Origin of the sequence: Thioalkalivibrio sp. ALR17-21, from assembly GCF_000420185.1 — a bacterium.
Taxonomy (GTDB): Bacteria; Pseudomonadota; Gammaproteobacteria; order Ectothiorhodospirales; family Ectothiorhodospiraceae; genus Thioalkalivibrio; species Thioalkalivibrio halophilus.
Window position 1 is genome coordinate 1 of record NZ_ATUL01000019.1, and the last position, 53,194, is coordinate 53,194.

The 53,194-nt window shown below is 68.9% G+C and carries 48 protein-coding genes and 1 pseudogene; 21 read left to right on the top strand and 28 right to left on the bottom strand.

Going from position 1 to position 53,194, the window contains the following annotated elements; all coding sequences use genetic code 11:
• Positions 1-82 precede the first annotated feature (82 nt).
• From G020_RS0110320 to G020_RS0110365, 10 genes are all read right to left on the bottom strand, one after another.
• On the bottom strand, positions 83-772 hold the full coding sequence (locus G020_RS0110320) for an electron transport complex subunit E (RefSeq protein WP_018946220.1): 690 nt from the start codon (positions 770-772) through the stop codon (positions 83-85).
• Positions 769-1,455: an electron transport complex subunit RsxG gene (gene rsxG / locus G020_RS0110325; protein WP_024329558.1), complete on the bottom strand. Its 687-nt coding sequence runs from the start codon at positions 1,453-1,455 to the stop codon at positions 769-771. The genes G020_RS0110320 and rsxG overlap by 4 nt, the downstream gene beginning before the upstream one ends.
• Positions 1,452-2,513, bottom strand: a complete 1,062-nt coding sequence (rsxD, locus tag G020_RS0110330) for an electron transport complex subunit RsxD (RefSeq protein WP_018946218.1) — start codon at positions 2,511-2,513, stop codon at positions 1,452-1,454. Before rsxD ends, rsxG begins: the two co-directional genes overlap by 4 nt.
• Positions 2,513-4,243 carry an electron transport complex subunit RsxC gene (gene rsxC, locus G020_RS0110335; RefSeq protein WP_024329559.1) on the bottom strand — a complete coding sequence of 577 codons (1,731 nt, stop codon included), beginning with the start codon at positions 4,241-4,243 and terminating at the stop codon, positions 2,513-2,515. The genes rsxD and rsxC overlap by 1 nt, the downstream gene beginning before the upstream one ends.
• Before the next feature lie 10 nt (positions 4,244-4,253).
• Positions 4,254-4,826 carry an electron transport complex subunit RsxB gene (gene rsxB, locus G020_RS0110340; protein ID WP_019021075.1) on the bottom strand — a complete coding sequence of 191 codons (573 nt, stop codon included), beginning with the start codon at positions 4,824-4,826 and terminating at the stop codon, positions 4,254-4,256.
• 1 nt (position 4,827) lies between these two features.
• Positions 4,828-5,406, bottom strand: coding sequence for an electron transport complex subunit RsxA (gene rsxA / locus G020_RS0110345; RefSeq protein ID WP_018871175.1), 579 nt, complete (start codon positions 5,404-5,406; stop codon positions 4,828-4,830).
• A gap of 104 nt (positions 5,407-5,510) precedes the next feature.
• Complete coding sequence (locus tag G020_RS0110350) at positions 5,511-6,221, bottom strand: hypothetical protein (protein WP_019590603.1); 711 nt, start codon at positions 6,219-6,221, stop codon at positions 5,511-5,513.
• On the bottom strand, positions 6,218-6,841 hold the full coding sequence (mtnB, locus tag G020_RS0110355) for a methylthioribulose 1-phosphate dehydratase (RefSeq protein ID WP_019590141.1): 624 nt from the start codon (positions 6,839-6,841) through the stop codon (positions 6,218-6,220). The genes G020_RS0110350 and mtnB overlap by 4 nt, the downstream gene beginning before the upstream one ends.
• A 79-nt stretch (positions 6,842-6,920) precedes the next feature.
• The gene (metG, locus tag G020_RS0110360; protein WP_019590602.1) at positions 6,921-8,972 is read right to left on the bottom strand and encodes a methionine--tRNA ligase; all 2,052 of its coding nucleotides are present in this window, start codon (positions 8,970-8,972) and stop codon (positions 6,921-6,923) included.
• Positions 8,973-9,376: 404 nt separating this feature from the next.
• On the bottom strand, positions 9,377-10,717 hold the full coding sequence (locus G020_RS0110365) for a hypothetical protein (protein WP_019590601.1): 1,341 nt from the start codon (positions 10,715-10,717) through the stop codon (positions 9,377-9,379).
• Between the two features lie 530 nt (positions 10,718-11,247).
• Between G020_RS0110365 and apbC the strand changes: the two genes are divergently transcribed.
• Together apbC and dcd are read left to right on the top strand one after the other, a co-directional pair.
• Positions 11,248-12,339, top strand: coding sequence for an iron-sulfur cluster carrier protein ApbC (gene apbC, locus G020_RS0110370; RefSeq protein ID WP_018871180.1), 1,092 nt, complete (start codon positions 11,248-11,250; stop codon positions 12,337-12,339).
• A gap of 19 nt (positions 12,340-12,358) precedes the next feature.
• Positions 12,359-12,925 carry a dCTP deaminase gene (gene dcd / locus G020_RS0110375; RefSeq protein WP_018871181.1) on the top strand — a complete coding sequence of 189 codons (567 nt, stop codon included), beginning with the start codon at positions 12,359-12,361 and terminating at the stop codon, positions 12,923-12,925.
• Positions 12,926-12,945: 20 nt separating this feature from the next.
• On the opposite strand, the gene G020_RS0110380 is transcribed toward dcd, so the two are convergent.
• The 4 genes from G020_RS0110380 to G020_RS0110395 all read right to left on the bottom strand — a co-directional run bounded on the left by G020_RS0110380 (position 12,946) and on the right by G020_RS0110395 (position 17,014).
• Positions 12,946-13,917 (bottom strand): patatin-like phospholipase family protein, encoded by a 972-nt coding sequence (locus tag G020_RS0110380; RefSeq protein WP_231363074.1) that lies wholly within the window; start codon positions 13,915-13,917, stop codon positions 12,946-12,948.
• A complete protein-coding gene (locus tag G020_RS0110385) occupies positions 13,910-15,679 on the bottom strand; it encodes a hypothetical protein (RefSeq protein ID WP_019590599.1) in 1,770 nt (589 codons plus the stop codon). The genes G020_RS0110380 and G020_RS0110385 overlap by 8 nt, the downstream gene beginning before the upstream one ends.
• On the bottom strand, positions 15,672-16,499 hold the full coding sequence (locus G020_RS0110390; RefSeq protein WP_019021067.1) for a hypothetical protein: 828 nt from the start codon (positions 16,497-16,499) through the stop codon (positions 15,672-15,674). Before G020_RS0110390 ends, G020_RS0110385 begins: the two co-directional genes overlap by 8 nt.
• An 89-nt stretch (positions 16,500-16,588) precedes the next feature.
• Complete coding sequence (locus tag G020_RS0110395) at positions 16,589-17,014, bottom strand: hypothetical protein (protein ID WP_019590598.1); 426 nt, start codon at positions 17,012-17,014, stop codon at positions 16,589-16,591.
• Between the two features lie 137 nt (positions 17,015-17,151).
• On the opposite strand from G020_RS0110395, the gene G020_RS0110400 reads away from it, so the two are divergent.
• The gene (locus tag G020_RS0110400; protein ID WP_019590597.1) at positions 17,152-17,628 is read left to right on the top strand and encodes a YbhB/YbcL family Raf kinase inhibitor-like protein; all 477 of its coding nucleotides are present in this window, start codon (positions 17,152-17,154) and stop codon (positions 17,626-17,628) included.
• Position 17,629: 1 nt separating this feature from the next.
• On the opposite strand, the gene G020_RS0110405 is transcribed toward G020_RS0110400, so the two are convergent.
• From G020_RS0110405 to G020_RS0110420, 4 genes are read right to left on the bottom strand one after another with little or no spacing between them, the layout of a single operon-like run.
• Positions 17,630-18,739 (bottom strand): RNA ligase, encoded by a 1,110-nt coding sequence (locus tag G020_RS0110405; RefSeq protein WP_018871185.1) that lies wholly within the window; start codon positions 18,737-18,739, stop codon positions 17,630-17,632.
• 50 nt (positions 18,740-18,789) lie between these two features.
• Complete coding sequence (locus G020_RS0110410; protein ID WP_019590596.1) at positions 18,790-20,451, bottom strand: Na/Pi cotransporter family protein; 1,662 nt, start codon at positions 20,449-20,451, stop codon at positions 18,790-18,792.
• 57 nt (positions 20,452-20,508) lie between these two features.
• Positions 20,509-21,906: an MBL fold metallo-hydrolase RNA specificity domain-containing protein gene (locus G020_RS0110415; RefSeq protein ID WP_019590595.1), complete on the bottom strand. Its 1,398-nt coding sequence runs from the start codon at positions 21,904-21,906 to the stop codon at positions 20,509-20,511.
• Positions 21,907-21,947: 41 nt separating this feature from the next.
• Positions 21,948-22,670, bottom strand: a complete 723-nt coding sequence (locus G020_RS0110420; RefSeq protein ID WP_019590594.1) for a hypothetical protein — start codon at positions 22,668-22,670, stop codon at positions 21,948-21,950.
• Between the two features lie 70 nt (positions 22,671-22,740).
• On the opposite strand from G020_RS0110420, the gene G020_RS0110425 reads away from it, so the two are divergent.
• The 5 genes from G020_RS0110425 to G020_RS0110445 all read left to right on the top strand — a co-directional run bounded on the left by G020_RS0110425 (position 22,741) and on the right by G020_RS0110445 (position 29,428).
• A complete protein-coding gene (locus G020_RS0110425) occupies positions 22,741-24,006 on the top strand; it encodes a methyltransferase domain-containing protein (protein ID WP_019590593.1) in 1,266 nt (421 codons plus the stop codon).
• 55 nt (positions 24,007-24,061) lie between these two features.
• Complete coding sequence (locus tag G020_RS0110430; RefSeq protein WP_019590592.1) at positions 24,062-26,458, top strand: DNA translocase FtsK; 2,397 nt, start codon at positions 24,062-24,064, stop codon at positions 26,456-26,458.
• A gap of 128 nt (positions 26,459-26,586) precedes the next feature.
• Positions 26,587-27,210, top strand: a complete 624-nt coding sequence (gene lolA / locus G020_RS0110435; protein WP_019590591.1) for an outer membrane lipoprotein chaperone LolA — start codon at positions 26,587-26,589, stop codon at positions 27,208-27,210.
• Positions 27,211-27,239: 29 nt separating this feature from the next.
• Complete coding sequence (locus G020_RS0110440; RefSeq protein ID WP_019021058.1) at positions 27,240-28,646, top strand: replication-associated recombination protein A; 1,407 nt, start codon at positions 27,240-27,242, stop codon at positions 28,644-28,646.
• A gap of 5 nt (positions 28,647-28,651) precedes the next feature.
• The gene (locus G020_RS0110445) at positions 28,652-29,428 is read left to right on the top strand and encodes a TVP38/TMEM64 family protein (RefSeq protein WP_019021057.1); all 777 of its coding nucleotides are present in this window, start codon (positions 28,652-28,654) and stop codon (positions 29,426-29,428) included.
• On the opposite strand, the gene G020_RS0110450 is transcribed toward G020_RS0110445, so the two are convergent.
• On the bottom strand, positions 29,363-29,920 hold the full coding sequence (locus tag G020_RS0110450; protein ID WP_018876967.1) for a TMEM165/GDT1 family protein: 558 nt from the start codon (positions 29,918-29,920) through the stop codon (positions 29,363-29,365). The two genes, G020_RS0110445 and G020_RS0110450, sit on opposite strands and share 66 nt — an antisense overlap.
• A 303-nt stretch (positions 29,921-30,223) precedes the next feature.
• Here G020_RS0110450 and G020_RS0110455 point away from each other — a divergent pair, with 303 nt between their 5' ends.
• From G020_RS0110455 to G020_RS0110505, 11 genes are all read left to right on the top strand, one after another.
• Complete coding sequence (locus G020_RS0110455) at positions 30,224-30,466, top strand: hypothetical protein (RefSeq protein WP_019590155.1); 243 nt, start codon at positions 30,224-30,226, stop codon at positions 30,464-30,466.
• Between the two features lie 90 nt (positions 30,467-30,556).
• On the top strand, positions 30,557-30,913 hold the full coding sequence (locus G020_RS0110460) for a DsrE family protein (protein WP_017941855.1): 357 nt from the start codon (positions 30,557-30,559) through the stop codon (positions 30,911-30,913).
• 127 nt (positions 30,914-31,040) lie between these two features.
• Positions 31,041-32,354, top strand: a complete 1,314-nt coding sequence (locus G020_RS0110465; RefSeq protein ID WP_018876965.1) for a nitrate regulatory protein — start codon at positions 31,041-31,043, stop codon at positions 32,352-32,354.
• Between the two features lie 468 nt (positions 32,355-32,822).
• A complete protein-coding gene (locus G020_RS0110470; RefSeq protein ID WP_019021055.1) occupies positions 32,823-34,241 on the top strand; it encodes a CmpA/NrtA family ABC transporter substrate-binding protein in 1,419 nt (472 codons plus the stop codon).
• A gap of 12 nt (positions 34,242-34,253) precedes the next feature.
• Positions 34,254-35,201 carry a nitrate ABC transporter permease gene (ntrB, locus tag G020_RS0110475; RefSeq protein WP_019570561.1) on the top strand — a complete coding sequence of 316 codons (948 nt, stop codon included), beginning with the start codon at positions 34,254-34,256 and terminating at the stop codon, positions 35,199-35,201.
• Between the two features lie 10 nt (positions 35,202-35,211).
• On the top strand, positions 35,212-36,009 hold the full coding sequence (locus G020_RS0110480; RefSeq protein ID WP_019021053.1) for an ABC transporter ATP-binding protein: 798 nt from the start codon (positions 35,212-35,214) through the stop codon (positions 36,007-36,009).
• Positions 36,009-38,489, top strand: a complete 2,481-nt coding sequence (gene nirB / locus G020_RS0110485; protein WP_019021052.1) for a nitrite reductase large subunit NirB — start codon at positions 36,009-36,011, stop codon at positions 38,487-38,489. Before G020_RS0110480 ends, nirB begins: the two co-directional genes overlap by 1 nt.
• Positions 38,486-38,857, top strand: a complete 372-nt coding sequence (gene nirD, locus G020_RS0110490) for a nitrite reductase small subunit NirD (RefSeq protein ID WP_019021051.1) — start codon at positions 38,486-38,488, stop codon at positions 38,855-38,857. Before nirB ends, nirD begins: the two co-directional genes overlap by 4 nt.
• 1 nt (position 38,858) lies before the next feature.
• Complete coding sequence (locus G020_RS0110495) at positions 38,859-41,549, top strand: nitrate reductase (RefSeq protein WP_019021050.1); 2,691 nt, start codon at positions 38,859-38,861, stop codon at positions 41,547-41,549.
• 2 nt (positions 41,550-41,551) lie between these two features.
• Entirely contained in the window at positions 41,552-43,018 is a 1,467-nt protein-coding gene (cysG, locus tag G020_RS0110500) for a siroheme synthase CysG (protein WP_019021049.1), read from the top strand.
• Positions 43,015-43,881, top strand: a complete 867-nt coding sequence (locus G020_RS0110505; RefSeq protein ID WP_019021048.1) for a uroporphyrinogen-III synthase — start codon at positions 43,015-43,017, stop codon at positions 43,879-43,881. The genes cysG and G020_RS0110505 overlap by 4 nt, the downstream gene beginning before the upstream one ends.
• Here the strand turns inward: G020_RS0110505 and G020_RS15535 are convergent.
• Both G020_RS15535 and G020_RS0110510 read right to left on the bottom strand, forming a co-directional pair.
• Positions 43,825-44,541: pseudogene (locus tag G020_RS15535) on the bottom strand (alpha/beta hydrolase); the annotation flags it as partial. The gene G020_RS0110505 and the pseudogene G020_RS15535 overlap by 57 nt on opposite strands.
• Complete coding sequence (locus G020_RS0110510) at positions 44,513-45,319, bottom strand: RibD family protein (protein WP_018871195.1); 807 nt, start codon at positions 45,317-45,319, stop codon at positions 44,513-44,515. The gene G020_RS0110510 and the pseudogene G020_RS15535, both read right to left, overlap by 29 nt.
• A gap of 104 nt (positions 45,320-45,423) precedes the next feature.
• Here G020_RS0110510 and ribA point away from each other — a divergent pair, with 104 nt between their 5' ends.
• Entirely contained in the window at positions 45,424-46,569 is a 1,146-nt protein-coding gene (gene ribA / locus G020_RS0110515; protein ID WP_019021047.1) for a GTP cyclohydrolase II RibA, read from the top strand.
• 8 nt (positions 46,570-46,577) lie between these two features.
• On the opposite strand, the gene G020_RS0110520 is transcribed toward ribA, so the two are convergent.
• The 7 genes from G020_RS0110520 to G020_RS0110550 all read right to left on the bottom strand — a co-directional run bounded on the left by G020_RS0110520 (position 46,578) and on the right by G020_RS0110550 (position 52,611).
• The gene (locus G020_RS0110520; protein ID WP_019590590.1) at positions 46,578-47,837 is read right to left on the bottom strand and encodes an adenosylhomocysteinase; all 1,260 of its coding nucleotides are present in this window, start codon (positions 47,835-47,837) and stop codon (positions 46,578-46,580) included.
• 64 nt (positions 47,838-47,901) lie between these two features.
• On the bottom strand, positions 47,902-48,516 hold the full coding sequence (locus G020_RS0110525; protein ID WP_231363075.1) for a hypothetical protein: 615 nt from the start codon (positions 48,514-48,516) through the stop codon (positions 47,902-47,904).
• Between the two features lie 125 nt (positions 48,517-48,641).
• Complete coding sequence (locus G020_RS0110530) at positions 48,642-49,106, bottom strand: glycine zipper 2TM domain-containing protein (protein WP_018871199.1); 465 nt, start codon at positions 49,104-49,106, stop codon at positions 48,642-48,644.
• Positions 49,103-50,953, bottom strand: coding sequence for a DHH family phosphoesterase (locus G020_RS0110535; protein WP_024329560.1), 1,851 nt, complete (start codon positions 50,951-50,953; stop codon positions 49,103-49,105). Before G020_RS0110535 ends, G020_RS0110530 begins: the two co-directional genes overlap by 4 nt.
• Before the next feature lie 121 nt (positions 50,954-51,074).
• Positions 51,075-51,749, bottom strand: coding sequence for a thioredoxin family protein (locus G020_RS0110540; RefSeq protein WP_024329561.1), 675 nt, complete (start codon positions 51,747-51,749; stop codon positions 51,075-51,077).
• 14 nt (positions 51,750-51,763) lie between these two features.
• Positions 51,764-52,210, bottom strand: a complete 447-nt coding sequence (locus G020_RS0110545; RefSeq protein ID WP_019590586.1) for a glycine cleavage system protein H — start codon at positions 52,208-52,210, stop codon at positions 51,764-51,766.
• A gap of 2 nt (positions 52,211-52,212) precedes the next feature.
• Positions 52,213-52,611, bottom strand: coding sequence for a hypothetical protein (locus tag G020_RS0110550; RefSeq protein ID WP_018871203.1), 399 nt, complete (start codon positions 52,609-52,611; stop codon positions 52,213-52,215).
• 183 nt (positions 52,612-52,794) lie between these two features.
• On the opposite strand from G020_RS0110550, the gene G020_RS0110555 reads away from it, so the two are divergent.
• Positions 52,795-53,046 (top strand): globin domain-containing protein, encoded by a 252-nt coding sequence (locus tag G020_RS0110555; protein WP_018871204.1) that lies wholly within the window; start codon positions 52,795-52,797, stop codon positions 53,044-53,046.
• Positions 53,047-53,194: the final 148 nt, after the last annotated feature.

The following is a 53,194-nucleotide window of genomic DNA, read 5'->3' on the forward strand; positions in this document are numbered from 1 at the left end:
CCGGGGGGCAGGGTTCCGTCCGTAGGAGGCCAGCCTCTGGCCGATCCGGCGCAGGAGCCGACCCGGCGCAGCCGACCCGGCCCTAGCCGGCGGAAGGCCCGGGCTCCGCCGCGGCGTCTTCGGCGGGTTCGGGGCCGCTCTCCATGGCCGCATCGATCCAGTTCTTGACCGCGATCAGCAGGCCCATGGCGAGGAACGCACCAGGCGGCAGCAGCGCCAGCAGGAAGCCGTGTTCCTCGGGGAAGAACTCGATCCTCAGGGCATGCCCCCATTCGCCCAGCAGCAGGTGGAAGTCGGCGAACAGCGTGCCCTGACCCAGCAGCTCGCGCAGGCCGCCCAGGGCGATCAGGACCCCGGTGAAGCCCAGCCCCATCATCAGCCCGTCGAGCGCGGCGCGCGGGACCGAGTTGCGCGAGGCGAAGGCCTCGGCGCGGCCGATGATCGCGCAATTGGTCACGATCAGCGGGATGAAGATCCCGAGGATCAGGAACAGGCCGTGGAACCAGGCGTTCATGGCCAGTTCGATCGCGGTCACGATGGAGGCGATGATCAGCACGTAGACCGGGATGCGGATCTCCGAGCGCACGTGCTCGCGGATCAGCGACACGATCACGTTGGAGAGCAGCAGGGTCAGGGTGGTGGCGATGCCCAGCCCCACGGCGTTGACCACCGTGCCGGAGATCGCCAGCAGCGGGCACAGCCCCAGCAGCTGCACCAGGCCCGGATTGTTGTGCCACAGACCGTCACGGATGATGTCGGCGGGCGTGCTCATGGCGTTGTCTCCTGATCATCGTCGGGCGTGAGCGGTTCGGTCACGGCCGCTCCCTCGCCGGGTTCGGTCGCCAGCAGTTCCTCGCGATGGGCTTCAAAGTACTCCAGGGACCGGCGCACCGCATGCACCACCGCGCGCGGGGTGATGGTGGCGCCGGTGAACTGGTCGAAGGCGCCGCCGTCGCGGCGCACGGTCCATTCGTCGCGTGGTGGATCGCCCAGGCGGCGGCCCTCGAAATCGTGGATCCAGTCGGAGCGTCCGGCCTCGATGGCGTCCCCCAGTCCGGGCGTCTCGCGGTGTTCCGAGACCCGCACGCCCAGCAGTTCGCCCTCGCGGTCGATTCCGACCAGCAGATGGATGTCGCCGCTGTAGCCGTCGGGGGCAATCGCGGACAGCACGATGCCGATTACCGCGTCGTCGGCATCGCGTGCGAACCAGGCCGGCAGCTTCGCGCCGCTGAGCTTTTCGTGGGACAGGACGGTGGTGTCTTTCACCGGCTCGTTGACGTAGTCCAGCTCGCCCAGCAGATCCGCGATGCGCTGGCGGTTGACCTCCATCCGGTTGGCCTCGATGCGCGCCTCGGTCCCGCTCTGCACCAGCGCGACCAGACCGGTACCGGCCCCGGCGAAGGCGGCCAGCAGCGCGGTGGTGATCGCGATGTCGCGCGGCTTGAGCCCGGTCACGGCCCGGCCCCCGGCGGTGGCCCGCCTCCGCGCGAATGGCCGTAGACGCGTGGCCGGGTGAAGTGATCCAGGGTGGGTGCGACCATGTTCATCAGCAGCACCGCAAAGGCCACCGCGTCGGGGTAGCCACCCCAGGTGCGGATCACGTAGATCAGCAGGCCGATGCCGGCGCCGTAGAGGATGCGTCCCAGTTTCGTGGTGGCCGCCGAGACTGGATCGGTGGCGATGAAGAACGCACCCAGGATCACCGCGCCGCTGAACACGTGGAACGCCGGCGAGGCGTGGGCATCGGGATCCAGGATCCAGAAGAACCCGGCGGGGATGGCCACGCCAAGGATCACCGCCAGCGGAATCTCCCAGCGGATCACGCGGCGGAACAGCAGGTACAGCCCGCCCAGCAGGAAGAAATTGCCGATCCATTCCCAGCCGGTCTCGGTGAAGCTGCCGAACACCGGGCTGGCGGTGACCTCGGAGACCGTGCGCCCGGACACCAGTCCCTCGCGCAGGGCGTCCAGCGGTGTGGCGCGCGTGATGGCATCCCATTCCATGCCGGCCGGCAGGCTGCCGGTGAGCACCGTCTGCAGGCTCTGCCAGAGCCCCAGCGGCATCTGCGGCAGGGTCTCCGGGGCCGGCCACAGCGCCATCTCGCGCGGGAACGAGACCAGCACCACCACATAGCCGACCATCGCCGGGTTGAACGGGTTGTAGCCCAGTCCGCCATACAGGTGCTTGGCGACCACGATGGCGAACGCGATGCCGATCAGGGTGACCCAGAACGGCGCCAGCGGCGGGATGGCCAGGGCGAACAGCCAGCCGGTCACGATGGCCGAGTTGTCGGCCAGGGTTGGCCCCACCGGGCGCCGGCGCAGGGCGACCATCGCCGCCTCCAGCGCCACCGCGAAGCCCACCGCCAGGGCCACGTTGATCAGCACGCCCCAGCCGAAGAACCAGGTCATCGCCAGGGTGCCGGGGACCAGGGCCAGCAGGACCTGCTGCATCACCCCGCCCACCGAGTGGCGCGGGATGATGTGTGGCGAGGATTCGGTGCGAAAGCGCATCAGCGTCCGTGCTCCTGACTGTCTTCCGTGGCGTTCGTGGTATCCGCCTGACCCGTGTCTTCGGAGCGGCCGGGCTCGCCGGTCTCCGCGGGTTCGGTTCCCGTGCCGGTGTCGCCGGGGCTGTCGGGGTGGTTCCCGGAGTGGCCCTCGGGAGCATCCCCGGTGGAACCGTCGGAAGAATCGGTGGCGTCCGCCTGGCCCTTGCGCGCCGCCTTGCGTGCGCGCGAGCGTTCCAGCGCGGCCTGGATGGCCGCCTGCTTGTCGTCGTCCTGGCCTTCCTTGTTCTTCACCGTGGCCTTTTTCTTCGCCAGTTTCTCGGCCTTTTCGCGTTCCTCGCGTTCCAGCCGGGCCTGACGGAATTCATAGCGGTCACGTGCCAGATCGGACTTTTGGCGTTCCTTCTCGCGGGTCCAGATCTCGTGCTTGGCGTAGCGGTAGTACTGCACCAGCGGGATGTTGCTGGGGCACACGTGGGCGCAGCAGCCGCATTCGATGCAGTCGAACAGGCCGTAGTCCTGGATGGCGTCGAAGTCCTTGGCCTTCGCCTGCCAGTACAGCTGCTGCGGCAGAAGTCGGGCGGGGCACACCGCCGCGCATTCGCCGCAGCGGATGCAGGGCATGCGCGGGCCCGGGGAGGGCGTGTCCTGCGGACGTGTGGCCAGCAGGCAGTTGGTGCCCTTGATCACCGGCAGGGCGTCGTCGTGCACGGCGAAGCCCATCATCGGCCCGCCCATCACCAGGCGGTCGACCTCGGCGTCGTAGCCGCCGGTGGCCGCGACCAGGTCGGCGAACGGCGTGCCGATCAGGGCATTCACGTTGCGCGGCCTGTGCACCCCGGGGCCGGTGACGGTGACCATGCGCGAGACCAGCGGCCGGCCCTGGATCACCGCGTCGCAGATCGCGCGGAAGGTCCCCGGGTTGTGACAGACCATGCCCAGGTCGGCGGGCAGCCCGCCGCTGGGGACCTCGCGGCCGGTCAGGACCTGGATCAGCTGGCGCTCCCCCCCGGTGGGATAGACGGCGGGAATGGAGACCAGCTCGAGGCGGTCGGCCAGTTCCGCCGGCGCATTCTCGGTGAGGGCGCGCATGGCCTCCGGCATGCTGTCTTCCACTGCGAACAGGATGCGCTCCACGCCCAGCAGGTGGGCGACGATGCGGATGCCCTCGAAGACCGCCTCGGGCGCGGTGCGCATCAGCATGTCGTCGGCGCTGATCCAGGGTTCGCACTCGGCGCCGTTGACGATCAGGGTGTGGATGTTCTGGCCGGCACGCGGGTTGAGCTTGACCGCGGTGGGGAACGCCGCCCCGCCCAGGCCCACCACGCCCGCCTCGCGGATGCGCTCGCGCAGCCGGCGGCTGTCGCGGGTGTCCCAGTCCAGCCATGGCTCCATGCGGGTGTCGCCCCATTCGTCGCGGCCATCCGCGCGGATCACCACGCAGGGGGCGGACAGGCCCGAGGGGTGCGGGACCGGGTACTCGCCGATGTCTTCCACCACGCCCGAGGTGGGGGCGTGCACGTGTGCGGCGATGTAGCCGGCGGCCTGGCCGATGCGCTGGCCCTTGGTCACGCGGTCGCCGACCTGCACGCAGGGCTCGGTGGGATCGCCGATGTGCTGGCACAGCGGGACCGTGAGGCGTTCGGGTACGCCCATGGTCAGCACCGGCTCGGCGGTGCTCGCTTCCGTGTTGTCGGCCAGTTTCAGGCCGCCATGAAAACGGTGCAGCTGCATGGTTGCGGTATCAGGCGGAGGCCCGCGGTTCGTCACGCGGCCGTTCGATGGGCGAGGGTTCGGGTTCCGACCAGCCCCATTCGCTGATGTCGGTCTCCACCGGCACCATGTCGATGCAGTCCACGGGGCAGGGTTCGATGCACAGCTCGCAGCCGGTGCATTCTTCCTCGATGACGGTGTGCATCTGCTTGGCCGCGCCGACGATCGCATCCACCGGGCAGGCCTGGATGCACAGGGTACAGCCGATGCACAGGTTCTCGTCGATCACCGCGACGCTCTTTTCCTGTTCTTCCTCTTCCAGTGCCTTGGGGTCGCGGTCGAGCAGATCGGCCAGCGCCTCCACCGTGGCCTGCCCGCCGGGCGGGCAGCGGTTGATGTCGGCCTCGCCGGCGGCGATGGCCTCGGCGTAGGGCCGGCAGCCGGGGTAGGAGCACTGTCCGCACTGGGTCTGCGGCAGCAGCGCGTCGATCTGGTCCACCACCGGGTTGCTCTCCACGCGGAAGCGCTGCGCGGCATAGCCGAGCACCAGGCCGAACAGGGCGGCCAGCGCGGTGATGGCGAGTATGGCGATCAGGATGTCCATGTCAGGTGGTTACCAGCCCGGAGAAGCCCATGAAGCCCAGCGACATCAGGCCCGCGGTGATCATCGCGATCGCGCTGCCGCGAAATGCCACCGGCACGTCGGCGACCGCGATGCGTTCGCGGATCGCCGAGAACAGGATCAGCACCAGCGAGAAGCCGACCGCGGCGCCGAAGCCGTACAGTGCCGATTCGACGAAGTTGTGCGCCTCCTGCACGTTCAGCAGGGCCACGCCCAGCACCGCGCAGTTGGTGGTGATCAGCGGCAGGAAGATCCCCAGCACGTTGTACAGCAGCGGCGAGGTCTTGCGCACCACCAGCTCGGTGAACTGGACCACGGCCGCGATCACCAGGATGAACGCGATGGTGCGCAGATATTCCAGGTCCAGCGGGGCGAGGACGAATTCGTTGATGACGTAGGAGGCTACTGCCGACAGCGTCAGCACGAAGGTCGTGGCCAGGCCCATGCCGGTGGCCGTCTCGACCTTGCGCGAGACCCCCATGAACGGACACAGCCCCAGGAATTTCACCAGGACAAAGTTGTTCACCAGGATCGTGCTGATGAGGATCAGGACGTATTCCAAGTCGGCTCCTGCCCGCAATTTCCGAGTAACAGGGTCAACAACATAGTATCGACCCCCGTGGATGGCACCTCAACCCTGCCCCGGCCACGGTCATGGCCGGGTGGTCAGGCGGCGGTTCCCCAGCGTTCGGCCAGGGCGTTCAGGCTCAGGGCAGGGTGCGGCTCCCCGTCCGGATCCGCATGGCCGGCGCCGGGCTCCGGCGCCGGGCAAGCGGTCCGGAGCCAGCCCTGGCGCGCGGCATCCAGCTGCCGGCGGTCCGGCGACAGCACCAGAACCTCGTCCGCCTGCAGCCCGGTCTCGGCGACCAGGCGCCCGAAGCTGCCGGCGTCGCGGCGTCCGCCCAGGCGGGTGTCGAAGAAACCCGCCAGGCGGGCCTCGAAGTTGCGGTCCGGGCCACGCCGCAGCCACTCGCGCTGGGTGGTCACCGGCGTGGCGCCAAAGCTGTACAGCGCGATGTTGGCCCGTGCCAGTCGCGTCAGCGCCGCCACCGTATCCGCGTCCAGTTCGGGCCTCAGGCCGCCCTGTTCCAGCACCTCGGTCCAGATCAGGCCCTGCAGCTGGCGCAGCGGGCTGATGTCCTGCCCCGCGCGCATCCAGCTGTCGATGCGCACGCGCAGCTCGGCGTCGTCCAGCTCGCGTCCGGCATAGGCCCGCAGATCGGCGAGGGTGCGTTTCACCAGCGGGTCATCGGCGCGCTGTTCCAGGAACGGGCCCAGCTCCTCGCGGGCACGCGGTTCCAGGGTTGCGGCCAGGACATCCGCCGGGGCCAGCATGCCCTCGAACGCGAGCACGATTGCCTGGGGAGCCGGGGTCATGGGTGCAGCTGGCGCGCGAGGATCTCGCACTCGAACATGAACTCGAAGGCCTCGACCCGCTGGATCGCGGTTTCCACGGTGTGGCTCCAGGTGTACAGGCCGTGCCCGGCGATCAGATAGCCGGCCAGGTCCGGCTGACGGCTCATGCGGTCATCGACCTGCGCGGCCAGCTGCTGCACGTTCGGGTCGTTGGCGAACACCGGTACGTCGATGCCTTCGGCGGGGTGCTGCACCACCGGCAGTTCACGCAGGACCTCGTAGTCGCTCAGATGCAGCCCGCCGGGCAGCTGGCGCGAGAGCACCGTAGCATTGGCCGAATGGGTATGCAGCACCGCGCCCAGGTCCTTGTCGCGGCGGTACATGATGATGTGCAGAAAGGTCTCCGGCGACGGCGTGCGCTCCGCCGGGGACAGCAGATTGCCGTCGAGATCGACGATGATGAAGTCGTTCTCGTCGAGCATGTCCTTCTGACGCCCGGGAGCGGAGACCACGATATGGCGGTCGTCCAGGCGCGCGGAAAAGTGCCCGGCGCGGGCCGGCAGCCAGCCGCGGGCCGCGAGACGGGCACCGGCATCGGCGAGCAGGCTCACCTGGGCCTTGAATTCGAGACTGTTTTCCATGCGTCCCTTGTTGGCAAAAGGCGGGCAGCTTACGCGAGCACCGGATGCAAATCCATGACCCGCATCACCGGCATGCGGATCACTTGACCCGCATGCCGGGCCGGGCCCCTTCGTCGGGGCTCAGGATCCACAGCTCGTCGCCCCCCGGTCCGGCGGCCAGCACCATCCCCTCGGAGACGCCGAAGCGCATCTTGCGCGGGGCAAGGTTGGCGACCATCACGGTGTGGCGGCCGACCAGGTCTTCCGGGGCATAGGCCGACTTGATGCCGGCGAAGACCTGGCGGCGTTCGCTGCCAATGTTCAGTTCCAGGCGCAGCAGCTTGTCCGCGCCCTCCACGTGTTCCGCGACCTCGATGCGGGCGACCCGCAGGTCGACCTGTGCGAAGGTGTCGAAGTCGATGGTGTCGGCGATCGGCTCCACCGCCGGGTCCGGTTCCGCGTCCCCGGTCGTCGCCTCGTCTGCCGCGGCCTCGCCGCCGCTCAGCGACGCCTTCGAGGCCTCGAGCAGGGCTTCCACCGTGCTCCCCTCGATGCGGGTCATCAACGGCTTGAAGCGGTCGATCGAACGGCCGGTGAAGGCCCGGGTGCGTCCGGCCCAGGAGAGGTCGTCCTCGCGCAGGAAGGCCGCCGCTTCGTTCGCCAGCTTCGGCAGCACCGGTGCGAGGTAGACGATCAGGATGCGGAACAGGTCCAGCCCCTGGGTGTTGATGGCCTGCACCTCGGCCTCGCGCCCGGGTTCCTTCGCCAGCACCCAGGGCCGGGCCTCGTCGATGTACTGGTTGGCCTGGTCGGCCAGTGCCATGATGCGGCGCATGGCCTGGGCGAATTCGCGGTTCTCGTAGGCCGCGGCGATCGCCTCGCCCTCGTCGACGAACGCCTGGTGCAGGTCGGGGCGCGGCAGTTCGGCGGCCAGCTGGCCGTCGAAGCGCTTGGTGATGAAGCCCGCGCAGCGGCTGGCGATGTTGACCACCTTGCCGACCAGGTCGGAGTTTACCCGCTGGATGAAGTCGTCGAGATTGAGGTCGAGGTCGTCGACCCCGTCACCCAGCTTGGCGGCGAGGTAGTAGCGCAGGGCCTCGGGGTTCAGATGGTCGAGGTAGTCGCGGGCGCGGATGAAGGTCCCGCGCGACTTGGACATCTTCGCGCCGTTGACGGTCAGGAAACCGTGGCAGAACACCGCCGAGGGCGTGCGATAGCCCGCACCGTGCAGCATGGCCGGCCAGAACAGGGTGTGGAAGTAGGCGATGTCCTTGCCGATGAAATGGTACAGCTCGGCATCGGAATCCGGCCGCCACCAGGCGTCGAAGTCCTCGCCGTGTTCGCGCGCCCAGGCGCGAAAGCTCGCCATGTAGCCGATGGGCGCATCCAGCCACACGTAGAAGTACTTGCCCGGCGCCTCGGGGATCTCGAAGCCGAAGTAGGGCTCGTCGCGGGAGATGTCCCAGTCGCTCAGCCCGGCCTCGAACCATTCCTCCAGCTTGTTGCGGATCGCGCCCTGCAGGCGTCCGGAGCCCGTCCATTCGCGCAAAAAGGCCTCGAAGTCGGCCAGGCGGAAGAAGAAGTGTTCCGACTCGCGCGACTCGGGGGTGACCCCGCTGATGGCCGACACCGGCTCCTGCAGCTCCATCGGGCTGTAGGTCGCGCCGCAGGCCTCGCAGGAGTCGCCGTACTGCTCCTCGGCCCCGCATTTCGGGCAGCGGCCCTTCACGAAGCGGTCCGGCAGGAACATCCCGGCCTCGGGGTCATAGGCCTGATCGATGGTGCGGGTGGCGATGTGGCCGGCGTCGCGCAGAGCGCGGTAGATCTCGCCGGCCAGTTCGCGGTTCTCTGCCGAATGCGTGGAATGGTAGTGGTCGAAGCCGATGTGGAACTCGGCGAAATCCGCCTCGTGTTCCTCGCGCACGCGCTCGATCAGGGTCTCGGGGTCGATGCCCTCGGCGCGCGCCTTGAGCATGATGGGCGTGCCATGGGCATCGTCGGCGCAGACGTACACCACCTCGTGGCCGCGGGCGCGCTGGAAACGGACCCAGATGTCGGTCTGGATGTACTCCACCAGATGGCCGAGGTGGATCGGCCCGTTGGCATACGGCAGGGCGCTGGTGACGAGGATCTTGCGCGGCGTGTCGGTCATGGGCCTCGGGATCTGTGGTGTCGGGTCGCGGGTGTCCGGCCACGGGCAGTGCGGCCGGCGGGTGATCCGGAAACGGATATTGTCCGGTGTGGCCGGCGGGATGTCGAGCCGCCGGAACGGACGTGGAGGCCGGGTTAATCCATTTCCCGGTGTCGGTCAAGCCGGCCGTTGTCCACAGAACCTGTGGACAACTCTGTGGGAAAAACCGTGGCAGGCGAGCCAAATCCTTGTCAGTGCGTGGCTTGCGTCAGATTGGGCAAACATTAACCAGCCTGAACAATAGGCCCTATAAACAGCAACTTGGGATTTTTCCGCATGTCGTTCCCGAGCGTGACGCGTGCCCGGTTGGCGACTACGCCCGGGGGCGTCCCGGTCTGTGCACAAACCGTGCAGGATGCGGCGTGTCAACGGGCGGCGCGGATCTCGCGGATCTCGTCGCGCTGCAGCCGCACCACGATGAATCCGCCATGCAGGCGCTGGCGCAGGCGCAGCTCGTCATCGTCCACCTCCAGCAGTCGGCCCGGGCGGCGGTGCCCGCGTTCGGTGGTCACGATCACGTAGCGTTCCACCCGGTCGGGGAGGGCGTCCCAGGCGAGGACGCCGGCCGCCGCGGCCCCGGATTCGTGCGTGGCGGGGACGCCGGGTCCGGGTGCGGATGCGGTGGCGCGCTCGGGCTCGCGGTCGCGCGCTGCCTCCATGTCCGGAGAGTCGCCCCCCGTGTCCGGCTCCGTCGCGTCGGGCAGGCCGACGAAATCCCCGGTGTGCAGGACCACGGGCCCGATGCGCTCGCCGTTGATCGCGAGGCGCAGATCCACGCGGTCGAGGAGTTCTATCGGCGAATCCAGACCGCGTGCCCGCCGCAGCGGATCGCGCACGCGACCCGCCTGCAGCTCGATCGAGTCCGGCTGCGCGACGAATTCGCGATAGCCGCGCGTCAGGGCCGGCCCCGGTTGCAATCCGGCATCGGCCCATGTCTGCAGCCATTCGCCCATGTGGTGTTCGCGCCAGGACTCCGCCTGCAGGCCGGATTCGCGGAGGCAGAAGTCCTGCAGGGAGGTGTAATAGCCCGCATCGCGGTATTCGAGGCCGAACTCGCGCATGGGCGCTTCCAGCAGCGCCGGGACGAAGCGTTCCAGGTCGCGCGAACCGGCGCGGGGCTCGAACTCCACCCGGCCGTGGAAGCCGCCGAGGGCGCCGGCCTGGTATGCCCCGCGCAGCTCCAGCCGCTCGCCACTGCCTTCAATGCGATAGGACAGCGCGAGGTCCACGGGCGCCCGCGCCATGCCAAGACGGTCAAGCACCTGCCCGGGCCCGGCGTCCGCCAGGGCACTGCAGCCGGCGGTGTCCAGGCGGGTGACAAAACGGGCCAGGGGGGCATCCGCGTTGGCGCGCGACCATGTCGCGGGGACCCGCAGCTGGTGCACGGAGGCGCCGAGGGCTCGCGGCAGGCGGTCGCGCTCCAGGGTGCGGCGCAGGCGCAGAAGCTCCGGGATGCCGTCCGTCTCGACGCTGATGCGCTCGGCCCGCAGCCGCCCGGGGAGGGCGTGCGGGTCGAAGCGCACGCCGTCGACGTGCAGGTGGCCGTTCAGGCCGATGCGCACCCCGGAATAGTCCAGCTCGCCCAGCGGGCGCAGTTCCGCCGCGAACTCGTCGAGGCTGCGCTCGATCTGACCGATTTCGTACTGGTGATACCCCAGTCCCGCGACCACCAGGACCGCACCGCCGATCGCCACTTCCTTGAGCATGAATTTGTCCGGACCCTTCCCGCTGGATACGCGTCGCGCAAGTCTTCACATTACGGGCTTCGACCGGGCGATGCACGGCGCGGCATGCACGGCGGGCGGGTTCTGTCGGCCGGGTCACATTGCCGGAGCTATCGGGTGACGGGTGTCAAGCCCCGTGACTGTCCACAGAACCTGTGGATAACTCTGTGGGAAAACCCGTGGCATTTGTCCGCAAGCCTTGTCAGACGGGGCTTTGCCTCAGATTGGTCAAAAAACGACCAACTTTTTAAAAACGATTCATAAACAGGGACTTGAAAAAGTTTTGTCGAGTGTCTTTCCGGCTGTTTTCGCTATCCTGTCCCGCCGGGGTGGCCGATCGCCGCGGATGTGCACAAATCGGACAATCTGTCGGGCTGGGGCCTTGACAGGCCTCCTCTCGGCCCGGATCCGGGGACGCCGAAAGTCGGCCGTGGCGTGCAGTCATTGGCGTCCCGGTCTGCGGGCAGTAGAATCGCGCGATCACACTCCCAATCAACGGAAACCGGGCAACCATGGCTGAACTCTCGCGCGAGCAGATCGAATCCGCCCTGAAGCAGGTGCAGGACAAGTACCTCGAAACCGACCTGGTGTCCGCCAACCAGGTGAAGGATATCCGCATCGACGGCTCGCGGGTCGCGGTGGACATCGAGCTGGGTTATGCCGCTTCCGGCTACCACGACGAACTGCAAGCCGCGGTGGAGCAGGCGGTGCGCGGCGTCGCCGGGGACGCGGCGGTCGAGGTGAATGTCGGCTGCAAGGTCCTGACCCACGCGGTGCAGAAGAGCCTCAAGCCGATGTCCGGGATCAAGAACATCATCGCCGTGGCCTCGGGCAAGGGCGGGGTGGGCAAGTCCACCACCGCGGTCAACCTGGCCCTGGGCATGGCGGCCGAGGGTGCGCGTGTCGGCATCCTCGACGCCGACATTTATGGCCCCTCCCAGCCGCGCATGCTGGGGATCAAGGACAAGCCGGAGTCGAAGGACGGCAAGCACATGGAACCGCTGGAGCGCCACGGCGTGCAGGCGATGTCCATCGGCTTCCTGATCGACGAGGACACGCCGATGATCTGGCGCGGGCCGATGGTGACCCAGGCGCTGGAACAGCTGATCAACGAGACCAACTGGAAGGACCTGGACTACCTGGTCATCGACCTGCCGCCGGGCACCGGCGACATTCAGCTGACGCTGTCGCAGAAGATCCCGGTCTCCGGCTCGGTGATCGTGACCACGCCGCAGGACATCGCCCTGCTGGACGCGCGCAAGGGCCTGCAAATGTTCGAGAAGGTCGAGGTGCCGGTGCTCGGGATCATCGAGAACATGAGCATCCACATCTGTTCGAAATGCGGTAACGAGGAGTACATCTTCGGCCAGGGCGGCGCGGAGAACATGTCGGAGGAATACGGCGTGGACCTGCTGGGCGCGCTGCCGCTGGACATCCGCATCCGCGAGCAGGCCGATGGCGGCGAACCGACCGTGATCGCCGACCCCGATGGTCGCATCACCGAGATCTACCGCGAGATCGCGCGGCGCACCGGCGCCCGGCTGGCGGAACAGGCGCGGGACTACAGCAGCAAGTTTCCCAACATCGTCATCCAGAACAACTGATGACGGCGGGCGATCAGGGATGACCATCAAGTCCGACCGCTGGATCCGTCGCATGGCCGAGGCCGAGGGGATGATCGATCCCTTCGAGCCCGGCCAGATCCGTTATCGCGACGACGAGCGCATCGTCTCCTACGGTACGTCCAGCTACGGCTACGACGTGCGCTGTTCGGATCACTTCAAGATCTTCACCAACATCAACTCGAGCATCGTCGATCCCAAGGGTTTCGACGAGGGCAGCTTCGTCGACGTGCATGCCGACGTCTGCATCATCCCGCCCAATTCCTTCGCGCTCGCGCACACGGTGGAGTACTTCCGCATCCCGCGCGACGTGCTGACCATCTGCCTGGGCAAGTCGACCTATGCCCGCTGCGGCATCATCGTCAACGTGACCCCGCTGGAACCCGAGTGGGAGGGCCACGTGACGCTGGAGTTCTCCAACACCACGCCGCTGCCGGCCAAGGTGTATGCCAATGAAGGCGTGGCGCAGATGCTGTTCCTGCAGTCGGACGAGGAGTGCGAGACGTCGTACAAGGACCGCGGGGGCAAGTACCAGGGCCAGCGCGGGGTCACGCTGCCGCGCACCTGAGCGCGGCCGGGACCGCTTTCTTACCGCTCCAGCGCGAAACGGCGTTCGGCCAGCTCGTATCCCAGATCGATCATCTCCCGCGCGCGGTGGAAGTCGAACACCCCGCAGGCGTTCACGGGCACCTCGATCAGGTGCTCGGGGTTGTAGGCGGCGACGCGGAAACGCGCGATGCTGCCCTGCATGGCCTCGATGGAATGCGAGACCATGTCGATCATTCCCAGCGCCCGCGCCTCCTGTTCCCGGCTCAGCTGTGGGTCCGCCTCGTCCAGGCCCAGACGCCCCTGCCAGTCCTGCAGCCAGGAGCCGATGCGGTCGGGCAGCACGTCGCGTGCGCTGCGCAGGCCGTCGCGCAGGCGAGTGGCGGTGGACCCCCCCTGATGGTCCCCGGGCGAACTGCGTTTCGGACCCAGACGCTCGTCCACCCGTCCGTTGAGACTGACCGCGATGGTGACGTCGCTGTCGTCGTACAGGGTCGGAGCGATGGGGACCGGGTTGAGCAGGCCGCCGTCCACCAGCAGCCGCCCGTTCAGGCGCACCGGGGTGAATACCGTGGGGATGGCGATGGACGCGCGAATGGCGTCGAACAGCGCCCCCTCGTTGAGCCACACCTCGCGCTCGCGTTCGATGTCCGTGGCCACCGCGGTAAAGCGGATGGGCAGATTGCGGATGTCGGTATCGCCCAGCATCTCGCGGAGCTTCTCGACCAGGCGTTCGCCGCGGAACAAACCGGCCCCGGAGAACGAGAAATCCAGCAGTCGCCAGACGTCCTGGCGCCGCAGGGTGCACACCCATTCCTCGTAGGTGTCCAGCTGCCCGGCCGCATAGATGCCGCCGACCACCGCCCCCATGGAGGAGCCGGCAATCGTCCGGATCTCGTAGTTTGCATGGTCTTCCAGCCAGCGGATGACTCCGATCTCGGCGAGACCGCGAGCGCCGCCGCTGCCGAGGACGAGCGATACCGTTCTGGGGGCGATCCTGTTGGAACTAGCCAAGGGTCAGGGCGTTTTTGACTGCGGTTATGCTGAACGTCTCCATGTCTTCGGACATGCGCAGGATTGCTGGCAGCTGGCTCACTCCCTGACGTCCGCGGGGGATGGCGTAGTGCCGGACGCCCTCCTTGATGGGGGTCAGTTCCTCGAACTCGAGGTAGACGGAGTAGCGCCGGTTGCGCTTCTGCAGACGGATCGCCTCGATATAGCAGTCAAAACGGTTCTTGCGGATTCGCTCCTGAACTTCTTCGGCGGTTTCCGGCTTGCGAAAGCCCCGTAGCATGGTCTCCAGCCAGTGCTGATAGAAGCGGCGCGAACGTTCTTCCCGGGCCTGGGCCTCCTGCAGGCGTTCGCGCAGGGCCAGTTCCTGGTCTTCGGCCTGTTTGAGAAGTTTGTTCAACTCGCTCTGGAATTCCTCCAGCTCCTTGCGTCCCTCCGCGTCGTCGGCACCGGCATCGACCGAAAAAATATGCGTGCGCATTTTCTCCAGCAGGCGCAGCATGGAGATCACGCGGAGATCCAGCTCGTCGGTCTTGCGGCTCCAGCGGGCCGCCGAATCCATGCCGAAGTCCCGGACCTCGCCCGCCAGTTCGATCAGCAGGCGCCGCAGGCTCATGTACAGGTAATCGAAATCGTCCGGCGTGCTGGCCTCCTCGCGAAGGAGTCGGTCCATCTCCCGGAGGATCTCGTTTGCTACCGCCTTCTCGAAGTGCATCACCCGCCGCGTGATGGCGTGGTCCAGTGACGAGGTGCCCGGGTCGATGGGTTCGCGCAGCATCGGGGCCAGATAGTCGTGCTGGGCCTTCCACAACTCCTCCACCGCCGCGACGATGTTGCCGCTCAGCTTGCGTTGCAGCGTGACCATCCGGGTCAGGGTGAATTGCACGACTTTCTGGACATTTTCCTGGTCCAGGCTCTCGTGCTTCGCCGGTATGACCGCCGCGTTGAAGTGGACGAAGCGGTCGCCCGTGACTTCCTCGCGCAGGAAGCGGCGTACCGAGAACGGGTTGAGATGGTCGCCCTCCGTGGGAGCGATCAGGTAGATGGTGGTGGCTGTCCGTACGATGTCGCACTGACGCGTACGCGCCTCCGGAGCGACGACGTCCCGGATGAAGGGGTGCGGGTCTTCTTCCAGCGTGGTGACCGGAAGGGTCCGGAACCGATAGCCGAGCAGCTGGTGCTTCAGGAACACCTCGATGGTGTAGCGCTTCACGTTGGCAGCACTGATCCCGCGATAGTTGCGGCCCACGGTGAACGATGCCCGGCGCGTCAGCTCGACCAACCGGAACAGGTAGGCGTCGCGCAGGGCCTTTTTCTGTTTCTGCAGGGCCAGGTCGTCGCCGGTATCGAATTCGTCCAGCAGGGACAGCGAACCTTCCAGGTGGTCGGCGAAGGCCTCGGGCGTCTCGGCGCTGTCGATATCCTCCTGAGCCTGTTTCAGGCGGGCGCCAATATCCCGCAGTTCCGGGCTGGAGGTATTGTGGAAGGCCTGCTCGAAGGTCAGCGGCGGTTCGTACTCCAGCTGTTTCAGTTTGGCGTTGTAGCGGATCCCCTTGGGTTCCAGGTATTGATGAAACGCGTATTTTCGCTCGTTTTCACCGAGCTGACGAAGGTTGGCCTCCAGGCGTTTCTTCCAGTCCGGATCCGCGATGGGATCCAGCTCCATCAGCTCGCGGATGATGCCCTCGGGCAGTTCCAGCCGGTCCGCGGCGAAGACGCGCTGCCGGTCATCGGTTTTCTGCTGTTCCGCGAGGGCTTCACTCATGCTCTTCCATCTCCATGGTTCGGTCCAGCTGCGGGACGGCGTCGCTTGCTCCGACGGTCTCCTGCATCTGTTCGGTATCGACCCCGAGTTCTTCGAGGCGCTCGGCGTAGGGGTTCACCCCGGCTTCCGGATCATAGGTCGGTCCGGCCGACTCCGACTCCGCCATCTCCGGAGAAATGATGGATGAGGGGGTCTCGGGGTCTTCGTCCGGGGGAGCGAGTTCCGGGCCCCAGAGGCTGTAGCCTCCGCCGACCAGGGCGACGGTCAGCAAGACCAGTGAAACTCGTCCTGGCAAGATAGGCCGCGTGTGGTAGCCGGGCCCTTCGTGCGTCGTGTCGGCGTCGGGTCTTCCGGCTGGTACTGCGGGTGATTCCGCGGCGGGTGCGCGCCGGCGTGGTGCCGGCCGGGGTCGGGTATCGTCCATCACGTGCCCGCAGGCGATGCAGGTCTGTCGCGCGGCTTCCTGGCGTTCGCCGCAGTGCGGACACTGGCGCATTTCCCGGAAGCCGGCATCGCTACCGAACAACGGCGTGGCTTCGTCCTCGCCGTCCGTGCTGTCTTCCGCGGTCGCCATATCGCAGTGGATGCCGTTGCGTTCCAGTCGCTGGACCAGGTGTTTTGCCTCTGCGGGGTCAGCAAAGGACGCGATTTGCGCGCCGGGGTCACACAGGATTTCCTCGGCGCGCGCCCGAGGCGGCCCGCCGTGGGGCGACGGATCCGCGTGGATCGACAGGGCCCGTTCGAGGGTGCGCAGTGCCGGTTCGCGGTCGACGCGGTCGTTGAGCCCGGCAAAGCGGACGATGGTCCGGGTGTCTGGCATGATCTGTCCGTAGAATGCGGTCGGGTCAATACCCAGAAGAACAGGCAGGTTGAATCATTGCACGCCAGAAGATGTGACGCAAATCTCGTTCAGGACCCCTTAAGCAGGTAATCCTGCAGGGCAGTGGCCTGTTCTCCGGCCGGTTCCTCGACGCGGATCTGCCAGACCGCGGCCGGGTGGTCCGGGCTCCAGTCGCTGAAGACCACCAGTCCGGCGTAAGGGCCGGAACCGGTGATGCGGCCGTGGACCAGGCGTCCCCCGGAGTCGGCATCCAGCCGCACGGAGAACTCCGGGGCGGGCGCGGGAAGCGTCCAGGAACCGTCGCGGCCGTGTTCGCGAAAGCCCTCGCTGGAGGGCACCGCCGCATCGCCGAAATGGCGCTGCAGCAGCGGCACCGCCAGGCGGTGCGGCAGGCCCAGCACGGTTTCCACGCCGGCGCGCCCCCGGTCCACCGCGCGCGCGGCGGTGTCCAGCGGATTCCTGCGACGGAACGGATTGCGCAGCCAGCGGGTCATCACGCCGGTATGATCAGGCAGCCCGGCCGGCGCTGCAAATGGGCACAGGTTTCGCCCGAGCCACCCCCTGGCATCAAGCCGGCAGGGTCGCTACGGTGAGGTGGCTACAGGCCACACCAACGTGCCAGGAGGTCCTTATGGGTTTTGCGCTGTCCGACATGCAGCTCACCAGCCCGGAGTTCGAGTCGCGCGGGAAGATCCCGGCGCGCTACACCGGCGAGGGCGAGGATGTCTCCCCGCCGCTGGCGTGGCGCGGCGCGCCCGAGGGCACCCGCGGGTTCGCGATCCTCTGTCACGATCCCGATGCCCCGCTGGTCAAGCCCGGGTCCTACGGCTTCGTGCACTGGGTGCTGTACAACCTGCCGCCCGATGTCTCCGAGCTGGAAGCCGGCACCTCGCTGGGGACCAACGGGCACACGGACTTTGACCGCAACGGCTACGGCGGGCCGATGCCCCCGGGCGGTCATGGGGTGCATCACTATTTCTTCTGGGTCATGGCCCTGGATGCCGATCTGCAGGCCCCGCCCGGGCTGACCATGGAGCAATTCCTGGAACGCGCCGAACCGCACGTGATCGGCATGAACCGGCTGGTGGGCACCTACACCCGCGACTGATTCAGTCGAACTGCGAGTCGCCGCGCAGGGCCGAGGCCAGGGTGCCGGTCATGCGGTCGAAGCGGCGCTCCAGGTCCACCCGCCAGTAGCCTTCCCGCTCGCCCGTCTCGGGCTGCGGGCTGGCGGGGTCGACGCGTACATGGCGTCCGCCAGTGGTGCGCATGTGCTCGATGAACCGCAGGGCGTTGGCGCGCTCGCGGAAGCGGCAGCGATAGTGCTGGCCGACATGGCCGGTCTGCTCGCTGGAGGCGACCGCGTCGTCCATGCCCTCGAGGAAAGCGCGCCCGAGGGCGCGCTCGATCTCCGGGTCGCCGGTGTGTCCGTGCTCGGTCAGGAAGACCGCAAGCCGCATCAGGCGGTGGGTGAAATACTCCGCGGGCAGGTCCAGCAGCTGCCCGCTGCAGACACGGATGTCGTTGATGCAGGAACGGCCGGTCACGTACTTGGCGCGCGTGCCGTTGTCCTCGGCCTTGAGCACCAGCCCCTCCACCCCGCGCGCGTCCAGTTCCAGGATCCGATGGCGCAGGGCCTCGAGCTCGTCGGGGTGGAAGACACCGTGCTGCGCCGGCTGCGGCAGACCATGGCGCTCGATCCGGCGCTGCTTGTCGGCATGCGGCAGAAAGCCCGCGTGATCGCGGCGCATCATGTCGAACACGAACAGCTGGATGTCGTGTTCCACCTGAGCACTGGTGCCCTCCATGTACGGGGTGTCGGGGCCGGCGATCTCGGCGCACAGGATCAGCTCCGGGTCCTCCTCGAACACCTGCGGGTCGACGAAATCCGGCACCCGGTCGGTGGCGAACGGGCACACGAATCCGCCGCGCGAGAACGCGTAGATCGCGTCGCCCTCGCGCAGGATGCGCACGTTGAAGCCGTCGATCTTCTCCTCGGCCCGGAACGGGCCGTCGAACTGGCGCGGCAGGCCGGCGGCCAGCGACTGGATGCGGGCGATGGAAGGGTAGCCCGGCAGCACGCGCCCGTCGGGCAGCACCACGCTGCCGCGCGGAAAGCCATCCACACTCTCCAGCAGGCGGTGGGAGGTCAGGTCCGCGAACTGCTGCTCGCGGGCGCGGCCCTGTTCCAGGGCCTGTTCGAGGGTTGCGGCGTCCATGCCTCAGTGTATCGCCCCGGCCGCGGGCGCGTACATTGCGCCGGCACGCCTCAGCCCGGGCCGTTGCCGGCGAGGGCGTGCAGGGCGGTCCCGCGCTCGTGCGCCCGGGCCGCCTGGCCGGCCAGGCGGCGGGCGAGGCTGATGATGCGCAGCTGGCGGTCCATCTCCGCCATCGACAGTGCGCCGAAGGTGCCCTCGCGCAGCAGCGCCGCCTTGAGTTCCTGATAGGCGGCTTCAACGTCCTCCACCGCGCGGGACACCTCCTCCGCAGGCGTCCCGGCCGTCTCCTCGTCGGCCTCCAGGCGGGCCCAGTCCAGGGCGCGGATCACGCGGCCCTGCCAGGCACGGCGCCGCGCGGTCATCTCCGCAGTGGTGTCATCGCTGGCGCTGCGGCGCAGTTCGGCGATCTCGGCGGCGCGCGCGGCGATGTCCTGATGGTAGCGGGCGACCCGCACCGCCTCGGCGATCCCTTCGGCCGTGGCGTCCGCCATCGACACCCGCCCGGCGCGGTTGGCGAACTCGCCGATGGCCTCCACCAGTCGTTCGACGACATCGAGCCGCTGACGCAGGCCCCATTCGGACGGCGGGGTCTCGGCGAGGGCGTCGCGCGCCATGCGGTAGGCCAGTTCGCCGGCGCGGTCGACCTCCATGGTGAGTGACTGCAGGGCCAGCTCCGGGACCCGGGCGCTGCTGTCGTCGAGGTGGCGGGGACGTGCCTCGTCCAGATCCGCGCCGCCGAAGTGCCGCTGCAGCCGCCGGATCATCGGTCGGGCCAGCGGGATCATCAGGATCACGCCGAGCACGTTGAATGCGGTGTGGAACAGGGCCAGCAGCATGGCCGGGGCGGGGGCGGCCTCCGGTCCGCCCCAGATCCATTCGATGGCGGCAAGGAACCACGGCAGCATCAGCAGGGCCACGATCGCGGTCAGGCCGTTGAACAGTACGTGTGCGGCGGCCACGCGCTTGGCATTGGCGGTGGCCCCGATCACGACGAGCACCGCCTTGATGGTGGTCCCCAGGTTGGAGCCGATGACCGCGGCGGCGGCCGCCTCCAGCGGGATCGCGCCGCTCATGGCGGCGGTCAGGGCCATGGCCATGGCCGCCGACGAGCTCTGCATGGCCAGCGTCAGCAGCATGCCGATGGCGACCATGATCACCAGCCCGAGGAAGCCGGGACGCGCCAGTGCCCCCAGGTCCACGGTGTCGCCGAGATCCACGAAAGTGACCCGCAGCACGTCGATGCCGAGGAACAGCAGGCCGAACCCCGCCAGCGCGAGCCCCAGGTAGGGCAGGCGCGCGCCGCGGGTGATGATGTACATCAGTGCGCCGGCCCCGATCGCCGGCAGGGCAAAGGCCTCGATGCGGATCTCCAGCCCGAGGATGGAGACCAGCCAGCCGGTCACGGTGGTGCCCACATTGGAGCCGAAGATGACCCAGACCGACTGGCCCAGGGTCAGCAGGCCCGCGTTGGCGAAGCCGATGATCGCCAGGGTGACGGCGCTGGAGGACTGCACCAGCGCGGTCACGCCCACGCCGGTGGCCAGCGCCCGGCTGCGGCTGCGGGTCCAGCTGCCGAGGATCCGGCGCAGGGCCTTGCCCCCGGCGGTGCGCAGACCGTCGGTGAGGAGGTGCATGCCCAGCAGGAACAGGCCCAGACCGCCGAGGAAACCGGCGATCAGCGCCAGGGCGCCGGTGTCGGGGGCTCCGGTCATGGTTGTACCCCGATGCCCGATCCCGAGCCCTTTTCCGGGCCCGGGATCGGGTGGCGGCTACAGCTCGATGGTGTCGCCATAGTCCGGGATGCGGGCGTCCAGGTCGCGTTCGCGCATCACCTGCGCCAGGGCCTCGCGCGCGGCCGGTTCGCCGTGCACCAGATGGAAGACCGGTCGGTCGCGGAAGCCGGCGGCCCAGTCGAGGAGCCGGGACTGGCCGGCGTGCGCGGAGAGCCCGCCCAGGGTATGCACATGGCCCTTCACCGCGATGTCGTCGCCGTGGATCTTGACCGAGCGGGCGCCGTCCACCAGCTGGCGGCCGAGGGTCCCGGCGGCCTGGAAACCGGCGATCACGAGATGCGTGCTGCGTCGTTCGAGGTTGTATTTGAGGTGGTGGCGGATACGGCCGCCGTTGCACATCCCGGCGCCGGCGATGATGATCGCGCCGCCGGAGATGCGGTTGATGGCCATGGATTCTTCCACCGTGCGGGTGAACTCCAGCGGCGGGAGGTATTCCCGCGGATTCCCGTTGGCCGCCTGATGCAGCCGCTCCAGGTCTTCCGAGTTCAGGGACTGGCGGCAGCGCGCGTAGAGCTCGGTGACGCGGATCCCCATCGGGCTGTCGAGAAAGATCTTCTGCTGCGGCACCCGTCCGGCGTGGTGCAGCATGCCCAGGTGGTAGAGGATTTCCTGCGTGCGGCCCACGGCGAAGGCGGGGATCAGCACGTTGCCGCCATCGTCCCAGGCCTCCTGCAGGATCTGCGCGAACTCGTCGATGGTTTCTTCCAGCGGGCGGTGGTCACGGTCGCCGTAGGTGCTTTCCAGCAGTACGTGGTCGGCCTGCTCCGGGCGTGCGGGCTCGTTCATCAGCACCGACTCGGGGTTGCCGAGGTCGCCGGAGAAGAGCAGCCGCCGCTCGCGGCCGCCGGACGGCACCACCAGTTCGACGATGGCGGCACCCAGGATGTGCCCGGCGTCGTGGAAGGTCAGACGCGAGCCGTCGTCCAGATGCCGGGGCTGGCCGTAGGAGACCGGCTCGCACAGTTCGAGCGTGGTCTCCACGTCCTGTTCGTCGTACAGCGGCTCCAGCAGCTCGCGGTCGTTGCGCGCGCGCCACTTGTTCTCCCATTCGATGTCCTTCGCCATCACGAAGGCCGAGTCGCGCAGCATGATGTCCAGCAGTTCCAGCGTCCCCGGCGTGCAGAAGATCGGGCCGCGGTAGCCGTCGCGCACCAGTTTCGGCAGCAGGCCCGAGTGGTCCAGATGGCCGTGCGAGAGGATCACGGCGTCGGTGTTCGCCGCCACCTCGGCCAGCGAGGCGCGGTTGTGCTCGTCGGCGTCGCTGCCGCCCTGCTGCATGCCGCATTCGAGCAGGTAACGGGCGTGGTCGGTGTCGATGCGATAGCGCGAACCGGTGACCTCGCCGGTGGCGCCCTGAAAGGTAAGCTGTGCCATGCCGCGCAGTGTACCGGCTTTGGCGGGGCGGTCGCAGGGGGTCAGCGGTCGCCGTCTTCCAGCAGCCGCTCGATCTGCTCCGGTTTGAGCCCGGCCACTCCGCGCAGTGGCAGCACCAGCCCGAGGCCGCGTCCGCGCGCGGCGAGTCCCAGTTCGGTGTCCAGCGTGGTGCGCAGGCGTTCGCCGTGACCGGTCTCCAGGATCGCCAGCAGCAGGGTGCGGGCGCCCTCGTAGTGCAGGCTGAGGATGCGCGGATGGTGGTCGGTGGTGGCGTTGCGTGCATCCATGAGGGTGAGCCCGGCGCCGCCGCCCCGGCGCACGATCTCCACCGCCGCATCGCGATCGGCGTCGGGGAACATCACCGCCAGCAGCGACAGCGGCAGTCCGGCGGCCGGCGGGGGCGGCGCGTGTCCGGGCGCGCACGGGGCCTGCGGGCGGGCATTGGCCATGTCCAGCAGCGCATCGGTGTCGTCGGAGGCCTCCAGGGTAAAGGCCAGGCCGTTATAGGGCTGCAGCAGGTCCAGTTCCAGGTTCAGCCGCCGCGCGATGCGTTCACCGCGTGCCGGATCGGTCTTCCAGATGCACACCGATTCGAGTCCCTGGTAGGTCACGCCGAAAAAACGCATGTGCTCCGGAAAGCCGATGCCGAAGCCCTCGTGCAGCGACGGTTTCGGCGCGCCCTCCTCGGCGGCGATATGCACGGCGCGTTCCTCCAGATCGCCGGCAATCACGGCGACGAGCAGGACGGGTGAAGGCTCGGTCATGGCTCCCTCCGGGTGGCCGCGTACGGGCGGTTCGCCGCATGATAACGCAGGGGAACGAAAGGAGAACGGCATGCTGGATCCGTTTGTACCCGAGTCGGGCATGGTCGAGATCCCGGATGCCGGGGCACTGTCGGCAGGAGGGGCGGCCGATGTCGGCTGGACGCTGGACTGGAGCAGTGGCGAGGCCCGCCATCGCGAATGCCTGTACCTCCCGCGCCTGGATCCCGAACGGGATCTCTGGCCCGCCGGCGATGGTTCCGGCCTGAGCGGAAGTTCGCCGGGCGAGGCCTGCGAATGGCCGGCGGCGTCCCTGGTACCCGCGGCCGATCCCGCAGGGGTCGTGGAGCTGTCGCCGGCGGCCTTCAACCGGCGGTTGCGGCGCCACCGGGTGGTCGAGCCGCGGGCCGGAAGGTTCTATCCGCGGGGGTTCATCGCCGGACATGCCGGGATCGAGAAAGGGGACCGGGCCCTGTTTCGCGTGGGGGCCCTGGAAGAGGACCGCCTGCTGGCGGACCTGAACCACCCCCTCGCGGGGCGCGAGCTGCGTCTGACCGGTCGGCTGCTGGGGGTACATCCCGAAAGCCGCGAGGGGTCCCCGGTCGACGTGACCGGGCGGCTGACCGAACGCGGGCCCGGGATGCAGGCCCGCTGGCGCGGGGTTCCGACGGATTTCTGGAGCGGCGGCGCCTGCGAGCGGGAAGATCCGGCGGACGATGCGGCGTTCTACGCCCGGCCGCGCATGGTCCACCATCTGGATGCCACCGCGCGCGCCGGGGTCGCGGCACTGTACGCCGCGCTGGTACCGCCGGGGGCGCGGGTGCTGGATCTCATGGCGAGCTGGGCATCGCATCTGGACGGGGTTGCCGAGCCGGAGGCGGTCGTCGGTCTGGGCATGAACCGGGAAGAGCTGGCCGCCAACCCGGCGCTGAGCCAGGCCCTGGTGCAGGACCTGAATGCCTGTCCCCGTCTGCCATTCCCGGCGGACAGCCTGGACGTGGTGGTCTGTACCGCTTCGGTCGAATATCTGACCCGGCCCGGCGCGGTCTTTGCCTCGGTGCGGGAGGTGCTCCGCCCGGGTGGCGTGTTCGTGGTGACGTTTTCGGATCGCTGCTTCCCCACCAGGGCGATCGCGGTCTGGGAACGGCTGTTCGACTTCGAGCGCATGGGACTGGTGCTGGACCGGTTCCTGGAGGCGGGTTTCGTCGACCTGACCACGTTCAGCCTGCGCGGCCTGCCGCGGCCGGCGGATGACCCTTACGCAGGCCGCCTGGACCATGCGGATCCGGTTTTTGCGGTATGGGGTACAAGTCCCCACGGCGGGGCTCTTAACCGGTAAACTGCATCCTGATTCGAGATACCCGCGCATGCGGGCCGGAACCGACGGGGAATGCATGGCCGCAAGCAAGGCCAAATCGGGAAGCAAGAGCCAGAATTCGGGCCAGAAACAGGGTCAGAAACCGGGCCCGAAGCAGGCGCGGGCTCGGGATACGAAGACGCCGGAGCCTCCCGCACCGCCGACGCTCAGCGGTCAACTGCTGCGCGGGCTCCGCGAGGGCGCGCTGCTGATCTTCGGCATGCTGGCGCTGTACCTGCTGGTGGCCCTGGTGACCTATCACCCGGGTGACGCCGCCTGGTCCACTACCGGGGACGGTGACGGGACGCGCAATCTCGGCGGAACCACCGGGGCGTGGTTCGCCGACATCGCCTTTCACCTGCTGGGCCATCTGGCCTTCCTGATCCCGCTGGCGGTCGCCGGCATCGGCTGGTGGCTGTTCCGGCACCGGCGGGATGCGCGCATGGCCAGTGCCCTGGAGATCGGCGTGCGCGGCGCGGCCCTGATGGTGGCGCTGATCGCCGGTTCGGCGCTGGCGGCCCTGCACCTGTTGCCGGGCGGGATGCCGGTGCACGCCGGGGGGATCCTGGGCGATCTGTTCGGCGGCTGGGCGGTCGCCGGGCTGGGCCTGGTCGGCGGCACGCTGGTGCTGCTGGCGCTGTTCCTTGCCGGGGTCACGCTGTTCACCGGGCTGTCGTGGTTTGCGCTGATGGATGGCCTGGGGCGTGCGCTGGTGCGCGGCTGGGAGGCCGCAAGGGCGCGGCTGGAGCTGGCGCGCGACCGCCGCATCGGCCGCCAGCAGCGGGCCGGGCGCGAAGAACGCGTGGACAAGGAGCGCAAACGCACCGCCGACCGTCCGCCGAAACGGGTGGAGCCGAAGGTCGAGACCCCGCCGCCCAGCCCGCGAGTGGAGAAGGAAAAGCAAGTCCCGCTGTTTACCGCCGGCGAGGGCGCCGATCCGATCCCGCCACTGGGCCTGCTGGACGAACCCCCGGCGGCCTCCGAGGGGCATTCGGAAGAGGCCCTGCAGGCGTTGTCGCGCCAGGTGGAGCTCAAGCTGAAGGACTTCGGCGTGGAGGTCGAGGTGGTCGCGGTGCAGCCGGGGCCGGTGATCACCCGCTTCGAGCTGCAGCCGGCCCCCGGGGTCAAGGCCTCGCGCATCTCCGGCCTGTCCACCGACCTGGCGCGTTCGCTGTCGGTAATCGCGGTGCGCATCGTCGAGGTGATCCCCGGACGCTCCACGGTGGGTCTGGAGATCCCCAACGACAACCGCGAGATCGTCGCGCTCAGCGAGATCCTGCGTTCGGAGAAGTTCGACTCCGGCAAGTCGCCGCTGACCATGGCCCTGGGCAAGGACATCGGCGGCGCGCCGGTGATGGCCGATCTGGCGAAGATGCCGCATCTGCTGGTGGCCGGCACCACCGGTTCCGGCAAGTCGGTGGGCGTCAACGCGATGCTGCTGTCGCTGCTGTACAAGGCCACCCCGGAAGAAGTGCGGCTGATCCTGATCGACCCCAAGATGCTGGAGCTGTCGGTCTACGAGGGCATCCCGCATCTGCTGTGCCCGGTGGTCACCGACATGAAGGACGCGTCCAACGCCCTGCGCTGGGCGGTGGGCGAGATGGAACGGCGCTACAAGCTGATGTCGGCGCTGGGGGTACGCAACATCGGCGGTTTCAACAAGAAGGTGCGCGACGCGCGCGCCGCCGGCGAGCCGCTGAAGGATCCGCTGTTCGACCCGGCGCAGTCGGTCACCGCGACCGAGGCGCCGGAGCTGGAGCCGCTGCCGTTCATCGTGATCGTGGTCGACGAGTTCGCCGACATGATGATGGTGGTGGGCAAGAAGGTGGAGGAGCTGATCGCGCGCCTGGCGCAGAAGGCACGCGCGGCCGGGCTGCACCTGATCCTCGCCACCCAGCGCCCGTCGGTGGACGTGATCACCGGCCTGATCAAGGCCAACATCCCCAGTCGCATCGCCTTCCAGGTGTCCTCGCGGGTGGATTCCCGCACCATCCTCGACCAGATGGGCGCGGAGCACCTGCTGGGTCATGGCGACATGCTCTATCTGCCGCCGGGCAAGGCGATGCCGGAGCGCGTGCACGGCGCGTTCGTGGGCGACAACGAGGTGCACCAGGTGGTGGAGTACCTCAAGTCCACCGGCGAACCCGACTACAACGAGGCGATCCTCGACGAGCCGGAGGCCGGCGCGGCGGCGATTCCCGGGCTGGAATCGGGTGACGGGAACGAATCGGAGTCGGATCCGCTCTATGATCAGGCGGTGCAGATCGTCACCGAGTCGCGCAAGGCCTCCATTTCCTACGTACAGCGACGGCTGAAGATCGGCTACAACCGCGCCGCGCGGATCGTGGAGGACATGGAGACCGCCGGACTGGTCAGCCCGGTGCAGTCCAACGGCAATCGCGAGGTGCTGGTGCCCGATCGCTCGAACGAGTGAGGTGCACGGCCTCGTTCACTGCGGATTAAGCTGTCGCCGCGCAATCTGTTGATCCGAGTTTCCCTGACGGAGATCGCATGAACCCGCGTCCCCCGAGTTTTGCCACTGGCCCGCTGCGCGGGTCTTCCATGCTCGCCGGCTTGCTGGCGGCACTGCTGCTCCTGTTCGCCGCGCCGGCGGCTGCGACCGATGATGCCCGCCTGGCGCTGGAACGTTTCATGGCCGGCCTGGAGACGTTCTCCGCGGAGTTCACCCAGACGGTCAGTGACGAGACCGGCTTCACCCTGCAGGAATCCGAAGGGGTGATGCATCTGGGGCTTCCCGACCGGCTGTACTGGGAGGTGCGCGAGCCGTTCCCGCAGGTGGTGGTGTCCGATGGCCGTGAACTGTGGACGTTCGAACCGGATCTGGCGCAGGCCACGGTGCGCCCGCTGGGCGACGCGCTGGAGGCCACGCCGATCGCCGCCATCAGCCAGCCGGATCGGCTGGAGGCGCACTTTCGCACGATGATCCTGCCGGTGCCGGATGGCGAGGCCCTGCGGCTGCTGCTGCTGCCGCGCGACGAGCATGCGGATTTCGTGCGCATGATGCTGGATCTGACCCCGGACGGCGACCTGGTGCGCATGCAGTTCGAGGACCTGTTCGGGCAGGTCACCGACGTGCGGTTCAGCGCCAGCGAGCGCAACCCGGAGCTGGATCCGGACACCTTCCGCTTCGAGGTGCCCGACGGGGCCGACGTCTACCGGCCCTGACCCGTTCCCGGCGGGGTTACAATTCCGGCATGAGTGACGACCTGTTCGACAACGACCTGTTCGGGGACGATCCCGCCGGCGGCCCGGAGGCCGACCCGCCGGCCCACCCGTCATCGCAGTCCGCAGCCGCGGCAACGACCGTGGATCCCGCTGCCCCGCTGGCCGAGCGCATGCGCCCGGCGCGGCTGGACGAGATGGTGGGGCAGGATCACCTGGTGGGCGCGGATGCCGCGCTGCGCCGCGCGATCGAAAGCGGTCAGACCCCGTCCATGATCCTGTGGGGGCCGCCCGGCTGTGGCAAGACTACGCTGGCGCGGCTGGTGGCCGAGGCCGGCGCCCAGCGGCTGGTGACCCTGTCGGCGGTGCTGGCCGGAGTGAAGGACGTGCGTGCGGTGGTGGATGCGGCGAAGACCCGGCGGCGCAACGGCGTCGGCACGCTGCTGTTCATCGACGAGATCCACCGCTTCAACAAGGGGCAGCAGGACGCGCTGCTGCCGCATATCGAGGACGGCACGCTCACGTTCGTGGGGGCCACCACCGAGAATCCGTCGTTTGCGCTGAACAGCGCGCTGCTGTCGCGGGCGCGGGTGTATCGCATGGAGGCGGTGGGGGCGGAAGCGGTCGAGTCCCTGATCGAGCGCGCCCTGGAGGATCCGGAGCGGGGCCTGGGCGGCCGCGGCCTGACACTGGATGCGGAGGAGCGTCAGCGCCTGGCGCGGGCCGCGGACGGGGATGCCCGGCGTGCCCTGAACTGGCTGGAGACCGCCTCCGACCTGGCCCGCGACGGGGCGATTACCGGAGACGCCCTGCGCGCGGTCATGGGCGCGCAGTCCCTGGCCTTCGACCGCCAGGGCGATGCCTTCTACGATCAGATCTCCGCGCTGCACAAGTCGGTGCGCGGTTCCGACCCCAACGCGGCGGTGTACTGGCTGACCCGCATGCTGGATGCCGGCTGCGATCCGGACTACCTGGGCCGGCGGCTGCTGCGCATGGCCTACGAGGACATCGGCCTGGCCGCAGTCGGGCTGGGCGCGCGGGTGCTCGCGGCCTGGCAGACCCTGGAACGCCTGGGCCGGCCGGAAGGTGACCTGGCGCTGGTGCAGGCGGTGATCGAACTGGCCGCCGCACCCAAGAGCAACAGTGCCTACGTTGCGCTGAACCAGGCGCGCGCGGCGATCCGCGAGACCGGGAGCCCGGGCGTGCCGCTGCATCTGCGCAACGCGCCGACCGAGCTGATGCGCGCGGAAGGCTTCGGGGCCGGGTACCGCTACGATCACGACGAGCCCGATGGCTTCGCCCGCGGGCAGGTCTACCTGCCGGAGGGTCTGGAAGACGAGCGCTTCTACAGCCCGCGCCGGGACGGCACCGAGCGCGCGCTGGCGGAGCGCCTGGACCGTCTGCGCGACGCGGGCGGAAACCCCGGCGGGGAGGGCTGACCGGGTTGCGCATCCGGCATCACAAGCGGTGGCTGACGGTGGCGGCGATCCTGTTCGGTGTGTCGCTGGCGTGGATCCTGCTGACCACCGAGTGGCCGAGCCTTGGCTTCCCGCTGGGCGAGGTGGAGGCCTGGCTGCGGGGCTGGGGTGCGGGTGCCTATCTGGTGTTCGTGCTCGCCTTCATGCTGCTGGCCCTGTTCCCGCTGCCCAGTACCTTCTGGATCCTGCTGGGCGGGGCCCTGTTCGGCCCCTTCACCGGCGCCGCCCTCAGCCTGCTGGCAGCGACCCTGGCGGCGGTCATTGCCTTCCTGCTGGCGCGTACCTGGCTGCAGCCCTGGCTGGCCCCGCGCATGGGCCCGCGCAGCTCGCGGCTGCGCGCCGATGTGGAGGCCGAGGGCTGGCGGGTCGTGGCCCTGACCCGCCTGGTGCCGGTGTTTCCGTTCGCCCCAACCAATTACGCCCTGGGGCTGGTCCGGCTGCCGCTGCCGGTCTTCGCGCTGACCACCATGGTCGCCCTGATCCCCAGCCTGTTCGCCTATGCCTGGCTGGGGCACGCCACCCGGGAGATCGCCAGTGGCGCCGACAGCGGGGTACAGCTGGGTCTGGCCCTGCTCGCGGTGCTGGCGCTGTTGCTGTTGCTGCCGCGCCTGGTGCGCCGCATCTGGCTGGGCCAGAAGACACTGCACACCGAGGCGCCAATGACTTCAGTGTCTCCCTCAGACCCAGGCGAGCAGGACCCCGATGCCCAGGGCGAGGAACAGCAGGGCGGCGAGCGCGCGTAACAGCCGCAGGGGCAGGTGGCAGGCGAAGCGCTGGCCCAGCCACACCACCGGGGCATTCGCGAGCACCATGCCGATGGTCGAGCCGATCACGACCAGGATCAGGCTGTCGAAGGTCGCGGCCAGCGCGCCGGTGGCGACCTGGGTCTTGTCGCCCATCTCGACCAGGAAGAACAGCACCGTGGTGGTCCAGAACACGCCGTGTTTCGACGCGGCCGGCAGCTCGTCCTCGCCATCCGGGACCAGTACCCAGGCGGCCATCACGATGAACCCGATCCCCAGACCCCAGCGCAGCCAGTCCTCCGGGATGCTGGCGCCGATCCACACGCCCGCCAGCGCGGCCAGGAAGTGATTGGCCAGCGTGGCCACCACGATGCCCCAGATGATGGGCCAGGTCTGCTGGTAGCGGCAGATCAGGAGCAGGGCGAGGAGCTGGGTCTTGTCGCCCATCTCGGCGATGGCGACGATGACGGTAGAGACGAGCAGGGCTTCCATGACGGTCTTCCGGGCCGGGTGGGTGGGCAAGACACGTGACATCGCACCACCCACCCGGCCACGGATCGGGGCGCCATGCCACAGGTCTCGCGGGGCCCGGTGCCGCATCGGCGGCGGGGCTGTCTGCACCACGGTCCTCCGGGCGGAGGATCGAATCTGTTGATGCAGACCCCGGTGAGGCAAGGCCACCCGGGTCGCTACTCCCCTGAAGCTGGCAGGACTCTAGTCATCCCGGTCCGCGCGGGCAAGGACGATCGCGGCTCCGGGCTGCGCCGCCGCCGGGGCTTGGGTAGCATGCGCGCGATGAAACGCTTCCTTTACTGGGTCGATCGGGCCCCCCTTTGGCTGTTCGCACTGCTGGTTGCGACCGTCGGCCTGGCCCCCTGGATCCCCGAGCCGCATGTCGCGGAGAAACTGCGCTGGCTGTTTGCCGGGGAACTTACCCGGCCACTCGATGTGCTCGACCTGGTCGTCCATGCCGTGCCCTGGCTGTTGATGGCGTTCAAGCTCTATCGCAACAGTCTCACCACGAAGGGCGCCCCCTGAGCCGATTGTTTCTCCCTGGCTTGTGGGAAATCGACGCGCCGCTTGCCGGCCGCTACCGATTTCGCACCTTTTCAACCCCGGGAGACTCCCATGCGCTTTATTGTTGCCGTCACCGCCGGTACCGACGACCCGACCCGCGCCACGCTTGGCATGATTGCCGCCAATGTGGCCAAGCAGCAGGGCCACGACGTGACCGTCTGGCTGCAGGGCGAGGCCGTGAACATCGCCAACCGCAACGTGTACGACAAGATCGTCGGCCATAACATGCCGGCAATGAAGGACATCGTGGATTCGCTGGTGAGTGAAGGCGTTCCGTTCTGGGCCTGCGAGGCCTGCGCCAAGGGTCGCGACGTCGGCGAGCACAACTTCCTGCCGAACGCCGAGATGGCCGGCATGGGCCACTACGTCCAGGCCGTCGCCGAGTTCGACCGCTCCATGAGCTTCTGATCGGCCGTGCCGTTCCGCGGGCGGGGCGTGATGCCCCGCCCGTTTTTGTTTGTACCCCCGCTGTCAGTCGGTCGAACTGGCACATCGCATGCTTGTTTGTTCCGGGAGTGATTCACGGACGACGAGCATGACCCAGAACACATCCCCGAATTTTTCCCTCGAAGAGTCCATTGGCGATTTCCTGGTCGCCTCGCGCAAGTGCGAGGTGGTGAGCCTGGAGCGCCTGCTGGAGGCGGTGCAGCTGGTCGGGCGCATCCGCGCGCTGGTGCATGCCCTGCAGCGCGAGCGCGGGGCCTCCAGCCTCTGGATCGGGTCCGGCGGCCAGCGCTATACCCGCGAACTGGAGCAGTACCGGGCCGAATCGGACGCCGCCGCGGCCGCGTTCCGCGAGCACCTGGATGGCTGGCTGGCCCCGGACGCCTGCGCCCATGGCCGCAGTCGGCTGCTGGGGCGCATGGCGCTGGCGCTGCATGGCCTGTCCGGCCTGGGCAGCCTGCGCGAGGAGGTCCTGGAGCTGACCCTGAGCCCGATGGACTCGACCCGCGGCTTCAGCGAGCTGATTCGCGCCCTGATGGCCCTGGTGTTCGAGGCTGCGGATTCGGCGACCGATCCCGAGGTCTCGCGGGCCCTGGTGGCCCTGCTGAACTTCATGCAGGGCAAGGAACTGGCAGGGCAGGAGCGCGCGATCGGGGCCGCCGGGTTTGGCGCCGCGAACTTCGAGCCCGAACTGCGCCAGGCGCTGGTCCATCGGATCGATGCCCAGGAACGGGCGTTCCGCATCTTCTCCGAGTTCGCGGCACCGGCGGCCTGTGCCGCCTGGCGCGAGCTGCAGACGGCGGCCTTCGCCGCCGACATCGAGCGTCTGCGCCGCCGGGCCTGTACCGAGGCCTCAGGGCACCACGACCCCGCCCGGGCCGAGGAATGGTTTGCCTGTACCACCGCGCGCATCGACGCGATGAAGGAGATCGAGGATCTGCTGGAGATGCACCTGAACGAGTGCTGCTCGGCACGCATCACGGCGGATCGCGCGGACCTCGGCGCGGTGCGTGACCGGGTCGCGCAACTCGCCGAGTCGGAACTGCGCGACAGCGTCCCGTATGCGGTGTTCTTCGGCGCGCCGGAGGGCCTGGAGCCCGCGCAGGAGGAGGGCGATGCCGCACTCAACGTACCGATCGTCGGACACTCGGTGATGGACTTGGTGCAGCGCCAGGCGGCCCGGCTGCAGTCGGTGGAGGATGAACTGCATGCGGCACGCCAGGCCCTGGCCGAGCGCAAGACCATCGAGCGTGCCAAGGCGCTGCTGATCCAGCACCGCGGCCTCAGCGAGGACCAGGCCTACAAGCTCCTGCGCCAGACGGCGATGAACCAGAACCGGCGCCTGGCCGAGGTCGCCGAGGCGACCGTCGCGATGTCCGACCTGCTGGGCAAGGGCGGCCTGTAGCTAACTCCCCGGGAAACGGATGCCGGCCCTGTGGGAGCGGGCTTGCCCGCGAAGCACCTGCCAGTGTCCGCGACTGGCAGGGGCTTCGCCGCCAAGGCGGCTCCTACAGGTAGTGCACCAGCGCGGTTCATCTGCACCGCCGGTGTGCCCCAGGGTGGTGCCGCTTGCGAGTGATATTCCCCTGCGAAGATTCGATTGAGTACCGGGAACCGTCCGATTTTTCCGCGTCAGGATAGGCTTTGCGCCCTATCGGTCGATCAGCAACGGCTAATTGGCACACCTCCTGCAGGAATACCGGCAAGACGAGCCAACGGCGGTTCGTCGCCTGACAACAGGGAGACCCGACGACCGGGCCTCCCACGGGACTGGACAAAGGCGTCCATCACCCGGCTGCAAACGCGGCCGGGCTGATAGGACGCCTTTTTTCGTTTTTGGGATGTGTTTGCTGACAAGGGGAGTGAACCCGCAATGACCGATCACACGAATGACACGAAAAAGACCTCCGGCCTGTCGCGCCGGCGTTTCCTTCAGGCCGGCGGCGTTCTGGCAGGGGGCGCCGCCTTGGGGATGCATCCGGATTTTTTCCGGTCGGCGGCCTATGCCGGGGGATCCGAAGGGCTGGAAAAGACCAAGCTCGAGTTCGGATTTATCCCCTTGACGGATTGTGCTCCGCTCGTAGTCGCCCAGGAGAAGGGATATTTCGCTCGCCACGGGCTCGACGTCCATGTGGCCAAGGAGGCTTCCTGGGCCAATATTCGCGACAAGGTCTCCGTTGGGAGCCTGGATGGCGGGCACATGCTGGCGGGGATGCCGATCGCCGCGACGCTGGGCGTGGGTGCTACCCAGCGCAACACCATCACGGGGTTCAGCATGGACCTCAACGGCAACGCGATTACCGTTTCCAACGAGCTCTACGACCGGATGGTCGAGGCCGATCCGGAGGCTATGAACGAACGGCCGATTTCCGCGCGCGCCCTGAAGAAGGTCATCGATGCCGACCAGGCAGCGGGCCGTGCCCCGATGACCTTCGCCATGGTTTTCCCCGTATCCACGCATAACTATGAACTGCGCTACTGGATGGCCGCTTCCGGGATCAACCCGGATCGGGATGTCCGCCTGGTTGTGATCCCGCCACCCCAGATGGTGGCCAACCTGCGCGCGGGCAACATGGATGGCTACTGCGTCGGCGAGCCCTGGAACATGCGTGCGGTGGACATGGGTATCGGCAAGACCCTGGTCACCAACTACGAGATATGGAACAACAATCCGGAGAAGGTGTTTGGCGTACTGGAGAGCTGGGCGGAAGAACACCCGAATACGCACCAGGCAGCGTTGCGGGCCTTGATCGAGGCCAACGAGTGGATGGACAAGCCCGAGAATCGCGAAGAAGTGGTGCGCATCATTTCGGGCCGCCGTTTTGTCAACGCCCCTGAACACGTAGTGGCCATGTCGATGACGGGGACGCTCCAGTTCAATCCGGACGGAGACCCCGAACCCTTCCCGGACTTCAATGTGTTCCACCGTTACGCGGCCAGCTTTCCGTGGCGCTCGCATGCGGCCTGGTTTGTCACGCAGATGGTTCGTTGGGGGCAGCTGGAAGAGCCTGTGGATATGCGTGCGGTGGCCGAAAAGGTCTATCGCCCCGAACTGTATCGGCAAGCGGCTGCAGAAGTGGGCGTCGCCTATCCCGAGATCGACTGGAAGACGGAAGGCACACGCAATGAACACTGGACCCTGGAGGCGGCCTCCTCGCCGATCGAGATGGGCCCTGACCGGTTCATTGATAACCGCGCCTATGACCCGGATGACCTTGTCGGCTATGTCGACGGTTTCGATGTACACAGTCGCAAGGTCGCCCTCGATGACCTCGCCGACGTCAACGGCTGAGGGAGGCCCACCATGTCCACCAATTACGCCGATATGCAACTGGCGGTTGAACGCGAGAACGACAAGGACGCCGAAGGTCGAACGGAGGCCGCCGCTGGCCGGGAAACCAAACCGGCGGAACGCAACGACACCGCCGGGGCGATCGAATCGGCACACGATGACCGATTCGAGGTGATGGCGGATATGTTCCAGCGCTGGATTCCTGTGCTGGCACTCCCGCTGATTGCGTTCGGATTGCTGCTGGGGGGCTGGGCCTGGCTGCAGTCGACGGTCTCGCCGGACCTCCCGACGCCCGGGCAAGTGTGGGCCGAGGCCGTCTACCTGCTAAGCGATCCGTTCTACGACTACGGTCCGAACGACATGGGGATCGGCTGGCAGGTGATGTATTCCCTTGGCCGCGTCCTGGCGGGCTTCGGCCTGGCAGCACTGGTCGGCATTCCGCTGGGCTTGATGATGGGCGCTTCGCTCTCGATGCGCCGCGCCATTAGCCCGGTCGTGCAGCTGTTGCGTCCCGTGTCCCCGCTGGCCTGGCTGCCGCTCGGTCTGCTGGTGTTCCAGGCGGTCAATCCCTCCGCGATCTTCGTGATCTTCATCACCAGCATCTGGCCGATCCTCATCAATACCGCGGCCGGGGTCCAGGCCATCCCGCGTGACTACACCAACGTATCCCAGGTGCTCCGTCTCGGGCGCCTGGAGGCGGCGCGCAAGATCCTGATCCCCGCAACCATGCCCTACATCCTCACCGGCATGCGGTTGGCGCTGGGGATTGCCTGGATGGTGATCGTGGCGGCCGAGATGCTCACCGGCGGGGTCGGCATCGGATTCTTTATCTGGGACGAATGGAACAACCTCAATGTCGCTTCGATCATCGTGTCGATCTTCGTGATCGGTCTTGTGGGCATCGCCCTGGACGCTGGGGTGGGCCTGATCAAGAAACGCTTCGACTACGCGCCCGCGTAAGGAGAAACACATGAGTCACTATCTCAATCTCGATTATCTGGACATGACGTTTGCGACTCCACGCGGGCCGCTCAACGTGCTGAACAACGTGAATCTGAAGGTCCAGAAAGGCGAATTCGTATCCATCATCGGGCATTCCGGCTGTGGCAAGTCCACCGTTCTGAACATCGTGGCTGGGCTGCTGCGCGCAACCACTGGGGGCGTTCTTCTGGAAGAGCGCGAGGTAGTGGAACCCGGGCCAGAGCGTGCCGTGGTGTTCCAGAACCACTCCCTGCTGCCCTGGATGACGGTGTACGAGAATGTCCGTCTGGCCGTTGACAAAGTGCGCCGCGGAGCTCCCCAGGCCGAGCGCGACGCCTGGACGCTGGAGAATCTCGAACGTGTCCACATGACCCACGCGAAGGATCAGTACCCCGGTGAGATCTCCGGGGGTATGAAGCAGCGCGTCGGGATCGCCCGGGCGCTGGCGATGGAGCCCAAGGTCCTGCTGATGGATGAACCGTTCGGCGCGCTGGATGCGCTGACCCGGGCACATCTGCAGGACGAGGTCATGAAGCTGCGGTCGGATCTGGGCAACACCGTGCTGATGGTCACCCACGACGTGGACGAGGCGGTGCTGCTGTCCGACCGCATCGTGATGATGACCAACGGCCCGGCCGCGACCATCGGCGAGATCCTGGAGATCGACCTGCCAAAGCCGCGCGAGCGCCTGGTGATGGCCGACAACGCGCAGTACAACCACTACCGGGCCGAGGTGCTGCGCTTCCTCCACGAGCGTCACAAGAATCCCGAGTCGGAGGCCGCGTGATGGATACCGCGAACGACAAGCCGCGGCTGGTCCTGATCGGCAACGGCATGGCCGGGATGCGCACGGTCGAGGAGCTGCTGAAGCTCAAGCCGGACATGTACGACATCACCGTGTTCGGTGCCGAGCCCTGGGGCAACTACAACCGCATCATGCTCTCGCCGGTGCTGGCCTCGGAGAAGACCGTCGACGAGATCATGCTGAACGACGATGCCTGGTATGCCGAGCGCGGCATCACCCTGCACAAGGGCCGACGCATCGAACGGATCGACCGCGTGAACCGGCGGGTGATCGCCGAGGACGGCACCGAGGCGCCCTATGACCGCCTGCTGCTGGCGACCGGCTCCGACCCGGTGATGATCCCGGTGCCGGGGCATGAACTGGAGGGCGTGGTCGCTTTCCGCGACATCCACGACGTGGACGCGATGCTCGCGGCCAGCCGCGCACACAAGCATGCGGTGGTGATCGGCGGCGGCCTGCTGGGCCTGGAGGCCGCCAACGGCCTGATGCGCCAGGGCATGGAGGTCACCGTGGTGCACCTGATGGAGCACCTGATGGAGCGCCAGCTGGATGCCGAGGCCGCCGGGATGCTGCGCGGCTCGCTGGAGGAGCGCGGCATGCGTTTTCGCATGGCGCATCAGACCGAGACGATCCTGGGCGAGGGCCGCGTCACCGGTGTGCGCTTCACCGACGGCAGCGAGGTCGAGGCGGATCTGGTGGTGATGGCGGTCGGCATCCGCCCGAACACGGCGCTGGCCGCGTCCGCCGGGCTGCACTGCGAGCGCGGCGTGGTGGTGAACGACACCATGCAGACCTATGACCCGTCGATCTACGCGGTCGGCGAGTGCGTGCAGCACCGCGGCGCCACCTATGGCCTGGTCGCGCCCTTGTGGGAACAGGCAAAGGTCTGCGCCAACCACCTGGCCGAGTACGGTATCGGGCGCTACGAGGGCTCGATGACCTCCACCAAGCTGAAGGTGACCGGGATCGACCTGTTCTCCGCCGGCGACTTCACCGGTGACGAGACCACCGAGGACCTGGTGTTCAAGGATGCCGCGCGCGGCGTCTACAAGCGCCTGGTGCTGAAGGACAACCGCATCCAGGGGGTCGTGCTGTACGGCGATACCCTGGACGGCTCCTGGTACTTCCAGCTGATGCGCGACGCCACGCCAGTGGCCGACATCCGCGAGAACCTGCTGTTCGGCCAGGCGCATATCGGCGACTCCGGCCACGGCGACGAGGCCTCGCGGGTCGCGGCCATGCCCGACGAGGCCGAGATCTGCGGCTGCAACGGCGTGTGCAAGGGCGAGATCGTCCAGGCAATCAGCGAGCACAAGCTGTTCACGCTGGAGGACGTGCGCGCCCACACCAAGGCGTCGAACTCCTGTGGGTCCTGCACCGGGCTGGTGGAGTCCGTGCTCGCCACCACGCTGGGTGGAGACTACTCCGACGCCCCGGCGAAAAAGCCGGTCTGCGCCTGCACCGACCACAGCCACGACGAGGTGCGCGCGGCCATTGCCCGCGACGGCCTGAAGACCATGGACGCGGTGTTCGAGGCCCTCGACTGGAAGACCCCGAACGGCTGCCATGTCTGCCGTCCGGCGCTCAACTACTACCTGCTGGCGGCCTGGCCGAAGGACTACCAGGACGACGCCCAGTCGCGCTTCATCAACGAGCGCGCGCACGGCAACATCCAGAAGGACGGAACGTATTCCGTCGTGCCGCGCATCTGGGGCGGAGTGACCACGCCGGCCGAGCTGCGCGCGATTGCCGAGGTGGCCGAGCGCTACCAGGTGCCCACGGTCAAGTTCACCGGCGGCCAGCGCATCGACCTGCTGGGGGTGCAGAAGGCCGACCTGCCGGCGATGTGGCGCGATCTCGGCGCCGCCGGGTTTGTCTCCGGCCATGCCTACGGCAAGGCCCTGCGCACGGTGAAGACCTGTGTTGGCTCCGAGTGGTGCCGCTTCGGCACCCAGGACTCGACCGGACTCGGCATCCAGCTGGAGCGGATGACCTGGGGCTCCTGGACGCCACACAAGTTCAAGATGGCGGTCTCCGGCTGTCCGCGTAACTGCGCCGAGGCCACGATCAAGGACCTGGGCGTGGTCTGCGTGGACTCGGGCTACGAGCTGCACGTGGGCGGCAACGGCGGGGTGAAGGTGCGCGCCACCGACTTCCTCTGCAAGGTGGAGACCGAGGTCGAGGTGCTCGAATACGCCGGGGCCTTCATGCAGTTCTACCGCGAAGATGCGCGCTACCTGGAGCGCACCGCCCCGTGGATCGAGCGCGTCGGCCTGACCCGGGTGAAGGAACGCCTGGTGGACGACGCCGAGAACCGCGCGGCGCTGTACGCCCGCTTCCTGGAGTCGCAGGAGGTGGCGCAGGTGGACCCCTGGGCCGAACGCGCCGCCGGGCATGCGGCGCACGAGTTCATCCCGATCAAGCCGGTGGACGCGGCCCCGCGCCAGGGGGTGTCGGCATGAGCTGGCTTGCGATCTGTCCGCTCGAGGACATCCCGCCGCTGGGTGCACGCGTGGTGGCGGGCCCGAACGGCGACATCGCCGTGTTCCGCACTGCGGATGACCGCGTGTTTGCCCTGCGCGACCAGTGCCCGCACAAGGGCGGGCCACTGTCGCAGGGCATCGTCCACGGCGAGCGCGTGACCTGCCCGCTGCACAACTGGGTGATCGACCTGCAGTCCGGCGAGGCCACCGGGGCGGACAGTGGGTGCACCCATGCCTTCCCGATCCGGGTGACCGACGGTCAGGTGTGGCTGGACCTCTCCGGCGCCACGGCCAACGCTGCGGACGATTCCGCGGCGGTGCCGTCCGCCTGCCGCGAGGCGGGCTGAGATGGCTGCGGAACAGTCGGTCACCCGTACGACCTGCCCCTATTGCGGGGTGGGCTGCGGCGTGGAGGTGACCGCGACGCCGGAAGGCGAGTTTCCGGTCGCGGTGCGCGGCGACCCCGCCCATCCGGCGAATGCCGGTCGCCTGTGCTCCAAGGGCGCGGCACTGGCCGAGACCCTCGACGACGAGGGCCGGCTGCTGCACCCGGAGATCGGCGGGCGGCGTGTCGACTGGGAGACCGCGCTGGATCATGTGGCGAACGGCTTTCGCGAGACCATCGCGGCACACGGGCCGGATGCGGTCGCCCTGTACGTCTCCGGGCAGATCCTGACCGAGGACTACTACGTCGCCAACAAGCTGATGAAGGGCTTCATCGGTTTGGCCAATATCGATACCAACTCCCGGCTCTGCATGTCCACCGCCGTGGCCGCCCATACCCGCGCCTTCGGGGTGGATGGCGTGCCGGGGAGCTATACCGACCTCGAGCAGGCCGATCTGGTCGTGGTGACGGGCTCCAACATGGCCTGGGCCCACCCGGTCCTGTTCCAGCGCCTGCAGGCCGCCCGCGCGGCGCGCCCGGAGATGAAGCTGGTGGTGATCGACCCGCGGCGTACGGCCACCGCCCAGGCGGCCGACCTGCACCTGCCGCTGGCGCCGGGTACGGATGCCTGGCTGTTCAACGGCCTGCTGGACCATCTGCGCCGGGAGGATGCGCTGGACCCTGGCTTCCTGGAGCGGCATGTCGACGGCTTCGCCGACGCCCTGGCGGCCGCGCGGGCCTCCAGCCCGTCGATCGCCGCGACCGCCGAGGCCTGCGAACTGGAGCCGGAGGCGGTGGCAACGTTCTTCCAGTGGTTTGCCCGTACCGAACGCACCGTGACCGCCTTCTGCCAGGGCATCAACCAGTCCGACAGCGGCGTGGACAAGGCCGGGACGATCCTCAATGTGCACCTGGCCACCGGCCGTATCGGGCGCGCGGGCATGGGCCCGTTCTCGCTGACGGGCCAGCCGAACGCGATGGGCGGGCGCGAGGTCGGCGGACTGGCCAGCCAGCTGGCAGCCCACATGGGCTTCGACGACGCGGCCCTGGACCGGGTCGGACGTTTCTGGGGCGCACCGAACCTCGCGCGCCAGCCGGGGCTGAAGGCGCTGGACCTGTTCCGCGCGGTCGAGTCGGGGCAGGTGAAGGCGGTCTGGATCATCGGCACCAATCCGCTGTTCAGCCTGCCCGAGGCCGCGCGCTTCGAGCAGGCCCTGGCCGCATGCCCGCTGGTCGTGGTCTCCGACTGCGTGCGCGAGACCGAGACCACGCGGGTAGCCGACGTCCTGCTGCCGGCGACCACCTGGGGCGAGAAGGACGGCACGGTAACCAACTCCGAGCGCCGCATCTCGCGCCAGCGCCCGTTCCGGGCGCCCCCGGGCGAGGCCCGCCACGACTGGTGGGCGCTGGCCCGGGTCGCGCAGCGCCTGGGTTTCGCCGACGCCTTTCCCTATACCCGCCCGGGCGAGGTCTTCCGCGAGCATGCGGCGCTGTCCGCCTTCGAGAACCACGGCACGCGCGACTTCGACATCGGCGCGCTGGCCGGGCTGTCCGACGCCGAGTACGACGCCCTGGAGCCGGTGCAGTGGCCGCTGCCGGCGGGGAGTCGGACGGGCGCCGAACACCTCTATGCCGATGGCCGTTTCTTTACCGCCAGCGGCCGCGCGCAGCTCGCGGCCGTGACCCCCCAGACTCCGACCGACCCAGTCGATGCCGAGTATCCGCTGCGCCTGAACACCGGCCGCATCCGCGACCAGTGGCACAGCATGACCCGGACCGCACGCACCCCGCGCCTGAGTGCGCATCAGCCGGAACCGTTCGTCGAGATCCATCCGGTGGATGCCGGACTGTTCCGGGTCCAGGCCGGCGATCTCGCCGAGGTGACCAGTCGCCACGGTCGTCTGCTCGCGCGGGTGCAGGTGAGCCGCGAGCAGCGCCCGGGCAGCGTGTTCGTGCCCATGCACTGGAGCCGGCCGATCGCGCGGCTCGCCCGAGTCGATGCGCTGGTGCCCGCGCATGTCGACCCGGTCTCCGGGCAGCCAGCGTTCAAGCATACGGCCGTGGCCGCCCGCCCGGCGACGCTGGACTGGCACGGCTTCGTGCTGAGCCGCGAGCCGATCGCCGCGCCGGAGGCGGACTATGCGGTCACCGCCCGCGGTCCCCGACACCTGCGCACCGAACTGGCCGGGCGGGGCGCACCGCCCACGATGGATGCGTGGCGCGAGCGCCTGGACGGGCCGGGGGAATGGCTGGAGTTCGCCGACCCCGCCGGGGGACGCTATCGCGCCGCGCGGATTCACGAGGGCCGGCTCGCCTGCGTGCTGTTCGCGGGCCCCGACCGGGGCTTGCCCGAGCGCGAGTGGCTGGCCGGCCTGTTCGCGGCCGAGACGATCAGCGATACCGAGCGCATGGCGCTCCTGACCGGGCGACCGCCGAACGGCCAGGCCGCGCGCGGACGCATGGTCTGCGCCTGCTTCGGCGTGGACGAGACGCGTATCCGGGCCGCGATCCGCGAGCAGGGGCTGGCCACCTGCGAGGCCGTCGGTGCGGCCCTCGAGGCCGGGACCAACTGCGGCTCCTGTAGCCCCGAGATCCAGACCCTGTTGAATGAAGAAGCCGAGGCGCCCACGGACCCCGTGGCGCGGGAGGGATAAGCATGGAACACCTGCCGATCTATATGCAGTTGCACGGCCGCGAGGCCCTGGTGGTCGGGGCCGGGCCGGTGGCCACGCGCAAGGCCGCGCTGCTGCTGGAGGCCGGGGCGCGGGTGCGCCTGCGGGCCCCCGAGTACAGCGCCGCCGCCGAGCGCCTGCTGCGCGAACAACCGGGGGCGATCCGCCGCGATCCGGGGATCTATGACACCGAATGCCTGGCGGGGGTGGCGATCGTGATCGCCGCGACCGACGACGCGGCGGTGAACCGTCAGGTCTCGGAGGACTGCATCGCGCGTTCGATCCCGGTGAACGTGGCCGACCAGCCCGAGCTGTGCAGCTTCATCCTGCCGGCGATCGTGGAGCGCGGGCCGCTGACCATCGCGATCGGCTCCGGTGGCCGCGCCCCGGTGCTGGTGCGCCTGCTGCGCGCGAAGATCGAGAGCCTGATCCCGGCCGGCTATGGCCGGCTCGCCGATCTCGCCGGGCGTCTGCGCGACCGGGTGCGCACCCACTTTGACAGCGTGAACGCGCGCCGCGCGTTCTGGGAACGGGCCTTTGCCGGGCCAGCCACCGAGTTCGCCCTGGCCGGGCGCATGGACGCGGCCGAGGCGCGCCTGGAGCAGGAGCTGGCGGATGCCTCGGCCCGCACGCCGGGCGAGGTCTACCTGATCGGCGCCGGGCCGGGCGATCCCGACCTGCTGACCTTTCGCGCGCTGCGCCTGCTGCAGCAGGCGGATGTGGTCGTCTACGACCGGCTGGTGTCCTCCGAGGTGGTGAACCTGGCCCGGCGCGAGGCCGAGCGCTTCTATGTCGGCAAGGAGCGCGACCATCACTGCGTGCCGCAGGAGGAGATCAGCGCGCTGCTCTCCCGACTGGCGCGCGAGGGCAAGCGCGTGGCGCGGCTGAAGGGCGGCGACCCGTTCGTGTTCGGCCGGGGCGGCGAGGAGCTGGATGTGCTGGCGCGCGACGGCGTGGCCTACCAGGTCGTCCCCGGCATTACCGCGGCCAGCGGCTGCGCCGCCTATGCCGGCATACCGCTGACCCACCGCGACCATGCTCAGTCGGTGCGGTTCATCACCGGCCATACCCGCGAAGGGCGGCTGGATGTGGACTGGTCGCAGCTGACCAGTACCCGCGAGACCCTGGTGTTCTACATGGGCCGCAAGGGCGTGGGCGAGATCTGCCGGGGGCTGAAGGGTGCCGGCCGCGCCGGGCAGACCCCGGCGGCGATCATCGAGAACGGCACCACCGCCCGCCAGCGCGTGGTCAGCGGCACGCTGGATAAGCTGGCCGCGCGTGCCGAGCGCGAGCAGGTGGGTTCGCCCAGCCTGATCGTGATCGGCGAGGTAGCGGCCTGCCACGCGCGTCTGGCCTGGTTCCAGCCGGATGCCGGGGCCGCCACGGTGTTTCCGCAGCCGATGCCGATGTCGGGGCCGGGGTCGCGGGCCGCGGCGGCGAGCGCGGCGTGACGGCCGCATCCGTCCTGCCGGAGGTGGCGGCCAGTGGCCTCGCGGGTCGCCGCGTCGCCTTGCCTGAGAGCCGGGCGCTGGAGGTCTTCGCCGGTCTGCTGGAGCGGCGCGGGGCCGAGGTCTGGCGCTGTCCCCTTATCGCGATCCACGACAGCCCCGACCGCACGGCGATCGAGGCCTGGCTGCACCGGGCGATCGAGGCGCCGTTCGACCGCCTGATCTTCCTGACCGGCGAGGGCTTCACCCGCCTGACCGGTTTTGCCCGGAGTGCCGAACGCGAGGACGCCTGGCTGGCGGCCGTGGCGCGGACGCCGACCCTGGTGCGCGGCCCCAAGCCGGGGCGGGCAATGAAGCCCTTCGGCGTGCGGCCGGATGCGATCGCGGCCACACCGACGACCGAGGGCATCATCGAAACCCTTTCCGGACAGGATCGGGCCGGGCAGCATCTGGCCGGGCAGCGTATCGGGGTGCAGCTCTACGGCGCGGAACCCAACCGCCGCCTGCTCGAGTTCCTGGAGCAGGCGGGCGCCGAGGTCTTTCCCGTCTGGCCCTACCGCTATGCGGACGCCGCCGCGACCGGGCGCGTGACCGGGCTGATCGAGGCCCTGATCGCGGGGGAGGTGGATGCGATCGCCTTCACCAGCCAGGCCCAGGTGCGGCGCCTGCTGCGTGTCGCCCGTGACTCGGGGCATCAGGACACGCTGCTGGCAGCGCTCGGCCGGACCGTCGTCGCCGCGATCGGCCCGGTGGTGGCCGAGGAACTGCGCACCCACGGCATTTCTCCCGCGGTGGTCCCCGAAGGCCGCTACTTCATGAAGCCGCTGGTCTCGGCGCTTACCCGGCATCTGCGGGCGGCTGCGTAGGGAACTTGTGGCCCGGGCGGATGGCCCACGGATTGAATCCCCTGCGGTGATCCGGGCCATGAAACCAACGTCCACACGGCGTTCGCGCCGATCCTTCCTGCGCTGGATGGCCGGCTCCGCCCTTGCGGCCGGTGCCGGCTCGCCGGTCACCGCCAGGGTCGCCACCGCCGCGCCCATGCTCTTGCCGACCACGTACGGGCGCAGGTCCGTGTAACGTTCGTCCAGGGCGCGGAGCAGGGCGCGGGCGTCGACGGCCAGGGCCGTGTGGCCGGCCCAGTACCCGGCCGAGTCGGTGCGGCCGAAACCGCGCTGGTCCGGGGCGTAGACCGCAATGCCGCTGGCGGCCAGCGGGCGTGCGAGGGCGTGCATGCTGCCGCCGTAGTCATTGAAACCGTGCAGGGCGAGGACCACCCGTTCGGGCTCGCGCGGACCCCAGCGGCGCAGCGGCAGTTCGCTCCCGTCGGGCATCCGGGCCAGACCCTGTTCCAGCCGCGCGGGCTCGGGATTCTCGGTGGCCGGTGCGGGAAGGCCGGCGGGCGTGGCGGCGCAGCCACCGAGCAGCAGGCCGACCAGCAGTGCCGGGATGAGACGGGCGAGGCGTGTCATGCGCGCTCCGGAGGCGGCGGGGGGGTCAGGGCTTGCTGCGCAGGTCCAGGTCATAGAGGTTGTCGCCGCCCAGCCGGAACTCGCGAAACGGCGGTCGCAGTGCCCGCGACAGCGAGTCGATCGGAGGCAGGGTGATGCCCGGGCGGCCGGAGCCGATGATCATCGGGGCGATGGTGAGATGCAGGCGATCCAGGGTGTCCGCGGCCAGGAAACGCGAGACGGTACGCCCGCCGCCCTCCACCAGCAGGCGGTTCAGGCCGCGCGCCTCGAGGTGGTCGCGCACCCGGCGGGGGGCAAAGCGTTCGCGCTGTTCGCCGTCGGCCATTACCGTCTCGACGGGCAGCTCCGCGCGTTCCACGTGGGCCGGCAGGTGATCGGGGGCATGCCCGGGCTTGTGCAGGACCAGGGTGGTCGGCCCGCCGGCCGCGAACACCTTGTGATCGGCCGCGAGGCGGCCTTCGGGGTCCAGCACCACGCGCAGCGGATTGCGGCCCTCGACCTCGCGCACCGTCAGCTGCGGGTCGTCGCTGGCGACGGTGCCGGCACCCACCACGATGGCATCCACCAGGGCCCGCAGTCGGTGCAGGTGGCGGATGTCCTCCGGTCCGGTCACGTACTGGGAGTGCCCGGTATGCGTCGCGATCCGTCCGTCGAGACTCTGTCCCAGCTGGCCGATGGCGATGGTGTCGGGTTCGAGGATCGGGCCGTAGAGGTCCAGGACCTCGTGGGCGGCCGGGGCCAGCGGGCCCGGCAGGGGCTGGCAGGCCGCATTGTCACAGCGGGTCAGCAGCCATCGCCAGGCCCGCGCTTCGGTGATGATTTCTTCGCTCATGGCTTCTCCCCGAGCAGGGTTTGGGGACGGCGGCGGGGCAGTTGGGGTAGTCTGACCGTTCGAGGAGCTAACTTCATCAACCCGACTCCGTATGGAAGTACCCGATGCACAACGCCGATCGCGGGATCTTTGACCTTCGCCGGGGCCATCCGATTCGTGTCAGCGGTTCCGGAACGGATGTCCTTGCAGCGGCCGTCGAGGGCCTGACACCGGGACAGCTCGATCGTCTGACCGTGATGACCGGCGGACGGCCCCGTCTGATTCTAACCCCCCACCGGGCGTCGGCAATGGGCTGGCCGCAACCGCTGGAAGAAGGCTGGGAAGGCGTGGCGCTGCAGCCGACCGGCACGGTGGATCCGGAATCGCTGTTTGTCCTCGCCAGCGCGCCCGAAGGCTCCGATGATGCCAGTTCCGCCGCCCGCCTGCTGGAAGGCGCGGTGCTCCAGCGCGCCGGCGAGAGCGAGGCCGCCGCGCTGGAGCTGGTTCGTGCCGGTCGGCTGCTGCCGGCGGTGGTGACGGCCTTCATCCCCGATCCGGAGCCCGAGGCGATCGCCTCGGCGGTGGCAGACGGCATGCTGCTGGACGTGGACGCCGCGCAGGCGCGCGAGGTGGCGGAGCATCCGCGCCTGGAGCTGGCGCATGTCAGCGAGGCCCCGGTACCGCTGGCGGACGCTCCGGTGACCCGGTTCATGCTGTTTCGCGAGGGCAACGGGATCCAGGAACACGTGGCGGTGGTGATCGGCGAGCCGAGCCGCTGGCCGGATCCGGTGCCGGTGCGCCTGCATTCGGCCTGCCTGACCGGCGACCTGTTCGGCAGCCTGCGCTGCGACTGCGGGGATCAGCTGCGTCGCGGGGTCAAGATGATCAACGACAGCGGTGGCGGGGTGCTGCTGTATCTCGCTCAGGAAGGCCGCGGCATCGGTCTGGCCAACAAGCTGCGCGCCTACACCATGCAGCATGCCGGCATGGACACCATCGACTCCGACTGCCAGCTCGGCTTCGGTGCCGACGGGCGCCGCTACGAGGCGGCGGTAGAGATGCTGGAGTTCCTCGGGATCGACCGTGTGCGCGTGCTGACCAACAATCCTGCCAAGATCGACGCCCTGCGTGCCGGCGGGATCGAAGTGGCGTCGCGCGAGCCGGTGCATGGCACCGTCAACCCGCACAACCTGCGCTATCTCAGCACCAAGGCGGATCGTGGCGGGCACTGGCTGGAAGAACTGCTCGCCGCCGAGGCCGAGCGCGGCTAGGGGGGTGCTCAGACCCCCTTGATCTGATCGTCGCGCCAGGCGTAGAGGAAGCGCTGCTGCGACTCGGTCAGGGTGTCGAGGCCGATGCCCAGGGTCTCCAGCTTGAGCTCGGCCACCTCGCGGTCCACCGCGTCGGGCACCGGGTGGACACCGGGCTCCAGCCCCGCCGCGCGCTCGACCAGATGGCAGGCGGCGACGATCTGCATGGCGAAGGTCTGATCCATCACCTCGGCCGGGTGGCCCATGGCGGTGGGCGTGGCCAGATTCACCAGCCGGCCCTCGCAGACCAGATGCAGGCGGCGGCCGTCGGCCAGGCGATACTCCATGATGCCCGGCCGCGCTTCGTGCGGCGGCTCGACGCTCAGCCCCGCCAGCGCCTCGGCGTCGATCTCCACGTTGAAGTGGCCGGCGTTGGCCAGCAGCGCGCCGTCGGCCATCGCCTCGAAGTGCTCGGCGCGGATCACGTCGCGGTTGCCGGTGGTGGTGATGAAGATCTCGCCCCAGGCGGCCGCCTCCAGCATCGGCATCACCTCGAAGCCGGCCATGTGGGCGCGCAGTGCCTGGCGCGGTTCGATCTCGGTGATCGCCACCCGCGCCCCCAGCGCCCGCGCCTTGGCGGCGATGCCGAGACCGCAGTCACCAAAGCCGGCCACCACCACCCGCTTGCCGGCCAGCAGCAGATTGGTGGTCAGCAGCAGGTTGGTGAGCGACGACTCGCCGGTGCCGTGGATGTTGTCGAACTCGTGCTTCATCGGCGTGTTGTTCACCGCATAGGCGGGGAACGGCAGGGCGTCGGCGCGCGCCATCGCCTGCAGCCGCTGCACGCCGGTGGTGGTCTGCTCGCACATGCCGATGAACTCGTCGAGCAGCGCCGGGCGCTGGTGGACCAGCCGCGCAGTCAGCTCGGCGGCGTCGTCGAGGATGAAGCTCGGTCCGTGGTCCAGCGCCTGCAGGTGCAGAGCTTCCAGCTCTTCCTCGGAGACCCCGCGCCGGGCGTAGCCGGTGATGCCGTCCTGCTCGTTGAGGGCGGCGACCACGTCGTCCTGGCTGGAGCCCGGCTCGCTGCCGGTGAACACCACCTCGGCGCCGGCGGTGGCGAGCGTCTCGACGAACACGCCCGTCTTGGCCTCCACATGGGAGCAGACACCCAGGGTGATGCCGGCCAGCGGCCGGCTGTGGCCGAGGCGTTCACGCAGGGCGGCGTGCACCGGCATGTGCTCCCGTGCCCAGGCGAGTTTCTGGCGACCCTGTTCGATGTCCGCGGCCATGACGTCCTCCCGTGAATGCGAAAGGCGGGAGTGTGCCGCGCCCCGGTGGGGACGTCCACCGTCGTCAGAGCAGGGCCACCACGAGGATGGCCACCAGGCCCAGGGCGAGCAGGCCGAGCATGACCACGGGCGAGGCCCCCGCGGCACGCTGCGCCCGCCGGCCCGCGCGGCCCTTGAAGGTCATCGCCAGGGCATGCGAGGCGGCATCGAGATGAGCATGCAGTTCCGCGTGCAGCCGCCGCGACCGTTCTTCATCGAGGGGTTCGAGAATCCGGCCTTCGACTCGTGCCCGGCCGTTGTCGAAGCCGACGGTCACGATATCCACCGGCCAGTGGCGTTCGGCGCGGAACAGGTCGACCAGCGCGGTCTGCGCGCTGGGGCTGGTCCTGAGGGCCTCGTGATCTGCTGCAGAGGCGGCGCTAATGCGCACACGCCGGGTCAGCCGTGAATCCGGCAGGGGGCGTTCCAGCGGCCCCAGCAAAGGGCGCAGCAGGCGCTGCCACCAGCGTCGGCGCCGGAGGATCAGACGAAGGTCCGGCGGGGCGTCCCGCTCGATCCGGAGCAGGTCGCCGGACGCGGCTGCCTGCGACGGGGTCCCGGGGGACGCGCCCGATGCGGGCCCGGGCAGGTCCGCGCGCAGCGGGGCGGGGTGCCCGGGCGGATGCATGGGTGAATGCATGGGTGAAGGTCCCTCCGATTCAGCATCTTGGCCAGACCTTGAGGGAATTCACACGGCGGAACAATACACCCAATGGGCCATTCCGTTAGCCGGGCGTGAAGCCGCGCGGCCCGCGCCGCGTCGGGCTACTGCATGACCCAGTTGCCGTAGACGTCGCGGCAGGCGGTGCCGGTGATGGTCTCCGCTTCGCCGTCGATGGTCGCCAGCACTTCGTATTCGCGGCACGGGCGGCCGTCGCGTTCATAGGTACGTTTCGGCGTGGCCCGGTACTGCTGTCCGGTGTTGGGATTGCGCCACTCCCGGGTTTCGCGGTCGGGGGCGGTCTCCAGGGTCTGCTGCACGCGCATGCGGTCGACCTCGTCCATGGAGCGGCCGATGGCACCGCCAATGGCCGCACCGGCGAGGGTCCCCGCGATGGTGGCGGCCATCTGCCCGCGGCCGCCGCCGATCTGGCTGCCGATGACGCCCCCGGCCGCGCCGCCGATGACCGCGCCGGTCTGTTCGCGGGTGGGAGGGTGGGTGCAGGCGGCCAGGGCCAGGGCGGTGCCGCCAACGATGGTGACGATGAGGGACTGGCGAACGAACTTCATGGTTTTCTCCCCACGGCCGCCCACCGCGCCGCGTGAATGCGGACCTGCAGCCTTGACGTGCCGTTGTAATGGTTCCATTCAGGAGACCCCGCAAGCTGTATCCGGGTTCCCGGCGGCCACGGATCCCGTGCATCCGGTTCCAGCGCATTGAACCAGATCCCCTGCAGGTCACCATCGGCCGTCTCCAGACGCAGCCGCAGATGGCGTCCGTCGCCCATCCGGCGCAGGCCGCGCAGTTCGCCTTCCCAGACGAACACCGGGCGCGGGAAACCGCGGCCCCAGGGGGCGAGGGCGTCGATCTGCTCGAGGGTCCCGGCCGCCAGGGCACGCGGGGACGGGCCCTCGCCATCGATCTCCAGCACCGGGCCGGGTGTCCAGCCGTGCTCGCGCTGACTGTCGGCGCAGACCCGTTCCCAGGCCCGGGCCAGGCGTTCGCGGTCGGCGCGGGCCAGCGTCAGGCCGCCTGCCTGCGCGTGGCCGCCGTATTTCTCCAGCAGATCGGGTTCGGCGGCGGCCATCGCGGCGAATGCATCGGCGACATGGAAGCCGGGCACCCCGCGCGCGGAGCCGGTCACCCGCCGGTCGCACTCCCATACCGGCGATACGCACAGCACCGGCAGGCCGCGGGCCTCGACCATGCGCGAGGCGATGATGCCGTGTACCCCCGGGTGGCCGTCGGGCAGCCACAGGCACAGACCCGAGACCCCGCGGGCGGCGGCCCGGGCGGCCTCCTCGCGGGCACGCACGGTGAGCTCGCGCTCGATGCGGCGCCGGTTTTGGTTCTCTTCGTCCAGAGCCGACCACCAGTGCTCGGCTTCCGCTTCGTCCTCCGCCAGCAGGAAGCGGACCCCGGCCATTGCCTCGTCCAGGCGGCCGCGGGCGTTGATGCGCGGGCCCAGGCCGAAGGCCAGGTCGGATTCATCCAGCGGGCGCTCCCCGCCGGTGAGCCGCCGCGCCGCGACCCGCCAGCAGGGGCGGGTGTCGTCGGCGTTCATGCGCCGCAGGCCCTGATGGACCACCACCCGGTTGTTGAGGCTGTCGCCCAGCGTCACGCAGTCGGCCACGGTGCCCGCGGCCACTTCGGCCAGCAGGTCGATCAGCAGTGCCCGCCCGGCGGCATCCTCGCGCCCGGTGTCCTGCTGGCGCAGGCGGTGGACGCGCATCAGCAGCAGCCAGGCCACCATGCAGCCGGCGATGGCGGGGTCGCCATAGCGGCTGTCGCTGCGCGCCGGGCTGACGCAGGCCAGCGCCGAGGCGGGCACGCCGTCTGTCGGGATCACGTGATGGTCGGTGACGATGGTGTCGATGCCGGCGGCGTGCAGGCGGGCGATGCGTGCCTCGTCGCCGGATCCGTTGTCGGCGGTGATTACCAGATCCGGCCGGGGGTGGGCGGCGAGGATACGGTCGGCCAGGGCATCGGACAGGCCGTAGCCCTCGCGCAGCCGGTGGCCGATCCAGGACTGCAGACGCACCTCCGGGTGACCCAGTACCCGGGTCAGGCCGCGATACAAAAGCGCGTGACTGGTGACCCCGTCGACGTCGTGGTCGGTTTCCAGGGCCACGGTCTCGCCGGCCTCCAGCGCCCGCAGGATGCGCCGTGCCGCCGTGTCCAGATCGGGCAGGGCATCGGGGGGCGTCAGGGCGCGCAGCGGGCGTTCGACGAAGCCGGCCCGCAGGACCTGCGTGTCGGTCTCGCTCACCCGGGCGGCGATCAGGCGGGCCTGCAGCGGGGTCAGTCCGGCCGCGCGCGCCGCGGCCTCCACGTCCGGGTCCGGCTGGCGCCGGACCCAGGTCGGCTCCGGCGGGGGCGCAAGGTTCTGATCAGGCGGGGGATCCGTGCTGGACATCGGGGCACCGCGACCGTGGGTCGTCGGGAAACGGGCGCACAGGATAGAGGGGGCGGCGCGTACCGGGAAGTGTCCCGTCCGCGGGCAGGGCAACGCCCGTCCCGGGAAGCGGTTCGGTCCGTCAGTGGTCGGACGCCGCCGCGGGCCACAGGGCCGGCCACAGGCGCAGGGTCAGCAGCGCCAGCCCGGCCGTGGCGAGGGTGATCCCGGCGGCGGCCAGTGCCGGACCGACGAGCCAGCCGCCGATGGCGGTGACGGCGGCCCCGGCGTTGAGCAGGCCCCACTGGGTCCAGGACCACGGGCCCGCGCGCACCGGCCGCTCCATGAACCGCGGGATCATGTGTTCCGCCAGCCCGGCGATGAACGGGGTGATAAAGCCGAGCAGGAAGACATGCAGCGCACCCGGCCATGGCCCGTCGGGTGGCAGCAGGCCGCCGTGCAGCGCCAGCAGGCCCCCGGCGATCGCCAGCCACACGACCGCGGACAGCAGATGGGCACGGCTGGACGGCGCCAGGGCGATGCCCACCGGCGCCGAGTGGCCGCTGCGCTCGGGCGTGCCGGCCACGATTTCGCGCGCCTCCTCCGGACTCTGCACACCGACCCCGCGCAGTTCGCCGTCCACGACCAGTGCGGGGACGGTCTTCAGGCGCAGCCGCTGGACCAGTTCGCGGCCTTCGGGCGTGCCCATGTCCACCACGCTGAAGTCGAACTCGCGTTCGGCCGCGATCTGGCTCCACACGGCCTCGGCCGAATCGCAGGAGGGGCACCACTGAGAGACAAGAAGCTGTACGCGCATGCGTGCCTCCGGGATCAGTCGGCGCAGCGCATGCACTGCACGCCGTAACGTTCGATCCACTGTTCCAGCGACTCGCGGGCCCGCTCCCCGGTGTACAGGTGCTCGCGCGCGGTCTCGGGGTCGTCCGGGCGCAGGCGCAGCAGCCAGGCCTCGTCGTAGGGTGCACGGTTGACCAGGTCGGGCTGTGCGGTCACCGCGGTATTCACCTCCTCGATGGTGCCGTCGAACGGTGCGGGCACTCCGCCGGCCCATTTGCCGGATTCCAGCCGTGCCAGCGTCTTGCCCTGCCTGCGGTGCGTGCCGGGGCGCTTGAACGTGGTGTACTGCAGGCGCCCGGCCATGGTCTGCGCCGGGTCGGTCAGCCCCAGGGTAAAACAGCCGTCGGCCTCCTCGCGGGCCCACAGGTAATCCAGATCGTAGTAGAGATCCTCGGGGATCTCGCAGCCGCGATATTCGCTCATGATCAGGCCTCCCCGGGGCCGCGCCGGCGCACCGTGAGCAGGATGTTGAGGGTGAACAGCAGCATGGCCGCCCAGGTCAGCAGGCCCCCCGCGAGCAGGATCTCGCGGCTGCCGGCCAGCCAGCCGGCGGCCATCGCCGGCAGACCGGCGTTGGCCAGCACGAACTGGGCATCGGCGGTGCGCTCGGAAAACAGGTTGCGTCCCGAAAAGCGGGGCAGGGCATGGAGGCCGATCCCGTAGATCATCATGGTGACGAAGCCCAGCAGCATCAGGTGGGCATGCAGGCGCACCGCATCGCCGGTGATCGTGCCCGGCGCCAGCAGCCAGAGGACGGCCACCCCGCCACCGAGCAGGGCATAGACGAGAGCGATGGTGATGAACAGACGGTTGCGCGTCAGCACGCCTTTCTCCATTCCGAAAAGATTTATACTGAATCAACCTTATAGTCGGAAGGTGTCGGGGTCAACGTATCTGTGCTAGAGAAAAAGGGGTTTTGCAATCCACGGTAAGAAAATAGAACTTGCTAATTACATACATCTGCGATTAGCGTTCCCGGCTCCACCTGAATACCGAGGAATGTCTGCATGCTGGAATCCGGGACCCGCGAGATCGTCAAATCCACCGTGCCCGTGCTGGCGGAGCACGGCGAAACCATCACCCGGCGTTTCTATGCCCGGATGTTCGAGGCCCATCCGGAGCTCAGGAACGTCTTCAACCAGGCGCATCAGGCCGCCGGTGAACAGCCGCAGGCCCTGGCCCGGGCAGTGATGGCGTGGGCCGAGCACATCGACGAGCCGCAGGTGCTGGAAGACACCGTGCGCCGGATCGCACACTAGGGAAACACTGATCAATGTACACGTTCGCGCTCGAGTCGCTTTTGCGTGCGAACAAGGCGCGGCGACCGCCGTGCAGTCATTCTGCACAAGGGAGCCGCAACGCCGTGCGCGCGCCCGTTTTTGATCAACAACGGGCGGCCGAGCCCCT

Excerpts from the sequence above, each read along its gene's own strand:
- lolA (WP_019590591.1), top strand. The coding sequence starts at position 26,587 with ATGCTCGCCGGCTTGCTGGCGGCACTGCTGCTCCTGTTCGCCGCGCCG.
- ribA (WP_019021047.1), top strand. The coding sequence starts at position 45,424 with ATGCACAACGCCGATCGCGGGATCTTTGACCTTCGCCGGGGCCATCCG.
- G020_RS0110405 (WP_018871185.1), bottom strand. The coding sequence starts at position 18,739 with ATGGACGCCGCAACCCTCGAACAGGCCCTGGAACAGGGCCGCGCCCGC.
- G020_RS0110415 (WP_019590595.1), bottom strand. The coding sequence starts at position 21,906 with ATGGCACAGCTTACCTTTCAGGGCGCCACCGGCGAGGTCACCGGTTCG.
- G020_RS0110385 (WP_019590599.1), bottom strand. The coding sequence starts at position 15,679 with ATGAGTGAAGCCCTCGCGGAACAGCAGAAAACCGATGACCGGCAGCGC.
- G020_RS0110450 (WP_018876967.1), bottom strand. The coding sequence starts at position 29,920 with ATGGAAGCCCTGCTCGTCTCTACCGTCATCGTCGCCATCGCCGAGATG.
- G020_RS0110425 (WP_019590593.1), top strand. The coding sequence starts at position 22,741 with ATGCTGGATCCGTTTGTACCCGAGTCGGGCATGGTCGAGATCCCGGAT.
- G020_RS0110390 (WP_019021067.1), bottom strand. The coding sequence starts at position 16,499 with ATGCCAGACACCCGGACCATCGTCCGCTTTGCCGGGCTCAACGACCGC.
- G020_RS0110350 (WP_019590603.1), bottom strand. The coding sequence starts at position 6,221 with ATGACCCCGGCTCCCCAGGCAATCGTGCTCGCGTTCGAGGGCATGCTG.
- G020_RS0110395 (WP_019590598.1), bottom strand. The coding sequence starts at position 17,014 with ATGACCCGCTGGCTGCGCAATCCGTTCCGTCGCAGGAATCCGCTGGAC.
- apbC (WP_018871180.1), top strand. The coding sequence starts at position 11,248 with ATGGCTGAACTCTCGCGCGAGCAGATCGAATCCGCCCTGAAGCAGGTG.
- metG (WP_019590602.1), bottom strand. The coding sequence starts at position 8,972 with ATGACCGACACGCCGCGCAAGATCCTCGTCACCAGCGCCCTGCCGTAT.
- G020_RS0110420 (WP_019590594.1), bottom strand. The coding sequence starts at position 22,670 with ATGACCGAGCCTTCACCCGTCCTGCTCGTCGCCGTGATTGCCGGCGAT.
- rsxC (WP_024329559.1), bottom strand. The coding sequence starts at position 4,243 with ATGCAGCTGCACCGTTTTCATGGCGGCCTGAAACTGGCCGACAACACG.
- G020_RS0110465 (WP_018876965.1), top strand. The coding sequence starts at position 31,041 with ATGACCCAGAACACATCCCCGAATTTTTCCCTCGAAGAGTCCATTGGC.
- rsxD (WP_018946218.1), bottom strand. The coding sequence starts at position 2,513 with ATGCGCTTTCGCACCGAATCCTCGCCACACATCATCCCGCGCCACTCG.
- G020_RS0110440 (WP_019021058.1), top strand. The coding sequence starts at position 27,240 with ATGAGTGACGACCTGTTCGACAACGACCTGTTCGGGGACGATCCCGCC.
- G020_RS0110365 (WP_019590601.1), bottom strand. The coding sequence starts at position 10,717 with ATGCTCAAGGAAGTGGCGATCGGCGGTGCGGTCCTGGTGGTCGCGGGA.
- ntrB (WP_019570561.1), top strand. The coding sequence starts at position 34,254 with ATGTCCACCAATTACGCCGATATGCAACTGGCGGTTGAACGCGAGAAC.
- cysG (WP_019021049.1), top strand. The coding sequence starts at position 41,552 with ATGGAACACCTGCCGATCTATATGCAGTTGCACGGCCGCGAGGCCCTG.
- G020_RS0110320 (WP_018946220.1), bottom strand. The coding sequence starts at position 772 with ATGAGCACGCCCGCCGACATCATCCGTGACGGTCTGTGGCACAACAAT.
- G020_RS0110470 (WP_019021055.1), top strand. The coding sequence starts at position 32,823 with ATGACCGATCACACGAATGACACGAAAAAGACCTCCGGCCTGTCGCGC.
- G020_RS0110480 (WP_019021053.1), top strand. The coding sequence starts at position 35,212 with ATGAGTCACTATCTCAATCTCGATTATCTGGACATGACGTTTGCGACT.
- mtnB (WP_019590141.1), bottom strand. The coding sequence starts at position 6,841 with ATGGAAAACAGTCTCGAATTCAAGGCCCAGGTGAGCCTGCTCGCCGAT.
- nirD (WP_019021051.1), top strand. The coding sequence starts at position 38,486 with ATGAGCTGGCTTGCGATCTGTCCGCTCGAGGACATCCCGCCGCTGGGT.
- G020_RS0110410 (WP_019590596.1), bottom strand. The coding sequence starts at position 20,451 with ATGACCGGAGCCCCCGACACCGGCGCCCTGGCGCTGATCGCCGGTTTC.
- G020_RS0110400 (WP_019590597.1), top strand. The coding sequence starts at position 17,152 with ATGGGTTTTGCGCTGTCCGACATGCAGCTCACCAGCCCGGAGTTCGAG.
- G020_RS0110460 (WP_017941855.1), top strand. The coding sequence starts at position 30,557 with ATGCGCTTTATTGTTGCCGTCACCGCCGGTACCGACGACCCGACCCGC.
- G020_RS0110530 (WP_018871199.1), bottom strand. The coding sequence starts at position 49,106 with ATGAAGTTCGTTCGCCAGTCCCTCATCGTCACCATCGTTGGCGGCACC.
- G020_RS0110495 (WP_019021050.1), top strand. The coding sequence starts at position 38,859 with ATGGCTGCGGAACAGTCGGTCACCCGTACGACCTGCCCCTATTGCGGG.
- G020_RS0110430 (WP_019590592.1), top strand. The coding sequence starts at position 24,062 with ATGGCCGCAAGCAAGGCCAAATCGGGAAGCAAGAGCCAGAATTCGGGC.
- G020_RS0110525 (WP_231363075.1), bottom strand. The coding sequence starts at position 48,516 with ATGCATTCACCCATGCATCCGCCCGGGCACCCCGCCCCGCTGCGCGCG.
- G020_RS0110540 (WP_024329561.1), bottom strand. The coding sequence starts at position 51,749 with ATGCGCGTACAGCTTCTTGTCTCTCAGTGGTGCCCCTCCTGCGATTCG.
- G020_RS0110455 (WP_019590155.1), top strand. The coding sequence starts at position 30,224 with ATGAAACGCTTCCTTTACTGGGTCGATCGGGCCCCCCTTTGGCTGTTC.
- nirB (WP_019021052.1), top strand. The coding sequence starts at position 36,009 with ATGGATACCGCGAACGACAAGCCGCGGCTGGTCCTGATCGGCAACGGC.
- G020_RS0110545 (WP_019590586.1), bottom strand. The coding sequence starts at position 52,210 with ATGAGCGAATATCGCGGCTGCGAGATCCCCGAGGATCTCTACTACGAT.
- dcd (WP_018871181.1), top strand. The coding sequence starts at position 12,359 with ATGACCATCAAGTCCGACCGCTGGATCCGTCGCATGGCCGAGGCCGAG.
- G020_RS0110535 (WP_024329560.1), bottom strand. The coding sequence starts at position 50,953 with ATGTCCAGCACGGATCCCCCGCCTGATCAGAACCTTGCGCCCCCGCCG.
- G020_RS0110520 (WP_019590590.1), bottom strand. The coding sequence starts at position 47,837 with ATGGCCGCGGACATCGAACAGGGTCGCCAGAAACTCGCCTGGGCACGG.
- rsxB (WP_019021075.1), bottom strand. The coding sequence starts at position 4,826 with ATGGACATCCTGATCGCCATACTCGCCATCACCGCGCTGGCCGCCCTG.
- G020_RS0110555 (WP_018871204.1), top strand. The coding sequence starts at position 52,795 with ATGCTGGAATCCGGGACCCGCGAGATCGTCAAATCCACCGTGCCCGTG.
- G020_RS0110510 (WP_018871195.1), bottom strand. The coding sequence starts at position 45,319 with ATGAGCGAAGAAATCATCACCGAAGCGCGGGCCTGGCGATGGCTGCTG.